This window comes from Streptomyces sp. NPDC054956 (assembly GCF_053609185.1).
The window spans coordinates 1-49,816 of record NZ_JBSGXB010000019.1 but is presented as its reverse complement, the minus strand read 5'-3'; the positions used below and the strand labels follow the sequence as shown (position 1 = coordinate 49,816).

At 73.2% G+C, this 49,816-nt stretch carries 34 protein-coding genes, 2 tRNA genes and 2 pseudogenes; 8 read left to right on the top strand and 30 right to left on the bottom strand.

Annotation, left to right across the window (positions count from 1 at the left end; translation table 11 throughout):
- Positions 1–116 precede the first annotated feature (116 nt).
- From ACWGDE_RS06200 to ACWGDE_RS06135, 14 genes and pseudogenes are all read right to left on the bottom strand, one after another.
- Positions 117–1,451: a protoporphyrinogen/coproporphyrinogen oxidase gene (locus ACWGDE_RS06200; RefSeq protein ID WP_453387790.1), complete on the bottom strand. Its 1,335-nt coding sequence runs from the start codon at positions 1,449–1,451 to the stop codon at positions 117–119.
- Positions 1,444–2,277: a transmembrane-type terpene cyclase gene (locus ACWGDE_RS06195; protein WP_453387789.1), complete on the bottom strand. Its 834-nt coding sequence runs from the start codon at positions 2,275–2,277 to the stop codon at positions 1,444–1,446. Before ACWGDE_RS06195 ends, ACWGDE_RS06200 begins: the two co-directional genes overlap by 8 nt.
- A gap of 37 nt (positions 2,278–2,314) precedes the next feature.
- Entirely contained in the window at positions 2,315–3,931 is a 1,617-nt protein-coding gene (locus ACWGDE_RS06190) for an AMP-binding protein (protein ID WP_453387788.1), read from the bottom strand.
- A gap of 118 nt (positions 3,932–4,049) precedes the next feature.
- On the bottom strand, positions 4,050–6,236 hold the full coding sequence (locus ACWGDE_RS06185; protein WP_453387787.1) for an MMPL family transporter: 2,187 nt from the start codon (positions 6,234–6,236) through the stop codon (positions 4,050–4,052).
- A 92-nt stretch (positions 6,237–6,328) separates the two neighbouring features.
- Positions 6,329–7,339: an alpha/beta hydrolase gene (locus ACWGDE_RS06180; RefSeq protein ID WP_453387786.1), complete on the bottom strand. Its 1,011-nt coding sequence runs from the start codon at positions 7,337–7,339 to the stop codon at positions 6,329–6,331.
- The gene (locus ACWGDE_RS06175; protein WP_453387785.1) at positions 7,336–8,901 is read right to left on the bottom strand and encodes an FAD-dependent oxidoreductase; all 1,566 of its coding nucleotides are present in this window, start codon (positions 8,899–8,901) and stop codon (positions 7,336–7,338) included. The genes ACWGDE_RS06180 and ACWGDE_RS06175 overlap by 4 nt, the downstream gene beginning before the upstream one ends.
- Positions 8,898–9,884 carry an NAD-dependent epimerase/dehydratase family protein gene (locus ACWGDE_RS06170; protein ID WP_453387784.1) on the bottom strand — a complete coding sequence of 329 codons (987 nt, stop codon included), beginning with the start codon at positions 9,882–9,884 and terminating at the stop codon, positions 8,898–8,900. Before ACWGDE_RS06170 ends, ACWGDE_RS06175 begins: the two co-directional genes overlap by 4 nt.
- Positions 9,881–11,143: a nucleotide sugar dehydrogenase gene (locus tag ACWGDE_RS06165; protein WP_453387783.1), complete on the bottom strand. Its 1,263-nt coding sequence runs from the start codon at positions 11,141–11,143 to the stop codon at positions 9,881–9,883. The genes ACWGDE_RS06170 and ACWGDE_RS06165 overlap by 4 nt, the downstream gene beginning before the upstream one ends.
- Positions 11,144–11,188: 45 nt before the next feature.
- Positions 11,189–12,805, bottom strand: a complete 1,617-nt coding sequence (locus ACWGDE_RS06160; protein WP_453387782.1) for a class I adenylate-forming enzyme family protein — start codon at positions 12,803–12,805, stop codon at positions 11,189–11,191.
- 27 nt (positions 12,806–12,832) lie between these two features.
- A complete protein-coding gene (locus ACWGDE_RS06155; RefSeq protein ID WP_453387781.1) occupies positions 12,833–13,783 on the bottom strand; it encodes a UbiA family prenyltransferase in 951 nt (316 codons plus the stop codon).
- A gap of 20 nt (positions 13,784–13,803) precedes the next feature.
- On the bottom strand, positions 13,804–14,616 hold the full coding sequence (locus tag ACWGDE_RS06150) for a class I SAM-dependent methyltransferase (RefSeq protein WP_453387780.1): 813 nt from the start codon (positions 14,614–14,616) through the stop codon (positions 13,804–13,806).
- 20 nt (positions 14,617–14,636) lie between these two features.
- Positions 14,637–15,755, bottom strand: a complete 1,119-nt coding sequence (locus tag ACWGDE_RS06145) for a DegT/DnrJ/EryC1/StrS family aminotransferase (RefSeq protein ID WP_453387779.1) — start codon at positions 15,753–15,755, stop codon at positions 14,637–14,639.
- Positions 15,752–16,840 (bottom strand): annotated as a pseudogene (locus ACWGDE_RS06140) (DegT/DnrJ/EryC1/StrS family aminotransferase); the annotation flags it as partial. The gene ACWGDE_RS06145 and the pseudogene ACWGDE_RS06140, both read right to left, overlap by 4 nt.
- 162 nt (positions 16,841–17,002) lie before the next feature.
- Positions 17,003–17,908: pseudogene (locus ACWGDE_RS06135) on the bottom strand (4-(cytidine 5'-diphospho)-2-C-methyl-D-erythritol kinase); the annotation flags it as partial.
- Between the two features lie 430 nt (positions 17,909–18,338).
- Between ACWGDE_RS06135 and ACWGDE_RS06130 the strand changes: the two are divergent.
- The 3 genes from ACWGDE_RS06130 (at position 18,339) to ACWGDE_RS06120 (ending at position 23,126) form a co-directional block, all read left to right on the top strand.
- Positions 18,339–19,388 carry an AfsA-related hotdog domain-containing protein gene (locus ACWGDE_RS06130; protein WP_453387778.1) on the top strand — a complete coding sequence of 350 codons (1,050 nt, stop codon included), beginning with the start codon at positions 18,339–18,341 and terminating at the stop codon, positions 19,386–19,388.
- Positions 19,388–20,479 (top strand): AIR synthase related protein, encoded by a 1,092-nt coding sequence (locus tag ACWGDE_RS06125; protein ID WP_453387777.1) that lies wholly within the window; start codon positions 19,388–19,390, stop codon positions 20,477–20,479. The genes ACWGDE_RS06130 and ACWGDE_RS06125 overlap by 1 nt, the downstream gene beginning before the upstream one ends.
- 364 nt (positions 20,480–20,843) lie before the next feature.
- Positions 20,844–23,126, top strand: coding sequence for an AAA family ATPase (locus tag ACWGDE_RS06120; RefSeq protein ID WP_453387776.1), 2,283 nt, complete (start codon positions 20,844–20,846; stop codon positions 23,124–23,126).
- A 279-nt stretch (positions 23,127–23,405) separates the two neighbouring features.
- Here the strand turns inward: ACWGDE_RS06120 and ACWGDE_RS06115 are convergent, their stop codons facing one another.
- Complete coding sequence (locus ACWGDE_RS06115) at positions 23,406–23,552, bottom strand: hypothetical protein (RefSeq protein ID WP_453387775.1); 147 nt, start codon at positions 23,550–23,552, stop codon at positions 23,406–23,408.
- Positions 23,553–23,712: 160 nt separating this feature from the next.
- On the opposite strand from ACWGDE_RS06115, the gene ACWGDE_RS06110 reads away from it, so the two are divergent.
- Both ACWGDE_RS06110 and ACWGDE_RS06105 read left to right on the top strand, forming a co-directional pair.
- The gene (locus tag ACWGDE_RS06110) at positions 23,713–24,750 is read left to right on the top strand and encodes a hypothetical protein (RefSeq protein ID WP_453387774.1); all 1,038 of its coding nucleotides are present in this window, start codon (positions 23,713–23,715) and stop codon (positions 24,748–24,750) included.
- Positions 24,751–24,856: 106 nt separating this feature from the next.
- Complete coding sequence (locus tag ACWGDE_RS06105) at positions 24,857–25,921, top strand: AfsA-related hotdog domain-containing protein (protein WP_453387773.1); 1,065 nt, start codon at positions 24,857–24,859, stop codon at positions 25,919–25,921.
- Here the strand turns inward: ACWGDE_RS06105 and ACWGDE_RS06100 are convergent.
- The 4 genes from ACWGDE_RS06100 to ACWGDE_RS06085 form a co-directional block, all read right to left on the bottom strand.
- Positions 25,896–26,759, bottom strand: coding sequence for a 4'-phosphopantetheinyl transferase family protein (locus ACWGDE_RS06100; protein WP_453387772.1), 864 nt, complete (start codon positions 26,757–26,759; stop codon positions 25,896–25,898). The genes ACWGDE_RS06105 and ACWGDE_RS06100 overlap by 26 nt on opposite strands.
- Complete coding sequence (locus ACWGDE_RS06095) at positions 26,756–27,058, bottom strand: acyl carrier protein (RefSeq protein WP_453387771.1); 303 nt, start codon at positions 27,056–27,058, stop codon at positions 26,756–26,758. Before ACWGDE_RS06095 ends, ACWGDE_RS06100 begins: the two co-directional genes overlap by 4 nt.
- Before the next feature lie 152 nt (positions 27,059–27,210).
- The gene (locus tag ACWGDE_RS06090) at positions 27,211–28,932 is read right to left on the bottom strand and encodes an acyl-CoA dehydrogenase (RefSeq protein ID WP_453387770.1); all 1,722 of its coding nucleotides are present in this window, start codon (positions 28,930–28,932) and stop codon (positions 27,211–27,213) included.
- Positions 28,929–30,764 carry a fatty acyl-AMP ligase gene (locus tag ACWGDE_RS06085; protein ID WP_453387769.1) on the bottom strand — a complete coding sequence of 612 codons (1,836 nt, stop codon included), beginning with the start codon at positions 30,762–30,764 and terminating at the stop codon, positions 28,929–28,931. The genes ACWGDE_RS06090 and ACWGDE_RS06085 overlap by 4 nt, the downstream gene beginning before the upstream one ends.
- Before the next feature lie 247 nt (positions 30,765–31,011).
- On the opposite strand from ACWGDE_RS06085, the gene ACWGDE_RS06080 reads away from it, so the two are divergent.
- Positions 31,012–33,555: a BTAD domain-containing putative transcriptional regulator gene (locus ACWGDE_RS06080; RefSeq protein ID WP_453387768.1), complete on the top strand. Its 2,544-nt coding sequence runs from the start codon at positions 31,012–31,014 to the stop codon at positions 33,553–33,555.
- A gap of 111 nt (positions 33,556–33,666) precedes the next feature.
- Here ACWGDE_RS06080 and ACWGDE_RS06075 read toward each other — a convergent pair whose 3' ends face one another.
- The 6 genes from ACWGDE_RS06075 to ACWGDE_RS06050 all read right to left on the bottom strand — a co-directional run bounded on the left by ACWGDE_RS06075 (position 33,667) and on the right by ACWGDE_RS06050 (position 42,477).
- Positions 33,667–36,390 (bottom strand): AAA family ATPase, encoded by a 2,724-nt coding sequence (locus ACWGDE_RS06075; protein ID WP_453387767.1) that lies wholly within the window; start codon positions 36,388–36,390, stop codon positions 33,667–33,669.
- A 145-nt stretch (positions 36,391–36,535) separates the two neighbouring features.
- The gene (locus ACWGDE_RS06070; protein ID WP_453387766.1) at positions 36,536–39,064 is read right to left on the bottom strand and encodes an ABC transporter permease; all 2,529 of its coding nucleotides are present in this window, start codon (positions 39,062–39,064) and stop codon (positions 36,536–36,538) included.
- A gap of 83 nt (positions 39,065–39,147) precedes the next feature.
- Positions 39,148–39,927 carry an ABC transporter ATP-binding protein gene (locus ACWGDE_RS06065; RefSeq protein ID WP_453387791.1) on the bottom strand — a complete coding sequence of 260 codons (780 nt, stop codon included), beginning with the start codon at positions 39,925–39,927 and terminating at the stop codon, positions 39,148–39,150.
- A 194-nt stretch (positions 39,928–40,121) separates the two neighbouring features.
- Entirely contained in the window at positions 40,122–41,360 is a 1,239-nt protein-coding gene (locus tag ACWGDE_RS06060) for a sensor histidine kinase (protein ID WP_453387765.1), read from the bottom strand.
- A gap of 45 nt (positions 41,361–41,405) precedes the next feature.
- Positions 41,406–42,140 carry a two-component system response regulator CseB gene (cseB, locus tag ACWGDE_RS06055; RefSeq protein ID WP_453387764.1) on the bottom strand — a complete coding sequence of 245 codons (735 nt, stop codon included), beginning with the start codon at positions 42,138–42,140 and terminating at the stop codon, positions 41,406–41,408.
- Between the two features lie 264 nt (positions 42,141–42,404).
- Positions 42,405–42,477: transfer RNA gene (locus tag ACWGDE_RS06050), tRNA-Ala, on the bottom strand.
- A 159-nt stretch (positions 42,478–42,636) separates the two neighbouring features.
- On the opposite strand from ACWGDE_RS06050, the gene ACWGDE_RS06045 reads away from it, so the two are divergent.
- Together ACWGDE_RS06045 and ACWGDE_RS06040 are read left to right on the top strand one after the other, a co-directional pair.
- Positions 42,637–43,188: a helix-turn-helix domain-containing protein gene (locus tag ACWGDE_RS06045; RefSeq protein ID WP_453387763.1), complete on the top strand. Its 552-nt coding sequence runs from the start codon at positions 42,637–42,639 to the stop codon at positions 43,186–43,188.
- 41 nt (positions 43,189–43,229) lie between these two features.
- Positions 43,230–44,507 carry a serine/threonine-protein kinase gene (locus tag ACWGDE_RS06040; protein WP_453387762.1) on the top strand — a complete coding sequence of 426 codons (1,278 nt, stop codon included), beginning with the start codon at positions 43,230–43,232 and terminating at the stop codon, positions 44,505–44,507.
- A gap of 20 nt (positions 44,508–44,527) precedes the next feature.
- Here ACWGDE_RS06040 and ACWGDE_RS06035 read toward each other — a convergent pair whose 3' ends face one another.
- From ACWGDE_RS06035 to gyrA, 5 genes are all read right to left on the bottom strand, one after another.
- Positions 44,528–45,814, bottom strand: coding sequence for a hypothetical protein (locus ACWGDE_RS06035; protein WP_453387761.1), 1,287 nt, complete (start codon positions 45,812–45,814; stop codon positions 44,528–44,530).
- A gap of 154 nt (positions 45,815–45,968) precedes the next feature.
- On the bottom strand, positions 45,969–46,103 hold the full coding sequence (locus ACWGDE_RS06030) for a DLW-39 family protein (protein WP_208809277.1): 135 nt from the start codon (positions 46,101–46,103) through the stop codon (positions 45,969–45,971).
- Positions 46,104–46,248: 145 nt separating this feature from the next.
- Positions 46,249–46,322: transfer RNA gene (locus tag ACWGDE_RS06025), tRNA-Ile, on the bottom strand.
- A gap of 107 nt (positions 46,323–46,429) precedes the next feature.
- On the bottom strand, positions 46,430–46,978 hold the full coding sequence (locus ACWGDE_RS06020) for a DUF3566 domain-containing protein (RefSeq protein ID WP_453387760.1): 549 nt from the start codon (positions 46,976–46,978) through the stop codon (positions 46,430–46,432).
- An 87-nt stretch (positions 46,979–47,065) separates the two neighbouring features.
- On the bottom strand, positions 47,066–49,681 hold the full coding sequence (gene gyrA, locus ACWGDE_RS06015; protein ID WP_453387759.1) for a DNA gyrase subunit A: 2,616 nt from the start codon (positions 49,679–49,681) through the stop codon (positions 47,066–47,068).
- Positions 49,682–49,816 lie beyond the last annotated feature (135 nt).

Below are 49,816 nucleotides of genomic sequence, written 5' to 3'. Positions count from 1 at the left end.
ACCAGTACCTCAGCTGGGCGGGTGGGGTGCTATATTTGCAATTCCCCCCCGCCGCGCCCCCGGGGGTCCCGGCCCCCCCCGTCCGCGTGCGGCGCAGCCGGTGGCCGGCGGGCCGCTCAGCGCTCCAGCAGTGCCCGTACGCGCGGCACCGCGAGCTTGGACGAGGCGATGGCGGCCTCGCTGCTCGGCCGCAGGAACAGCCAGTCGCCGGCGTACTCGATGGCCCGGGGCGCGCGCCGGACGAACTGCTTGCGCAGCGCGAGCGCCTGCGGCGGCGCGTCCGGCAGGGCGTGCTTCCAGCGGATGACGTCCGTTCCCACGCACGCCTCCTGGAGCCCGTCGATGAGCAGCCTCTCGCCCTCTTCCAGGACCATGCGCGAGACGTCCTCGTCGCTGGCCTCGAAGAGTCCGGGCACCCGGCTGGGCAGGACGAGCAGGGAGACCAGGCCCTTGCCGGCCGGCGCCCGCTCGGGGCACTTGTTGTGCTCGACGGTGCAGCCCGCCAGCAGGGGGCTCTCGCCCTTGGCGATCAGCGCCGCGTACAGCTTGGGGCCGAGCGGCCTCCTGCGCGGCTCCAGCGGGCGGTCGAGCATGCAGGCGACGCGCATCACCGAGGAGAAGGTCGAGGCCTCCAGGAAGGCCCGCTCCTCGTCCGGGACGTCCGGGTAGATGTTCGTGACCTGCGGGGAGGGCAGGGTGACCACGACGGCCCTGGCGGAGACGTCGGTGCCGTCCTCGAACATCAGCCTCGCCCCGGTGCCGTCCTCCTTGACGGTCTGCACGCGCTTGCCCACGTGCACGGTCAGGCGCTCGGCGAGCTTGCGGGCCATGGTGTCCTGGCCGTACTTGTACGTCCGCCAGCGCAGGATGCCCTTCGTGCCCATGATGATCGCCATCAGCGGGGCGGCCGAGGAGCGCTCCGAGGTCCAGCCGAAGGCGGAGGCGGCGATCGGCTCCAGCATCCGGTCGACCAGTTCGGGGTGGTACTGACGGCCGAGCTCGGCGACCGTGCTGGTCCCGAAGACCGAGTCCTCCGGGTACAGCGGGTCCAGGGCGCCCCGGCGGCCGGCGTGCGCCATCAGCCGCAGGCTCTGCGCCCACGCGGCCGGGGACAGACCCGCCCTGCTGAGCGTCGAGAGCGGGTGCCCGAGCCAGGGGAACGCCCGGCCGTCGCGCCACAGGGCGACGGGCGGCCTGATGCGGTGCAGGTCGCCCGACTCCTGGAGGCCGAGCTCGCGGATCAGCTCCCAGGTGGCCGGGTAGCCGAACGGGGCGAGCGTCTCGGCCCCGCGGTCGATCGTGTAGCCGTCGATGCGGCCGCAGCGCATGCGGCCGCCGGCCTCGGACTCCGACTCGAAGACCTCCACCCGGTAGCCGGCCTCCGCGAGGCGGTAGGCGGTGCTCAGGCCGGCGATGCCGGCGCCGACGACGGCGACGTCGAGATCAGACATTGCTGCTCCTCGTCGAGTGGGCGCCGGCGGGGACCGGGATGCCGGCGCGGGCCGGCGGGACGAGCGGCGCGACGGCCCCGTCGCCCGCCGTGGCGACGGCCGGTCGCGTGCCGGCCAGCGGGCGGCCGGTCCAGGGATTGCGTCCCTCGGCCCGGAACTGGCGGTACAGCATCCGGGTGTAGGTCAGGTCCAGGAGCAGCACGGTGGAGCCGAAGAACAGCAGCAGCCAGCGGTCGGGGAACTGTCCGCCGAACATGGTGGTGACGGCGAAGGTGCCGAGCATCTTGGAGAGCGCCACGCCCATCGACTGTCCCTTGGTGGAACGCCGGCGGAGCAGCAGGCCGATGTAGGCCGCGCTCATGAAGACGTTGATCCCCTGAGCGCCGTAGATGCCGTAGTAGTCCGCGAACTCGCGCCCCAGCAGGATGTGGAAGAGGGCCGCGTAGGCGACCAGGCCCAGGACCGTGGCCGTCCAGAAGCGGGACGACCCCGTGAAGCCCTTGAAGTCCTTGCGTCCGTACTTCACCGCCTGCCACAGGATGATCACGTCGAGGCCGAACCAGGCCACGAGGATCCACTTCTGGGCCGGTGGTGTCGGCAGGACGAAGCCGTAGGTGAGCTCCCAGCCGAAGTTGAGGGCCAGCGCGCCCAGCGGCATGCCGACGTACTTGTCGATCGAAGCGCGCCGGATCAGCGCGACGTACGCCCAGATCCACGCGATGCCCTGGAACATCTCCAGCGGCCAGTAGAACCAGCCGGGCACCTCCCGCGCCGCGTGCATCGCCGGCGGGTTGGTCATGAAGTCGATGAGGACGATGCCGTCCATGCTTTCGTTCCTTCCCTTCTCGGTCGTGGGTGGCGGGTCAGGTCCAGCGGCCGGTGCCGACGGTCTGCTTCTCGCCGAGCACCTGTTCCAGCAGTTCGAGGCGGCGCACCTTCCAGGTGGCGGTGCGCGGTACGTCCTCCCAGCGGACGAGGACCGGCCGGGCCAGCGGGGGCAGCCCCCGGGTGGCACGCTGCCACGCGGCCTCGTCGAGCTCTCCGTCCCTCATGGACAGCACGGGGACCGGCAGTTGGCCCTGCACGCCGAGCACGGTCACGTCGATGGCCTTGTCGAGGCGGTCCAGCAGGACGCTCTCCACCTCGATGCTGCTGCCGCCGGGAATGGTGTCCACCTCGCGGTCGACGAGGCGCAGCGCGCCGAACCGGCCGCGGACGCCGACGTCGCCGGTGTTCCACCACTTGCCCTCGGTCTTCATCGCGTGGCGGTCCTCCTCACCGAGGTAGGTGAGGCAGCGGCCGCCGGAGGCGACCATGAGGATGCCCGGCTTGCCGCGGGGCTGGGTGCGGCCGGTGTCGGGGTCGACGACCTTGACCTTGGCCAGGATCGGCACGGGGCGCCCGAGGTCGTTGGTGATGGCGGTGGGAGAGTCGGTCTTCGCCACCTTGCGGCGGTTGAACCAGGCGATGCAGACCGGTCCGACCTCGCTCTGACCCCAGCTCTGGCCCCAGATGACCCGCTTCTTGCCGGAGGCGGCGAGGAACTTGCGCACGGTCCGGGGGTGGACCGCGTCGAAGGTACCGGCGAACAGCCGGACCTGCCGGAAGAGTTCGGGGCGATCGTCCGCGAGCTCCTCCCAGCGCTGGAAGATGTTGGGGCAGGCCTCGAGCGTGGTCGGCTTGTACCGCTCCAGCGCCCGTGCGGCGTTCTCGACGGACGGGTCGGAGATCACCACGAGGGCCTTCGGGGTGAGCGCGAACTGCCCGGCGGTCCAGGAGACGATGCGGGCGTGCGCGAAGGTCACGGCGGAGCCCACCACGTCGGTGCGCTTGCTCGCGACGACGGGGAAGCGGATGCGCTCCAGGCGGCTGGCGAGGCCGAGGATGGTGCGGCCCGAGTTGACCACGAGCTTGGGGACTCCGGTGGTGCCGGAGCTGTGGGTGATGATCATCGGCTCTTCGTCGGGGACGATGTCCACGCGGGCCTCGGGCGCGCCCCGCAGGTCATCCAGTGCGACCGAGTTCGGCGGCAGCGGTTCCTCGGGCCGGCCGATCACCACGACCCGCACGCCGGGGTCGGCGAGGTTGATCCCGGCGCGGTAGGCGCGGTCCAGTTCCTCGGCCCCGGCCACGATGAGCTGCGGCTTGAGGTTGTCGATCATCGCCCGGATGGAGGCGACGTTCTTCAGCGGCGCGAGCTGCGCGGGCAGTACGCCGATCCGCGCGGCGGCGGCGGCGAGCATGAGGGTGTCGTAGTGGTTGCGCTTGACGATGGCGATGCGGTCGCCGCGGCGGGCGCCGGCCGCGTACAGCCACGCGGCGGCGCGGCGCACGGTCTCGGCGAGGGAGGCCGCGTCGTGCCGGACGCCGGCGTCGGGGGCGATGTCGAAGGGGCGGTCGAGCAGCATGACCGTCTGGTGCCGCGCCTCCGCGTGCAGGTCGTAGAGCAGACCGATGTTGGAGGTCCGGGATGTACTCACGCTATTTCTCCCAGGAGACAGAGGGTGGATGCCGTCGGCCGCTCCGTGGCGGGGTCCGCTCCGTGCCCCACCGCCCGGTCTCCCGGGCGGTGGGGCACACGGAGCAGGACCCGGGCCGTCAGCGGGTGTTGGAGGCCAGCGGCTTGCCGGCGCGGGCACCGGTCGCCGGCGGCTCGTCGCCCTCGTGGATGCCGAAGCGCTCGTGCAGCTTGCGCAGCGGTCCGGGGGCCCACCAGTTGGCGCGGCCCATGAGCTTCATCGTGGCGGGCAGCAGGGCGCCGCGGATGAGGGTGGCGTCCATGATGATGGCCAGGCCGAGGCCCAGGCCGATCGCCTTCATGTAGCTGATGCCCGAGGTGACGAGGACCAGGAAGACGAGCGAGAGCATCAGGGCCGCGTAGGTGACGACCTTGCCGACGCGCTCCAGACCGGAGGCGACCGCCAGCTCGTTGTCGCCGGTGAGGTCGTACTCCTCCTTGATCCGGGACAGCATGAACACCTCGTAGTCCATGGACAGCGCGAAGCCGACCACGAACAGCATGATGGGCACGGTCCAGGTGATGGCGCCGGTGACGATGAAGTCGCCGACCAGCCAGGTGAGGTTGCCCTCCTGGAAGATGAAGACGAGGGCGCCGAAGGTGGCGGTCAGGCTGAGACCGGTGAGGATCATCGCCTTGATCGGCAGCAGCACGCTTCCGGTGAGCAGGAAGAGCAGGATGAACATGCCGACGAAGAGGACGGCGGCGGCGATCGGAAGGGTGTCGGAGAGCGTGTCGAAGGTGTCCACGCTGACGGCCGCGGGGCCGCCGACCTTGACGTCGAACGGGGCCTTGGCCTCGCGGACGTCGTGGACGAGCTCGGCACCCTCGTCACCGAGCGGGTCCACCGAGGGGATCAGGTTCAGGTAGGTGGAGTCGGCGGCGCCGAAGCGGTTGTTGGCCTCGGTGGCCGGAGCCACCAGCTTGCCGCCCGCGTAGCTGCCGGTGAGGGCGTCGACGCGGGTCACGTTCGGGAGCGCGGAGAGCTGCTCGGCGTAGCTGCCGATCTCGGCGCTCTTCGCCTTCGGGTCACCACTGCCCACGGAGACGATCTGCAGCGGCTGCTGCTCGCGGGAGTCGAAGTCCGCCTTGAGCTGCTGGGCGACCACGGCCGACTTGGCGTCGGTGGGCAGCACGCTCTCGTCGGGCAGGCGGGCGTTCATGTTCAGGGCGGGCAGGCCGAGCAGGACGACGAAGCCCAGGATGACCACGGAGACCAGCACCGGGCGCTTCATGACCGCGGTGGAGGTGCTGTGCCAGAAGCCGCCGCCGTCCTTGGCGGGGTTCTCCTTGCGCTTGATGATCTGCCACTTGTCGATGCGCGGGCCCATCCACTTGAGCAGGGCCGGCAGCAGCACGATCGTCGACAGGGCGGCGAGCAGTGCGGTGGAAATGCAGCCGATGGCGAGCGAACGCAGCATCGTGAACGGCAGCGCGAACAGGCCGAGGAAGGCGACCGCGACCGTCAGGGCGGAGAACAGCACCGTGCGACCGGCGGTGTTCATGGTGGTGCGGATGGCCTCGTTGATCTCCCGGCCCCGCTTGAGTTCTTCTCGGTAGCGGGTGACGAAGAGGAGGCTGTAGTCGATGCCGAGACCCAGGCCCAGGAAGGTCGTGGTGCTCATGACCATGCTGGAGGTCTCGCTGAAGATCGTGACGCCGAACAGGACGCCCATCGACAGCAGCATCGCGCTGAACGCGACGGCGAGCGGCAGGAAGGCCGCCATCACACTGCCGAAGATGATCACAAGGACGAGGAAGACCAGCGGGAAGACCATGCCGTCGGCCTTGGCGCTGTCCTCGGTGGACTGGGTGGTGTTCTCCAGCCACATCATCGCGGCGCCGCCGGTCTTCACCTCCAGCCCCTCGACCTTGCCCTTGCCCGTGTAGTCCTCGTCGAGCTTCTTGATGCGCTTCATGACCTCGTCGAAGTCACCGTCGACGTGGCCGAGCACGATCGCCTGGTTGCCCGACTTGGCGCGCAGGGCCGGGGCCTTGCCCGCGGTCCAGTAGGAGGTCACGTCACGGACGCCGTCCTCGCCGGCGACCTTGGCTGCAAGAGCGGCACCCGCGGCCGCGACCGCCGGGTCGTCGACCCCGCGCTCGTCCTTCACGAGGAGGACCAGGTTCGGTTCACCCTGCTTGAAGGTCTCTCCCAGCTCGGCGGCGGCCTTGTACGACTCGGTGCCGGTGGACTCGTACCCACCCATCGTGAGGCGCTTCTGCAGGCCGCCCGCCGCGCCGCCCGCGAGAAGGACGACGATCAAGGTCCAGAGCAATACCTTTTTTGGTGAATTGAGCAGGTGGCGGGACAAACTTTCAAACATGGGAACCCCTTGTTCGGTACGTAACTCCGACGTCATGCCGACGCGGAGAGCTTTCGGTGCAGCCACCGCGCGGTGAGCGCGTAGGCCTCGGGAGCGGAGCGGTGCACGTTCAGGGAGTGGCCGGTCGCCGGGACGACGTGGGTCTCCAGCTCCGCCTCGGGGCCGTAGAAGCCCTCTTCGAAGGCGTGCACGGCCTCGCTGTCGGCGGCGAAGCCGACGTCGGCGCTGCTGAACAGCGCGTCGTGCTCACCGACCACGAGGAGCACGGGGACCTTGACCGCGAGCGAGTACTCGGGCAGGTACGTCTGGGGCAGGCTCTCGCCCTCGCCGAGGGTGGCGGTGGCCTTGATGAGCTCGTCGTGGGCCGACAGCTCCGGGTCGATGCCCTCCGCGTGCTCCAGCATCCGGGCGCGCAGGCCCGGGCGCTGGGTCATGTACCACTGCGGCAGGTCCGGGTCGGCGATGACCGGGTCCTCGGCGCCCGGGTGGAAGAAGTTGATGACCTCGTCGTACAGCGGCGCGGTGGTGTGCAGCATGCCGGTGACGACCAGGGCGTCCACGTCCGCGTGGCGCGCGGCCTCGACGATGGCCAGGCCCGAACCGAAGGAGTGCCCGACGGTGACGACCTTGGCGAAGGAGTGCCCGGCCGGGGTGCCGGAGCGGAGCTCCTGGATCACGTGGTGGATGGTCTCCACGTTGCTGTCGACGGTGACGTCCAGGGCCGACGGGCGGCTGCTGGCGCCGGTGCCGAGGCGGTCGAGGAGCAGCACGGCGTAGCCGGCGGCCAGCATGTGGGCGGCGTAGTCGTACTCACCGGGCACGGTCCAGTAGCGACGGTCGTAGGTGAGGCCCGGCAGGAGCACCTGGACGGTGTCCGCCCCCTGTTCGGGGATCAGCAGCTCGCCCCGGAGCTGCCACTCGGTCTCCGGGGACGCGGCGGGCCGCACCCGGAAGGTGAGGTCCTCGCGGACGCGGCCGTCGGCCGGGGACTCGGCCGGCGCCGGGACGGCCGGATGGACGGCGGTCGTGGCGGTCGTGGTCAACGGGTTCTCCTTGGATTGCTGTGGATCGGAAGGACCTCGGCGAGGGGCGTGTCGTCCTGCGCGGCCGGCCCGCCCCGGGACCGCCGCGCGGGGGCGCCCGCACCCCGCGGCCGCTGGGATCCGATGAGCACATCCATGTGCCCAATGCTCCCCGCGGCGCCGTGCGTTGTGCTCGGCGGGGCCGACGGAACGGGTCGGCGCGGCCCGCGCAGGGCCGCGGCCAGAACCTTGGGCCGGAAGGCCGCGGTCGGGGTGACCAGCAGCTGGCCGAGTTCGAGGATGACGGTGGCGGCGTCCCGGTCGACCGGGGCGACGGCGGCGACCTTGCCGACGTACCACTGGGCGATGCGGGTGGCCGCGTCGGGCGGTGAAACCTCGGCGGCCCACGGGTAGTTGAGGTCCGCGGTGGTGGCGATCTGCCAGGCTCCGGCGGCCTCCTTGGCCAGGGCCCTGCGCAGCCGTCCGGCCAGCCCCGGGGCCGCGCCGTGCTCGCGCAGCATCCGGTCGAGGACCAGCGCGCCCTTCACGGCCACCGACATGCCCTGCCCGTAGGAGGGGTTGAAGGCGGCCATCGCGTCGCCGACGACCAGGAACCGGTCGGGGGCGCGGCGCAGCTTCTCGTAGTGGCGCCAGCGGTTCTCGGTGCGGCCCGAACCGTGGATGGGGCCGAGCAAGGTGGCGTGCTCGATGGCCTCGAACAGCACCGGATCGCGCAGGGACTTGACGGCCTCCATGAAGCCCGCGAGGTCGGTGGGCGGGCGCTGCCCGCCGCTGGCGGACACCGACACCATCCACTTGCCGTCCTCGATGGGGTTGAGGATGCCCTGGCGCGGGTTGTCGGGGGTGGCCATCAGCAGCATGCACGTCCAGTCGGCGACGTGGCCGGCCGGAGGTGCGAACACGGCGGTGGCATAAGCGGTCTTGGCGTCGACCACCGTCTCCTTCGGCGCCCCGTAGCCGAGTGCGGCGAGCCATTCGGGCGCCCGGGACGTACGGCCCGAGGCGTCGACGGTGAACTCGGCGGCGAGGAACCGCTCGGGGCCCCATCCGGCCGCGCCGTCCTTGGCGCGCACGTGGACACCGGTGACGGTGGAGCCCGGGCCGCCCTGGAGGGAGACGGCCTCGTGCTCCGTCAGGAAGGTCACCTTCGGGTTCTCGCGCAGCCGGTCGCGGACGACCGCGTCGATGACGTCGCGGGTGCCGGTCATCATCGACAGACCGCTCTCGAAGCGCGGGATCCAGCCGCCGGGCGCCATCAGCAGGATGTCCTCGGGCATCCGTACGGAGACCATGCCGGCGGCCAGCAGCTCGCGGCCGATGCCGGGGAACAGCAGCTCCAGCCCCTGGTGGCCGGCGGCCATCAGGTTGTGGGCGTGCCGGGACTGGGCCGTGCCCCGGCGCCACCGCGGGCCCTCGGGCAGCGCGTCGCGTTCGACGACCGTGACCCGGTCCATGGTGCGGGCCAGTGCGGCGGCGGCGGTGAGCCCCGCGAGGCTCGACCCGATGACGACGGCGTGGCCCGCACCGGTGTCGATGCGCCGGGCCCCTGTGGTCGTGCTCATCGTCGGCTCCCTCCTGCGTACGTGGTGACGGCTCCGGCGGCCGGGCGCGCCGCGAGGTCCCCGAGGACCGCGGGCAGCCCGTCCGCCACGGTGGGGTGGGCGAGGTTCCAGCCGAGCTCGGTGCGGGCCCGGCGGTTGGAGACGCGGTACGAGGTGGTGAGCGAGGTCGCGACGGCCCCGCCGAAGGCGAGCGCGGCCAGCGGGCGGGGTACGCCCGAGGCCTTGCGCATGCCGGTGGCGAACGCGATCCGCCCGGCGAACTGGGCGATCCGCACCGGCTCGTCGTCGACGAGGTTGTACGAGGCCCCGGCGGGCGCCCGGTCCAGTGCGGCCAGGTATCCGGCCGCGAGGTCCTCGACGTGGACGCAGCTCCAGTAGGCGCGGCCGTCGCCGATGTAGCGCAGCCGTCCGGTGCGGACCTGGTCGAGGAAAGCGGTCTTGAAGTTGCCGCCGGGCCCGTAGACGAACCCGGCGTACAGGGTGACGGCGTCCAGCCCCCGCCCGCCCAGCGAGCGCAGCATGGCGGCGCCGGCCGCGTGGCCGATGCCCAGCGGGGCGGGGGTGTGCGGGGTGGACTCGTCGATCCACCGGCTGCCGTGGTCCCCGTACACGTAGGCGCCGCCGGTGTAGATCAGCCTGCTCCCGCCGCGCAGGCAGGCCTCGGCGAGGGCCGAGGTCATGACCCGGTCCGCGGTGCGCATGCCCGCCAGCCGGGTGGCGGTGAGCCGCCCGGTGACGCGCTGCTGCGCCGCGTGCACGACGGCGTCGTGCCGCTCGGCGAGCCCGGTGTACGAGCCCGGCCGCAGCATGTCGCCGGTGTGCAGCCTTGCCCCGGCGGCGGCCAGGTCCGCGGCGGCGGCCGAGGCCGGGTCGCGGACCAGGGCGGTCACCTCGCGGCCGGCCGCGAGCAGGGCGCGGGTGACCGCGCCGCCGACGAAGCCGGTGGCGCCGGTGACCAGGACCCGCTGCCGAGGGGTGCTCACAGGTGCTCGACCGTCGGGCCGGCGGGGATCTTCCGCCGGCAGTCGAGGACGTACGAGGCGTGCTGCGCGACCAGTTCGAGGTCGAACGCCGAGTGGTCGGTGAGCAGGACGACGGCGTCGGCCCCGGCCACCTCCTCGGCGGTGAGCTCGACGCGCGCCAGCCGCGCGTCGACCCCGTGGCCCTCGACGACGTGCGGGTCGACGGCGCGGACCTCGGCGCCCAGGCGCAGCAGGTTCTCGACGACGCGGGTGGCGGGCGATTCGCGGGCGTCGCCGGTGTCGGGCTTGTAGGCGAGGCCGAGCAGCAGGACGCGGGAGCCCTTCAGGGCCCGGCCGCGCTCGTTGAACCCGTAGATGAGCCGCTGGACGACGTATCCGGGCATGTGGTCGTTGATGTGGTTGGCGAGCTCGACGAAGCGGAAGAGGCGGCCGACCTTCCGCTCCACCTGCCAGGACAGGTAGACCGGGTCCACGGGCAGGCAGTGGCCTCCGACGCCGGGGCCGGGGGTGAACTTCATGAAGCCGAACGGCTTGGTCGCGGCGGCGTCGATGGCTTCCCACACGTCGATGCCGAGGGTGTGCGCGTACATCGCGAGCTCGTTGACGAGGGCGATGTTGACGTGCCGGAAGGTGTTCTCGACGAGCTTGGTGAGCTCGGCGACCTTCGGGGATCCGACCGGGACGGTGGTGTCGATCAGCCCGGCGTAGAAGGAGTCGATCGCGCTGAGGGAGGCCCCGTCGATGCCGGAGACCACCTTGGGGGTGCGCTCCAGGGTCCAGGTGCGGTTGCCCGGGTCGATGCGCTCGGGGCTGTAGCCGAGGTGGAAGTCGGTGCCCGCGGTCAGGCCCGAGAACTCCTCCAGGATCGGCGCCACGAGCTCCTCGGTGGTGCCGGGGTAGGTCGTGGACTCCAGGACGACGGTGGCGCCCTGGCGCAGGAAGCGGCCGAGGCTGCGGGCCGCCGACTCGATGTGGCTGAGGTCGGGGGCGCCCTCGCGCAGCGGCGTGGGGACGCTGATCACGGCGACGTCGAAGCCGCCGAGCTCGCGCTCCTCGGTGGTGGGGCGGTAGGCCCCGGATTCGAGGACCGCGAGGAGCCGCTCCGGGGCGACGTCCTCGACGAAGGACTCGCCCGCCGAGATGCGCTTGATGCGCTCCTCGCTGACGTCGAATCCGACGACCGTGTGGCCCGCCTCGGCGGCGAGCATCGCGAGGGGCAGGCCGACGTAGCCCTGGCCCATGATGACGATCTTTGCCATCTGTCCGTTCCTTTGGTGGTCGTTGAGGGTGGGTTGGGCGGCGGATCAGGTCCAGAGACCGGTGCCGAAGGTTTCCTGGGACTCCAGGACCCGCTGGCGCAGGTCGAAGCGGCGCACCTTCCAGGTACCGGTGCGCGGGAAGTCCTCCCAGTCGATGACGCGGGGCTCGGCGAGCGCGGGCAGGCCGCGGGTGGCGGCGGCCCACTCCCGGTCGGTGAGCTCCGGGCCGGACAGGCTGATGACGGGGACGGGCAGGCCGCCGGGGTTGCCGAGCACGATGACCTCGGTGGCCCGCTCCAGGCGTTCGAGGAGGATCGACTCCAGCTCGATGCCGCTGACCCCGGGGATCAGGTCGACCTCGCGGTCGACGATGCGCAGGCTCCCGGTGCGCGAGCGCACTCCCATGTCACCGGTGTTCCACCAGCCGTCCCAGGCCTTCTCCCGGTGCCGGTCGTCCTCGCCGAGGTAGGTCAGGCACAGGCCCTTGGTGCGGACGAGCACGACGCCCTGCTCGCCGGCGGGGACCGGCTTGCGGGTCTCCGGGTCGACGACCTTGACCTGCGTGACGAACGGGACCGGACGGCCGACCACGTTGGTCACCGGGTCCAGGGCGCCCGCGTTCTTGCGGATCCTGTTGCGGGAGTACACGGCCATCGCCACCGGGCCGGTCTCGCTCTGCCCCCAGACCTGCCCCCACACGGGCCGGCGGACGTCGCTGGCCTCCATGAACTTGCGGACGGTCGGCGGGTGGATGGCGTCGAAGGTGTTGAGGTACGCGCGCACCCGCTCGAAGGCGCCCGGGTGCGACTCGGTGAGCGGCTCCCAGCGCTGGTAGATGTTCGGGCAGGCTTCCAGGATCGTCGGGCGGTGCTCGGCGAGCATCGCGGCGGCGGTCTCGGGCTCGGAGCCGGCGAGGACGACCACCTTCTGCGGCGGGCGGGCCATCTGGGCGAAGGTCCAGGTGATGGCGCGTCCGTGGACGAAGGCGATGCAGGAGGCGAACACGTCGTCGGGACGGACCGCGAGGCCCGGGATCGGCATCGTCTCGAGCTTGGTGAGCACGCCGAGCAGGGTGTTCGGGGAGTGCACGACCAGCTTGGGGACGCCGGTGGTCCCCGAGGTGTGCGTGCAGATCATCGGCTCGTCCTGGCCGCGCAGGTCCACCGGCGGTACGTCGGCGCCGCTCAGGTCGGCGAGGCCGACGGCGTCGGGGGCCAGCGAGACGTCCCCGTCGATGGAGATCACCTGGGTCCCGGGACCGGTGAGCACCACCCCCTCCTTGACGGCCGCGGCGAGCACGGAGTCGGAGGCGATCAGGACGCGCGGGGCGAACCGCTCCATCATCCGGGCCAGTACGCCGGGGGCGTTGGTGGCCGAGATCATGGCGGGCAGGGCGCCGATGCGGGCGGCCGCCGCGGCCAGGAGGACCACGTCGTGGTGGTTCTCCTTGATGATGGCCAGCTTGTCGCCGCGGCGCAGGCCGGCCAGGCTCAGCCGGCCGGACATGTCGGCGACGAGCGAGGCCAGACGGGCCCCGTCGTAGCGGCGGCCGGCGTCGGGCGCGATGTCGAAGGGCCGGTCGAGGTGCCATGCCGGCACGTCCGCGTCGGCGTATGCCTCGAACAGCGCGCCCAGGTTCTTGGGGCGCAGGTTCTTCTTCATACCCAGCCTTGTCTTGGTGAAGTCGGGTCAGCGGACGGCGAGCAGGTTGGCGAGGAGCAGCAGGGCCACGCCGAGGCGGTGGGCCCGGCCGCCGAGCTTGCGGGCGACCAGCACCTGGCCCTTGAGCAGCCCGGTGCGCAGTTGGTGCGCGCGCAGGGCGATCACCGGGGCGAGGGCGGCCGCGAACCACCAGGGCACGGCGCCGGCGGCGCAGGCCCAGACGATCGCCGCGCTCTCGGCGAGGCTGATCGCGACGATGACGGCGGCGTAGACGGGCGGCCGCAGCATGGTCGCGAGGTTCTTGCGGCCGGAGGCGATGTCTCCGTCGCGGTCGTTGATGTTGGAGTAGAGGGAGACGAGCACGCTCCACAGGCCGATGAGCGCGGACTCCAGCAGGGCCGGTCCCGTCAGCTCGCCGTGGACGAGGCCGAAGGGGATCAGCGCGACCAGGCCGGTGCTCAGGACGAGGACCAGTTCCTGCCCGTAGCGGTGGCTCAGCCGCAGCCCGTAGGAGTACTGGACGCTGCCGCCGACCAGCACCGGCAGCAGGGCCAGGGCCCACAGCGGCCGGTGCGGTGCGATCAGGACGCCCAGCACCACCCAGGCGACTCCGAAGAGCAGGGCCGCGTACCCGAACCCCAGGGCCTGGCGCACCGTCAGGTGACCGTCCAGGAGGGGTTTGAGCTCGCGGTTGCGCAACTGCGCCTGCGCGGGGTCGTAGTTGACGAGGTCGCTGCCGTCCCGGAAGCCGGTGACGTCGTCGAAGGCGACGGCCGACGCGCAGACGCCGACCCAGCCGAGGGTGAGCACGACCAGCGTCAGCAGGACCCGCGGGGCGAGCCGTTCGTCCGGCGGCAGCATCGTCCACACGACCAGCGCGGCCAGGTAGTAGTCGAAGAACCTCAGCTTGGCCAGCTGCGCGTAGGCACGCGGACGGGTCATCCGCGGCGGTGCCGGGGGTGCCAGGGTGTCGGTCATGCCCGTTTCCTCCGCCGGTCTCAGTTTCCGAGCGGCTTGCGGCCGGTGGTGGAGATCAGGACCTGGCTGAGCCAGTGGTGGGCGGGGTCGCCCATCTGCGCGATCGCCTCGTCGACGCGCTCGCGGGTCACCAGGCCCCCGGCGACGATCCGGGGGGCCATGAACTCCAGCCACAGCTGGTAGTGACGGGCCTGTGCCGAGCCGCCGTTCACCATGACCACGCGGCCCTCGGCCCGGACCTCCTCCAGGCCGGTGCCCAGCGCGATCCGGTGGTCGACGTGGCCGCCGCGCGGGTCGTGGCCGGCCTCGCGCATCAGCCCGTACCCGGCGGCGCGCACGTCCTGGAGGAACTCCTCGGAGTGGGCGCTGCGGAAGAGGGTCGAGGAGTCGGTGTCCTCCAGGAAGAGGATGCCGCCGGGCTTGAGGGCGCCGACCAGCTTGGCGATCACGTCCTCGCGCCCGGGCAGGTGCTGGACGACCATGCGGGCGTGTACGAGGTCGAAGGCGGCGGCGGGCAGCTCGTCCTCGCGCAGGTCGAGGCGGAGCACGCGCAGCGTCTCGTCCTGCTCGTCGATCAGGCGCTCGGGCCTGAGGTCGGCGGCGACGACCCGGCCGGTGGGACCGACCAGCCCCGCGAGGTGGCGGGCGGCCGAGCCCGAGCCGAAGCCGACCTCCAGGCAGTGCCAGCCGGGGCCGACGCCGAGCCGCTCGAAGCGCTCGAACGTGCCGGGGTCCCAGATGGCCTCGTTAGTGATCAGCCGCTCGGTCTCCTTGTCCCAGGCGGAGTCGAACACGTACTCCTGCTGCTGTTCCGCTTCCGTGGTGACGCTCATGGGTCCTGGTCCTCCTGGGACTAGGCGAAGAAATCGCAGATCGTGTCGGCTATGTGCTCGACCTCCGCGTCGGTCAGGTGCGGCCAGAGCGGGATCGCGAGGTTGGACAGGCTGGCCCGGCGCGCGTTCGGCCAGTCCGCGCCCTCGGGCGCGAACGCCGCGAAGGCCGGCTGCAGCGGGAGCGGGACCGGGTAGTAGACGTGCGAGCCGATGCCGCGCTCGCTCAGGTGCTCGCGCAGTTCCTCGCGCCGGGAGACCTGGATCGAGTACACGTAGTAGCAGCGGCCCTCGCGGCCGGCCGGCGGGGCCTTGAGGTCCTCGTCGGCGAGCGCGGCGAAGCGTTCGGTGTAGCGGTCCGCGATCTGCGCCCGGCGCTCCAGGCGGTCGGCGAAACCGGGCAGCCGGTGCAGCTGGAAGCCCGCGAGGACCTCGTCGAAGCGGCTGTTGCGGCCGATGCGGTGGTGCAGGAACCGGTTGACGCCGTCCTGCCCGTGGTTGCGCAGCATCTTGACGGCGGTGGCCAGTTCCGGGTCGTCCGTCAGGACCGCCCCGCCCTCGCCGGCCGTGCCCAGCGCCTTGACCTGGAAGAAGGAGAAGACGCCGAGGGTGCCCCAGCGGCCGGCGGGCACGCCGTCCAGGACCGCGCCCTGGGCGACCGCCGCGTCCTCGATGACCGCGATGCCGTGGCGCCGGGAGATGTCCATGAACCGCGGCATGTCGGCCATGACCGAGAACAGGTGCGCGGGCAGCAGCGCCTTGGTGCGCTCGGTGATCAGGCTCTCGGCGTGGCCGGGGTCCATGACCATCGTCCACGGGTCCACGTCGGCGAAGACCGGCGTGGCGCCCGCGTTGACCACGGCGGAGGCCACCGGCTGGCAGCTGAAGGCGGGGACGATCACCTCGTCGCCCGGACCGATCCCCAGGGCGGAGACGGCCAGTTCCAGCGCGCCCGTGCCGCTGCCGCAGGCGAGGACCGCGCCGGCCCCGGTCGCCTTCTTGATCTCCTCCTCGAACTCGGCCGTCCGGCGGCCGAGGATGAAGCGCTGCTCCGGATCGGTGCCGACGTCGAACAGCACCTTGAGCAGGGCGTCCTTGTCGGCCTCGAACAGGTCCGGCGGGAAGAAGGGCAGGGTTGTCACGACTGGCTCCCGGTGAAGAAGTCCCGGATCGCGGCGACGACGGTGTCGAGCTGCTCCTCGGTCAGGTCGGGGTAGAAGGGCAGGGCCACGGCCGACTCGCATGCGGCCTCGGCCACGGGGAAGTCGCCCGGCGCGTAGCCCAGGTGCGCGAAGCAGGGCTGTACGTGCAGCGGGATCGGGTAGTACGTCTCGGTGCCGATGCCCCGCGAGGTCAGGTGCCGGACCAGCTCGTCGCGCCGCTCGACCTCGATCTCGTACACGTAGAAGACCGCGTCGGTGGGGACGTGGCGCTCCACCACCGTGGGCAGGCGCAGGATGCCGGGCAGGCCCGACAGCCGCTCGTGGTAGGCCTGCGCGAGGCGGGCGCGGGCGGCGATGTCCTGGTCGAGCCGGGGCAGCTTGGCCATGAGCACGGCCGCCTGGAGGTCGTCCATCTTGCTGTTGGTGCCCGAGACGCCCGACAGGTTGGAGATGCCGGCGATGTGGTCGATGGTCTTGCCCATGCGGCCGTGGTGGCGCAGGATCTGCGCCGCCTCGGCGATCTCGTCGTCGTCGGTGAGGATCATCCCGGCGTCGCCGATCGCGCCCAGCGTCTTGGTGGGGAAGAAGGACAGCACCCCGCCCTTGCCGAGCAGGCCCGCGTGCTTGCCGTTCCAGCGCATGCCGATGCCCTCGGCGCTGTCCTCCAGGACGGTGATCCCGTGCCGCTCCGCGATCTCGGAGATCGCCTCCATGTCGGCGAGCTGCGTGAACAGGTGCGCCGGCATCACGGCCCGGGTGCGCTCGGTGATCGCCTTCTCGAAGGAGATGGGGTCCATGGCGTACGTGACGGGGTCGATGTCCGCGAAGACGGGCACCGCCCCGATGGCGGAGACGGTGGTGGCCGTCGCGGCGAAGGTGAAGGCGGGCACGACGACCTCGTCGCCGCGTCGGACTCCGGCGGCGCGCAACAGGATGACCAGGGCGTCGGTGCCGTTGTTGACGGCGATGGCGTGCTTGGCGCCGGTGTAGGCGGCGACCGCTTCCTCCAGCTCCAGGCACTTGCGGCCGTGCGACCACTTGTTGCGGTCGAACACGTCCTCCACGTGGGCGGTGATCGAGGGCCACAGCTCCTCGAAGGTGGCCGCCTGCGTGAAGAACGGCACCCCTTCGCGCTCGCGGCCGCCGGCCCCGTCGGTGACTTCCACACTCTTCACGGCTGCTCCTTGGGAGACGTTGGGGGAGCCCGGGTCCGTCCCGGTGGTCACCCGCGCGACCGGACCGTCGACGGGACCGTGCGCGGTGCGTACGGACCGGCAGTGCCCGGAGGCTTCGAGGGCCGCGGCCACCGCGTCGGCGCCGGCTCCGTCGCGGACCAGGAAGGCGCAGGTCGGGCCGGAACCGCTGATCAGCGCGCCGAGCGCCCCGCCGTCGAGTCCGGCGGCCAGGGTGTCGGCCAGCTCGGGGCGCAGCCGCAGCGCGGCGCCCTCCAGGTCGTTGCGCAGCAGGGCGGCGAGCCGCTCCGGGTCCCCGGAGGCGAGGGCGTCGGCGAACTCCAGTGCCGGGGCCAGGGCGTCCGGCGCGGGGGCCGCGGTGCCCGACTCGGCGAGCAGCCGGTCGTACTCGCGGAACACCCGCGGCGTGCTGAGCCCCTCGCGGGCCTCGGCGAACACCCAGTGGAAGCGTCCGGAGCCGGGCAGCGGCGTGAGCAGCTCGCCGCGCCCTGTGCCCAGGGCGGTGCCGCCCAGGAGCGCGAACGCGACGTCGCTGCCGATCTCCGCGGCGACCTCGGTCAGCAGCGGGTCGTCCGGGTCGATGCCCCACAGTGCGGCGCAGCCGACGATGGCGGCGGCCGCGTCGGCGCTGCCGCCCGCCATGCCGCCGGCGACCGGGATGCGCTTGCCGATGTGCAGGTGCACGCCGGGGTGGACGCCGATCCGCTCGGCGAGCAGGGCGGCCGCCGCGGCGGCGAGGTTGCGCCGGTCGGCGGGGACCTCACCGATGTCCTCGCCCTCGAGCGTGACGGAGAGCTCGGGGGCGGGGGTGGCCGTGACGGTGTCGTGGAGCGACACCGCCTGGAAGACGCTGACGAGTTCGTGGTAGCCGTCCGGCCGGGTGGCCCCCACGGCGAGGTGGAGGTTGACCTTGGCCGGTACCTGGACAGTGACGCTCACCGTGCGGCGTCCCAGATCTCGATCATCAACGTGGCTGCTTCCTGTTTCGAGGGTGTCCCGGCAGACCGTCGCGCCGGCTGGACGGGCGGCGCCCGTGGGCGGCCGCGGGGCGGAATCCGTCCCGCCGCTGCCTGGTGCCGTGAGTCTGCGGCGGCATCCATGCGCCCGGCTAAAGCGACCCGGACACCCCGCCTGACCTGCCCGTACGTACTGCGACCGAGGCTCGGCCCGTCGGATGGGTACCCCGGGCGACCCCCGGCGAGGCACTCGGGAGGGCGGCAGTACCTGCCGTGCAACTTGGTGCCACCGGCTCCGGCTGGCCCGCCGCCGGGCGCCCGGAGAAGCTGGACGGGCACGCCCGGACACCCCGCGGCCGGGGCCGGACCGAAGCTCTCCGCACGGAGCGGCGACGCACCCGCAAGGAGTGAGGATGTCTCGAACCGCGACAGCCGACCGGCTCGATCTGGAGCTCGGTCCGAGGCTCGAACCGGGAATCGATCCGGGGCTCGACCCGAGACTCGCCCCGGGGCTCGATCTGACGGCGGTCACCCGCCGCCTCGTCCACCTGCCGAAGAACCCCACGGGGCTCGGACCGGCCCTTCCCGAGCCGGACGGGGAACGCTTCCTCCTGGCCGGTGAGCTGCCCGACGGGCACTCCCTGTTCCACGACGGCTCCGGTGGCCACGACACGCAGCTGTTCGTCGAGATCTTCCGGCAGTTGGGCCTCTCCCTGGGCTACCGCTACTTCCGGGTGCCCGCCGAACGCGCCTGCCTGTTCGTCGGACTCGACTGGACGGTGGCCGATCCGGCCGTGTGGCGCGGCCGGGGCCCGGGCGCGCACCTCGCGCTCGACGTCCGCGCCACGCCCACCACCACGGCCGCGGGCGGGGTCCCGCGCGGGCTGCGGCTGGCCGGCACGCTGAGCATCGACGGGGCGCCCGGCTGCACGGGCTCGGCCGAAGTCCTCTTCCTGCCGCCGACGGTGGCCCGCAGCCACCGCGCGACCAGCCGGCTGGCCGCCGTCCGCGGGGACGCGCCGCGCCCGGCCGCCGCGGCCCGGCCGCTCGCCGACCCCGGTGCGGTGGGCCGCAGCGACCCGGGTGACGTGGTGGTCTCCGCCCCCGTGATCCGCGACGGGGCGTCCACCACCGCGATCGTCGTCGACCCCGGGCATCCCGTGTTCTTCCTGGACGGCGCCGACTCGGTGCCGGGCCTGCTGCTGGTGGAGGCGCTGCGGCAGTCCGCGGTACTGGCCGCCGGCCGCCACCACGGCTTCCGCCCCGCCGAGACCGCGCTGACCGAAATGGCCGTGCGCTTCCGCGGGTTCGCGGAGCTGGACCTGCCGCTGAGCTGCACCGCCGTGGCCGGTCCGGTGCGCCGGGACGCGGCCGGGCGGGCCTGCGCGCCGATCCGGCTGACGGTCTCCCAGCTCGGCCACGTCACCGCGGAGGCCGAGATCACCGCCGCCCGGGCCGCGTGATGACCGCCATGACCTCGGGCGCGCCGGCCACGGGCCCCACGGCCCCGCACGCGAACACCCGCACCACCCATGACGCGACGACGCCGAACGCCACGACCGCCCCGGCGGGCCACGTGGGTCTCGGCGACGACCGCGACCGCGCCCCCGGCGGGGAGAAGCTGCGGTCGGTGGTCGAGGAGGTGCTGGGCGACGTACTGGCACCCTGCCCGCCGCTCGGCTCCGGCTCCCCGCTGCTGCGCACCGGGGCCTTCGTCGTGGACCCGCCCTTCTACGGGGACGGGGACATCGGACAGGTCGCGGTCTGCGGCACCGTCAACGAGATCGCGGCGGCGGGCGCCGAGCCCCTCGCGCTGACCCTGTCGGTGATCGCCGAGGCCGGCCTGCCGCTGGCCCGGCTCGCCAGGATGGCCGCCTCCGTACGGGACTGCGCGCGCGAGGCGGGCGTGGTGGTGTCCGCCGTGGACGTCCGCGCGGTGCGGGCGGGCGAGGCCGACCAGTTGTACGTCCAGACCACGGGCATCGGGGTCTTCCCGCACGGTGCGCCGCCGCGCGGAGCCGTACGGGCCGGGGACCGGATCGTGGTGAGCGCACCGCTCGGCGGCTACGGCGCGCACCTGCTGTCGGTGCGCGAACTGCTCGGCTACGAGAGCATCATCAGCGGCGCCTGCACCCCGCTGGCCTCGCTGCTCGCGCAGGTCCGCGGCCATGTGCCGGGGGGCGCGGTGCGGGCGGTGCGCCCGGTGTCGGGCGAGGGCCTGGCCCCGGTGCTGCGCGCGCTGGCGCACGAGGCGGGCTCGCCCCTGCGGATCGAGGAGCTCGCGCTGCCGGTCCGGTACGAGGTGCGGATGGCCCTGGACATGCTGGGGGTCGCCCCCTGGCACGCCGCCGGCGCGAACTGCGTGTGCCTGGTGGTGGCCGCGGAACACGCCGAGGACGTGATCGCGGTCCTGCGCGCGCATCCGCAGGGCCGTGAGGCCGCCGACGTGGGCGTGGTGCTGCCGGGTACCGGTGCGGGCGTGGAGCTGGTGCGCGCCGACGGTTCCGCCGTGCCGCTCCCTGCCGAACAGGCGCCGCCCGCGAGGCTGTCATAGCCGCACGGACCGCTCCGAAGCCCCCCGCGCGCCGGTCGGACCCGGCAGCACCTCCGCCCGCACCCTTCCGGTGCGGGCGGAGGCGTGTGCGGCGGCCGTTCGCTCGAGAGCGGAATGCCCACGGCGCCCGGTTCCGGCCGTTCCCCGCACCGGACGGTCCTATTCCCCACACCGGCCGCGCGGATCGGGCTAACTTCATTCCTCTCCTGCACTTATTCGGATATCGGGTTTCGGCCTCTCGGCCGGGAACAGCACCTGTCAGGGAAAACCCTGACAACAAAACAAGACACCCTTACGTCATTTACAGCCGAATACGCACATCCGTTCTCCGGAGAAAGAGAACGCGCACCCGAGGAGACATGCCATGCACAAGGAACCGCTGACGCCGGTACGGGCGGAAGAACTCGCCCTGCTGCGGCGCACGCTGCTCCTGGCACGGGAGTCCCCTCAGTTCACTCGCGTCACGGGGGAGGCGTGGTCGGGGAAGACCCTCCTGCTGTGCCGGCTGTCGGAATCCGCGCGCCAGGACGGCTGGACCGTGGCCTTCGGCAGCATGCCGCGCCCCGGCCCCTCCCGCCCCTTCGACGTCCTCGTCGACGCCCTCGACGAGCACCTCTGCCGGGCCGACGGCTCCCTGTCCGCCGCGCTGGGCCCCGCCCACACCCGGTGCCTGGCCGCGTACTTCCCCTCGCTCGCGGCCCCGCCGGGGGCACCGTCCGCGGCCCCCGCCGGCACCCCGGCCCCCGCGCCGCCGGACGCCTACGCGACCGTCCGCGCCCTGCGGGCCCTGATCGAGATCCTGGCGGGCGAGCGCGGCCTGCTGCTGGTCCTGGACGACGTCCACCGGGCGAGCCCCGAGACCCTCGACTTCCTGACCCACCTCGTCCACCACCCGCCCCGCGCCCCGGTCCTGACGGTCTTCGCCCACCGCGCCGACGCCACCGCCCGTCACCTCTCCGCCGTCTCCCACGACAGCTCCCGGGTCCGCCACATCGCGCTGGCCCCGCTCCCCGAGGACCGGGCGCGCACCCTGCTCCCGCCCGGCCTGGACCCGCTCACCGAGGCCCAGGCGCTGCGCGACGGCGCGGGCGTGCCCGGCCTGCTGCGGGCCCTGGCCCACGATCCCGCCGACGGGCTGCGCGCCGTGCCCGAACTGTCCTGCGGCGTACCGCCCGTGCTGCAGCGCGGTCCGGTGGAGCTGCACTCCCTGTCCCCCCTGGGCTGGCGCACCGCCTGCGCGGCGGCCGTCGTGGGATCCCCCTTCACCCCCGGGCAGGTCGCCGCGACCGCCCCGCTGCCCGAGGACGAGGTCCGGCGCGGTCTGGACGAGCTGCACGCCGAGGGCCTCGTCGCCCCCGACGGCACCGCCCTGCGCTTCCGCTTCACCCGCCCCGCCGTACGGGCCGTGCTGTACCACGCCTCCGGCGCGGGCTGGCGCGGAGCCGCCCGCCACCGGGCCGTCCTCGCGCTGCGCGCCGACCGCTCCCCGGCGGCCCGCCTCGCCCTGGCCGCGCATCTGGAGGACACCGAGCAGCTCAGTACGGCGGACGTGGGCGAGCTGACCCTGGCCGCGCGGGACGGGCTGCTCCGCCAGCCCGCCCGGTCCGTACGGGCGCTGCGCCGCGTGACGGCGTACCCGCAGGCCCCCCTGGAGTCCCATCTGCTGCTGTACCGGGCCCTGGTGGTGGCCGGCGAACCCGAGGAGGCGCTGCGCGGATACGCCGCCCTGTGGCCGCGCCTCGACGCGCTCCCGGCGCCGGACGGCCGGTACGAGGCCCTGCTCTGGCGGGTCCGCGCGCTGCGGCTGCTCGGCCGCGGCGACCGGGCCCGCGCCCTCCTCGACACCGCGGGGGACTCCGCCGACCGGGCCGGGGAACTGCTGGGCGAACGGGCCGCGCTGGCCCTGGAGACCGGCCCCGGTCCGGACGCCTCCGGCTGGGACGGCGCCCTCGACGCCGCCCACGGCGCCCTGCGCGCGGCGGGCCCGGCGCGGGAGCCCGGCCACGCGCACGCCCTGGCCCGGCTGGCCGCCGTACAGGCCGCGGCCGGGGACCTGCCGGCCGCCGTGCACGGTGCGCGCGGGGCCGCCCTGATCCTGGACGCCCTCGACGACGACCGGTGCGCGGACGTGCTGGAGGCGCTGCACTGGCTGGGCTCCGCCGAGAGCGCGCTGAACGACCCGGCGGCGGCCCTGCGCCACGCCGAACGCGCCGTACGCCTGGCCCTGCACCACGGGCAGCTCCTCCTGCTGGGGCCCCTGGCGACGGGCCTGGCCCGGGCCCGGCTGGCGGCCGGGGACCACGCCGGGGCGAAGGCCTCCGCCGCCCTCGCGGACGAGGCGGCCCGCCGGACCGGCGCGGCTCCGGCGGCGCCGACGGAGCCGCCGCCCCTGGTGGCCGGAATTCGCCGCTGGATGGCCGAATTCGAGCCCGCCGGCCACATCGAGAGCCGTCTCTCGGAGCTGAGCTCGCGCGAGCTGGAAATAGCCGTGCTGGTCGGTGACGGAATTACCAATCAAGGAATAGCCGCACGCCTCGACATCAGCGTGAAAACCGTGGAGACGTACATGAGCCGGATATTCAAGAAGCTCGGCGCGAATTCACGTTCTCAGGTCGCCCGCGCGATCGGAAGAAACGACGGGCATTGATGTACGGAATTCCGCGCGGCAGCCGGACTTTTATCGGCGCGGAACATGGGCAAGAAAAAAGCCCCGCCTCTCGGACTTGGGGTTCCGAGGGCGGGGCGCAATGGGCGACTCGACCGGTCGGGGGAACCGGGAGCGAAGACCCACACCAGAAGAGTTCCACCGGCCGCTTGTGAACGACTTAAGGCAGACTTCCGGGATGTGAAAAACCAGTCCAGGATACGAAAAAGAGCAGGCCCGCCGGTGTGGCGGGCCTGCTCTGAGCACGGGTCAAGCGGAACGTCAGCCCCAGCGCTCGTCAGCCGGGAGCAGCACCGGCGGGGCCGGCTGGGTGGCGGCGGCGACCGCCGTGCCCGTGCCGACCGCCTGCGAGGTGCCCGCCCCCACGGACACCGCGACGCCGAACGCGATCAGAAGCGCGGCTGCCATGTTTCGAAGACCAAGCCCGTTCATACTTACCCCCAAGTTTGGTAAGGCCCGTTGTCGTTACGTCAATTAGTCTGCCGAGTTGCAATACCGGACCCAACCCTTCCCCGCTGTCGTAAAGTTGCCTGGCAACTTGTTCTCGCAACGGGGGAGAAACAGCGAGATGCCAGAAAACGCCCTTACTGGGGCAGGTTTCGCCAAGCTGGACGACACAAGTGCGTCCGCCTACCGGTACGCGGTCCTGCGCGGCCGCTACGTGCGGGCCGACGTGGCCGAGGAACTGCGGGTCAGCGCCGACCACGCCTTACTGATCGAGCAGACCCTGCGGCAGCTGCACCTGCTGCGCCCGATGCCGGGCGAGCCCGACGCCCTGGTGCCCATCAGCCCGGGCGCCGCCGTGGTGGACCTGGTGGCCCCGGCGGAGAACGAGATCCGCGAACTGCAGCAGTCGGTCGCCGAGGTGCGGACGGACATGCTCGCGCTGCTGCCCGCCTACTTCGAGAGCCGCCGCCGGCGCAACGAGGCGGAGGCCTTCGACGTCATCTCCGACATCGAGGCGCTGCAGTCCATGCTCGACGACTACGGGTCGCGCTGCCGCTTCGAGATCCTGACCGCCCAGCCCGGCGGACCCCGCAGCCCCGAGATGCTGGAGCAGGCCCTGCCCCAGTCCCTGGGACGGCTGGACAAGGGGCTCCGGCTCAAGCAGCTCTACCAGCACACCGTCCGCAGCGACCTGGCCACCTCTTCCTATGTACGGTCCGTCACCGACGCGGGAGCCGAGGTGCGCACCACCGACCAGATGATCGACCGCATGGTCATCTACGACCGGGAGATCGTCTTCCTGCCCGAACAGCACGTGGAGGGCCGGGTGCCCGGCGCCGTGGTGGTCCGCGAGCCCACCCTGGTCGCCTTCCTCTGCAAGGTGTACGACCACCTGTGGGCCGGGGCCGCCCCCTTCGTCCCCGGCCTGGAGGAGATCACCGCCATCAACGACGAGCTCAAGCTGTCCATCGTCAAGCTGATGGCCGAAGGGCACAAGGACGAGCTCGTCGCCCGGCGCCTGGGCATGTCCGTACGCACCGCCCGGCGCCACATCTCGCAGATCATGGCCGAGGTCGAGTCCACCAGCCGGTTCCAGGCGGGCTTCAACGTGGCCATGGCCGGAATGCTCGACGAGCCGGGCACGACCAGCACTAGCTGACACACAGCAAGCTGCCACCGCCGTCCTGTGGCCGCCCGTCCCCGCTCCCGGCAGTCTGTTCACCCGGGAGCCTCAACGGGAGGCGGCCGGGACGGGGGTGGTCAGCATGAGCGGTACCGCACTCACCGGCCGGGGGACACCGCCCGGCCGGTCCTCGGTCGCCGACTGGGACATACCCGTGAACCCCGGCGCACCCGTGCGCCGGTCCGCGGCGCCCGGCGCCACCACCAGGCACCTGGTCCACCGCCCCCGCACCTGGGAGCACCACGGACTGTCCCCGGTGGAGGACGCCTCCGAGGAGTTCGCGCTCGCCGCCGACCTCCCCCACGACCACCCGCTCCTCAACGACGGCCCCGGCCGCTTCCACGACATCCAGGCCGCCTCCGAAATGGTCCGCGAGGTGGGCGAGTTCATCGGCCAGTGCCACTTCGGCGTCCCGGCCAACCGCACCGGCATCTTCTACCGGTTCGGCATCGACGTCCCCGACCTCGCCGCCTGGCGGACCCGTCCGGAACCGGCCCGGCTGACCGCGACGCTGGTGGTGACCCCCGACAAGATGATCGGCGGGGTGCCCCGCGCGCTGGACTTCCGTACCGCCCTGGAGATCGACGACGTCCGCTGCGGAACCGGCTCGGCCAACGTGGTCTTCCTGCCGCCCGTGCTGCGCCGCAGCCACCGCGAGCAGAGCCGCGCCACGGCCTTCGCCGCCGCGCCCGGCCCGGCCCGGCCGCTCGCCGGCGACCGGGGCGCCCCGGTGGACCCCGCCGACGTGGGACGCTCCGACCCCGCCAACGTCATGCTCCACGACGCCTCCCGGCCCTCGCACGGCAGGCTTTCGGTGGGCGTGTCCGTACCCCCGCTGTGGCCCTCGGCCCAGGGAGCCGGCGACGGCCACGTACCCGCCCTGGTCCTGCTGGAGACGCTGCGGCAGACCTCGCTCCTCGCCGCCCTCGGCACCCACCAGCTGACACCGGCGCGCAGCGCCCTCGCTTCCCTGCGGGTCCACTTCCGCGGCTACGCGGAACCCGACCTGGCGATGCGCTGCGCGGCGGTGTCCGGAGTGCTGGAGCACGACGGCCAGGGCCGGCGCCGGGCCCCGGTCACCCTCACCCTGACCCAGGCGGGCCGCACCGTACTGGAGGCGGTCACCAAGGTGGTGGAGGACCACTGACTCCACCGTTCAGCGCCTCGTGGATCGCCTCGGCCTCCTCGGCGTCCAGCACCGAGGTGACCCCGGTGTCCGGCACGCCGCCGAACCCGGCGTCGTACACGGCGGCGCTCACGGTGAACCGGACGCCCCCGCTGTCGAGGGCGTAGGTGCGGAAGGACCACTCGTCCCCCTCCCCCTGCGTCCCGTCCGGGCTCAGCACCCGGGTCCGGCCGTCGTCGGGGCCGAAGCCGAACTCGGTGAAGCGGAACTGCATGCCCTGCCCGATCGCCTTGCTGTACGCCTCCTTGAGCGTCCACAGGCGCACCAGGGTCGCGTTGCGGTCCGCCTCGTCGAGGGCCGCGATGTCCCGGGCCTCCTGCGGGGTGCAGACGCGCCGGGCCATGCCCGGCCGGTAGAGCAGGCGGGCCGCCGGTTCCGCGTCCACGCCGATCAGCCCGCGGCTGGTCAGCGCCACGACGAGCAGTTCGTCGGTGTGGCTGAGGCTGACGTCGATCTGGTCGCAGCCCCGCAGGTACGGGCGCCCGGTGGTGCCGTACGCGAGCTCCAGGTCGGCCGGGTCCGCGGACAGCGCTCCGCCCGCCGCGTGCTTGAGCAGCAGCCGGGAGGCCGCGTACCGGCCGCGCATGCCGGGGTGCTCGATGTCCTGGAAACCCGCCCAGTCACGGCCCAGTACGGCGCGCAGCGCGGGCGCCCCCTCGTCGTCCGGGCGCCAGTCGGCGAGGCGGCCGTGCACCACGGCGCTGCCGCCGCGGCGCAGTTCGGCGCGCACCCGCGCCCAGTCGCCGCGGTCGCCCGGGCCGGCGACGGCGATGGGCTCGCCCAGTGCCGGGGCGGTCATTCGACCTCGTACCCGCCCACGTCGACGACCGGCGCCGGCCGCGCCCCGCGTGCGGCGAGGTGGGCCACCAGGTCGTCGACGGTGGAGTGGTCCCAGACCCAGGCCGGTTCGAGGGGGATCGCGAAATCGTCCTCCACGTCACCGCACAGGCTCAGCACGCCCACCGAGTCCAGCCCGTACTCGGCCAGCGGCACCGAGGCGTCGATGCCGTCGGGATGCCGGCCGAGGTAGACGGCGAGCCGCTCGATCAGCCATCCGTAGAGCGGCGCCGCGTTGCGCGACGGTGCGGGGAGGGTCATGGCCGGTACTCCTTGGGTGCGGGGGGTTCGGATTGCGGGGTTCGGCTTGCGGGGGTGCGGGGGTGCGGGGGTGCGGGTTGCCGGGTGCGGGTGCGGGTGCGGTCGGTACGGATGCTGCGGTGCGGGCGGCGCGTGCCCGGCGGCCCGGGCGTTCAGCCGGCCACCGGGGTGTCGTACAGGTCGTAGCCGCGCCCCTCGGCGAAGCGGTCCAGCGCCTCCCGGTGGACCCGGGCCGCACAGTTCGCGGGCAGCTCCGCGGGGCGCAGGCCCAGCCGGCGGGCGACGCGGTGCAGGGCGGCCGCGGCCCAGGAGGGGTCGCCGAGGAACGGCTCCCCGGCGGCGCGGCCGTGCCACCACACCCCGAGGACGGCGGCCGCGGCCAGCACCAGCGCGTAGCGCTCGCACAGCGCGAACCAGGCCGGGCTGGTGGGGCGTTCCCCGCCCGGATCGGGCAGCGCGAGCACCCGGCCGCGCAGGTCGCGCAGTTCGCGGACGAGCAGCTCGGCCAGGTCGCGCAGGGCCCGCTCCTCGACGGTGGCCCCGGGCGCGGAGGCGGCGCGGGCGAGCAGGGCGGCGCTGAGGCCGTCGCTGCCCCCGGCCGGCACGAGGGCCTCGTAGCGCAGGGCGGGCAGCGGGTCCGCCGGGCGGAACAGCGCGGCGGGCGCCTCCTCCCCCGTGAACCAGGCGCCGCGGGCGAGGCCCCCGAGCTGCGGGACGATCGTGGCCCGGCAGGCCGCGGTCCCTGCGTGCCCGAGGCCCGCCGCGGACACGTCGCGCAGGTGCTTGCGGAAGATCCCGACGGTGCCCTCGCGGGTGTAGAGCTGCGATCCGAGCACCGTGGACAGTTCGTACATCGCCTCGCCGAGCACCTTCGGCAGCAGCGATCTGACGGCCGCCGCGTACAGGCTGGTCTCGCCGGGCAGCAGGTGCAGGGCCCGGGTGGCCACGATGGCGAGGCTGTCGTAGAGCAGCAGGTCGGTGAAGGCGCCGGTGACGGTGTGGGCGACCTGGCGCGGATCGGCCGCCGCCCCCGGTCCGCCCGGCCCCTGGGCCCGGTCGACGTGCACGGCGGTGCGCAGGCCGGTGTCCACGGCCGCCACCATCAGCGAGGCCGTGAGGGCGCGGCTGATCTGGGAGGACCGCAGAGCGGTGCGCAGCCCGCCGCCGGGCGCGCCCAGCAGCGCGCTCCCGGGCACCGGGCACTGGGAGAACTCCACGCCCGTGCGGAAGTAGCCGCGCAGCCCCACCGACGGCGCCCGCCCGGTGATCCGGTGGCGGGCGGCGGGGAACCCGCGCGGGTCCAGCAGCAGCGCGCTGAGGCCGGCGCCGCCGCGTTCCTCGCCGGTGCGGCAGAACAGCACCAGGGCGTCCGCGCGGTGCGCGTTGTTGACGACCGGTTTGCCGCCGGTCAGGGCGAGCCGGCCGCCGGGCCGCCGCACGAGCCGGATGCCGCTCCTGACGAACTCGTTGGCCTGCGCGGGCCCGTGCTCGGCCACGGCGGCCTTGGAGCCCGCCAGCAGCAGGGACGCGAGGTGGCTGCGCTGGGCGGCGCCTCCCGCCGTCCACACGGCCGAGGCCGCCGTGAAGGTGCTCGTCCCGTGCCCCATGCCCAGGGCCACGTCCCGGCGGAAGACCGGGCGCATGATCCGCAGCAGGGACTCCGCCGAATCGAACCGCCCGCCGAGCTCGCGCGGCACGAACTCCTCGTTCAGGCCGAACCCGTCGAGGACGGCCTCGGCATGCGGGGAGGGCGTCGCGGCCCGGTCGGCGCGCAGCAGCGCCCGGTGCCCGGTCGGATTGCCCGGCCGGGCGGGGTCGCCGAGCAGCCGCTCCAGGGCGGCGACCCGGTCCCGTACGGGCACGGCCGCGCTCACCACACGGTCCCCCGCGCCGTGCCGCCCACGGGCTGCAGCAGGTCGTTGCCCAGCAGCGTGTTCCACGGCCGGATCAGGCTGCGCACCGCCGGGTCGAGCACCTCGTACACCCCGGCGATCTCCCCGGCGAGGAACAGCCTGCGCATCAGCGTGCGCTGGATCTTGCCGCTCGTGGTGCGGCGCACGGTGCCGGGCCGTACGAGCAGCACGTTGCCCCCGGGCACCTCGAAGTCCTGCCCGATCAGGCTCTGCACCCGGCGGGCCAGGACGCGCAGCTGCTCCCAGTCGGTGTCCTGGTCGCGCACCTCCTGCAGGACGACGAGCTGTTCCCGCTCGGCGTCCACGGTGAACACGGCGCCGTTGCCCGCCGCGAAGGCCGGGGACATCTCGCGGACGGCCGATTCCACGTCCTGCGGGTAGATGTTGCGCCCGCTCAGCACCGCGACCTCCTTCAGCCGCCCGGTGACGTACAGCTCCCCGTCCTCCACGACGCCGAGGTCCCCGGTGCGCAGGAAGGCGCCCGAACCGCCGCCCGCCCCGGTACCCGGACCGCCGTGCGACCCGGCCCCGAAGGTCCGCCCGGTCTCCTCCCGGTCGTGCCAGTAGCCCCGGGCCACGCTGTCGCCGCGCAGCTCGATCTCCCCCACCCGCCCCGGGGGCAGTCGCCGCCCGTCGGGTCCGGTGACGCGCAGCTCGTGCCCGCGCACCCGGCCGCTGCTCACGAGGGTCCGTACGGGCTCCCCCGCGCGGGCCGGCCGCAGCTCGTGGCGTTCCAGGGCCGCCGCGTCCACGGTGCGCCGGGCGGCGGGGGCGCCCGGCTCCCCGCCGGAGACGAAGAGGGTGGCCTCGGCCAGACCATAGGCCGGGCACAGGCTCCCGGGGCGGAAGCCGGTGGCGGCGAACCGGTCCGCGAAGGCCTCCAGGGTGCGGTGGCGCACCGGTTCGGCGCCGTTGATGGCGACGCGCCAGCGCGACAGGTCCAGCCCGGCGAGCTGCTCGTCGGTGACCCGCCGTACGCACAGGTCGTACGCGAAGTCGGGGGCGGAGCAGACGGTCGCCCCGTAGGCGTCCACCGCGCTCAGCCAGCGCGCGGGACGCCGTACGAAGGAGGCGGGGGACATCTGCACGGAGGTGGCGCCCAGCCACAGCGGATGCAGCAACTGACCGATGAGGCCCAGGTCGTGGTAGTGCGGGAGCCAGCTGAGGAACCGGTCGTCCGGGGTGGTCGCGAAGGCCTGCCGGAAGGCCTCCTGGTTGGCCAGCAGGTTGCGGTGGCTGACCATCACCCCGCGCGGCCGCGAGGTCGAGCCGGAGGTGTACTGGAGGAGGGCCAGGTCGTCGGGGCCGGTGCCCGGGTCCTCGTACGCGCCGGCGCCCGGACCGGGGCCCCCGCCCGCGGTGATCACGTCGGTGGCCAGGCACACCACCTCGCCGCGGCCCGCCATCGCCAGCCACATCGACACCTCGGCGGCGCTCGCCGCGTCGGTCAGCACCAGCCGCGCCCCGGAGTCCCGCAGGATGCCGGACACCCGCTGGAGCCGTTCGCCCCGCTCGCCCGGGAGCGGGGCGGGCACGGCCACCGCCCCCGCGTACAGGCAGCCGGTGAAGGCCCGCAGGAACTCGGCGCCCGGCGGATACAGCAGCAGGACCGGCTCGCCCCGGACGCCCAGGTCGCGCAGGCGTACCGCGAGGGCGCGGGCCCCGGTGTCCAGCGCGGCGCGGCTCACGTGCTCGGCGGTGCCGTCGTCGTGGAGGAACACGTGCGCGTCCGCCCCTCCGCGTTCCCCGGCGCGCTGCCGCACCGCCTCGGTGAAGGTGGACCAACTGGTCAAGGCCTCTGCCCTCTCGCGCGGTACCAACGGGACGCCGAGGGTGCTCCGGAGGCCCCTCTCCCTGGGTCCGCATCCTCCACGCGGGGGCTAAAGCAGCCCTTGCGGCCCGTGTCCGAGGGGCCGGACCCGTCCTCCGAGAGGCCGGAAATAGGGGGGTGCCTGTCCGAAGTCCGGGGGTGCGCCCGACCTAGAGTGGGTGGACCAAGCGAACGGGGGGGTTCAATTGCGTTTTCGGGTTCTTGGTCCCATGGAAGTGCGCTCGGCCGGCCCGGACGTGCGGGTACTGACCCCGCGCGCCGCGAAGGTGCGCGTGGTGCTGGCCACCTTGCTGGTCCGCGTCAACGAGGTCGTCTCCGTCGACAGCCTCATCGACGAACTGTGGGGGGAACAGCCGCCGCGCACCGCGATGACCACCCTCCAGGTGTACATCTCCCAGCTGCGCAAGATGCTCCGCGACGCCGATCCGCAGGCGGGCGGCGAACTCCTGCAGACCCGCTCCCCCGGCTACCTGTTCCGCCTCGACCCCGGACAGCTGGACCTCTCGGTCTTCGAGGACCTGCACGCACGGGGCCGCGAGGCGCTGGCGGCCGGCGACCACACCGGCGCCGCCGACCTTCAGCGCCGGGCCCTGGAGCTGTGGCGCGGCCCGCTGCTGTCGGACACCCCGCACGGCTCGCTGCTGGACAGCATGGCCGTACGCCTCTCCGAGGTGCGCACGGCCGCGCTGGAGCAGCGGGTGCGCGCCGAGCTCCAGCTCGGACGCCACCAGGAACTGCTGGGCGAACTCCGTGCGTTGACCGCCGAACTGCCGATGCACGAGGAGTTCCACGCGCACCTGATGGTCGCCCTCTACCGCACCGGCCGGCAGGCCGACGCCCTGGAGACCTTCGCCAAGCTGCGCCGCACCCTCGTCGACGACCTGGCCATCGAACCGGGCCGGCAGATCCAGCAGCTGCACAGCCGCATCCTGACCGGAGACCCCGCGCTGCTGCGCCCGTCCGCCGCCTCCGCCGCGCGGGCCGCCGCCCCCGCCCCGGCTCCCGCCCTACCGGAACTCCCGGTGACAGAACTCCCGCAGCCCGACCCGCTGTTCACCGGCCGGGACGCGGAACTCACCGAGCTGGAAGCCCTGCTGGAGGACGCACCGGCCGGCGGCTGCGTGCTGGTCAGCGGCCCCGCCGGTTCGGGCAAGACGGCCCTGGCCGCCGCCGCGGCGCACCGGGCCGCCGCCGCGTTCCCCGACGGCCGGGTCCTCGTACGGGCGCGCACCGGGGGCGACGGCCGCACCGCCGGAGCCGAGACCCTGGCCTCCGCACTGCGGGCCTTCGGCACCACCGGCACGCTCCCGCGGGACGAGGACGAACTCGCCGCACTGCTGCGGCGCCTGACCGAGGGCCGGCGCGTCCTGCTGGTCCTGGACGATGTGGCCTCGGCCGCGCAGCTGCGCCCGCTCCTGGCCTCAGCACCGGGCTGCGTGGTCCTGGCCACCTGCCGCGGGCTGCCGCGCGGAACGGCCGCCCTCGGCGTGCAGACCCTGCCGCTCGGACCGCTCGGGCCCGCCGCCGGCCGCACCCTGCTCGCCGACGACGAGGCGAGCGAGGAGCTGACCGCACTGTGCGGCGGGCTGCCGCTGGCCCTGCGGGCGGTCGCCGCCCGGCTGGCCTCGCACCCGCGCTGGACCACCACCGCCCTGGCCGACCGGCTGCGGCCCCGGGAGACCAGGCTCGCCGAACTGCGCACGGCGGACGAGGAGTGCTACGAGGTGCTGCACGCGGCCTACGCGGGGGCGGACGAGGCCGACCGGGCCGCGTTCCGCCTGCTGGGCGCGGTGCCCTCCGGCCCGTTCGCCGCGGACACCGCGGCCGCCGCCCTCGGATCGACCGCCGCGCGCGCCGAGGGCTCCCTGGAGTCCCTGGTCGAGGCGGGCCTGCTGCTGGCCCTGCCCGAGGGCGGCTACCGGCTGCCCGAGCTGCTCGGGCTGCTGGCGGCGCAGCGGCTCGCCGAGGAGGAGCCGGCCACGGTCGCGCACGAGGCGACGGCCCGGCTGTGCGAGGCGCTGGCCGGCGGACTGGAAGCCGCGCAGCACGCCGGACACCTGGACGGACTGCACCCCCTGCAGTGGTTCGAGCAGCGCGGCCCGCAGCTGGCGGACGCCCTCGTACGGGCCCACCGCGCCGGGCTGTGGCCGCAGACGGTCCGGCTCGCCGACGGCATGGCCCCCTTCTTGGAGGCGCTGGCCGCCTGGGACGTCTGGGAGCGCTGCCACACCACGGCCCTGGACGCGGCCCGGCGGCTCGGCGACGGAGCCGCCGAGGCACGGCAGCTGCGCTCGCTCGGCGACCTGGCCTGGCAGCGCCGCCGCCTGGAGGAGGCCGGGGAGCACTACCGGCAGGCCCTGCGCGCCGTCGAGACCGCCGGCCCCGCCGCGTCCGCCGAGACCGGCCCCGAACGGGTGCGGGCCCTGGCCGGCCTGGTGGACCTGCGGCTGGACGAGGGTGCGCCGGCCGACGCGGCCCGGCTGCTGGACCCGCTGCTCGACGAGGTGCCCGAGGACATGCGGGGCCGCTGGGAACTGAGCCGGGTGCGGGGCCTGCTGGCCGTGGAGACCCGGCTCCCGGGCGCGGCCGAGACCCACTTCGGCCAGTGCCTGACCCTGGCCTCGGCCCTGGGCGACCGGCGCCTGGAGTCCTACGCCCGGCGCTGGCTGAACCGGCTGGGCGGCGGCGAGCACCGCGAGGACTGGTCCGAGGTCCGCCCCGGGGTCTGGCGGGCCCGGGCCACCACGGGCTGAGCGGTCCTCGGACGCACGAGAAGGCGCTGTCGTCGGATCCCCCGACCGGGGGGCTCCTATGACAGCGCCTTCCGCGTTCCCGCACGGGATACGGCATACGAGGCCGGCGGCTCAGCCCGCCTTCGCCGGCTCCTGCTCCTCCGCCTGCACGTCCATCTGCAGGTCCATCGGGAGCTCCTGACGGCGGGTGATGTTCAGCTTCTTGTACGCGCGGGTCAGGTGCTGCTCCACCGTGCTCATGGTGATGTACAGCTTCCCGGAGATCTCCCGGTTGGTGTACCCGTACGCGGCCAGCGCCGCGACCCGCCGCTCCGACTCGCTGAGCCGGCTCGCGTCCGCCACCGGGGCCCGCTCCTCGGACCCGGCCCCGGGCACCACCCGGGTCTGCCCGGGCAGGATCTGCTCGCACAGCGGACCGGCCCCGCAGTCCGCGGCCAGCTGCCAGGCCCGCCGGGTGACCATCCCGGCCCGGGTGCCCTCGCCGACCAGCTGCAGCGAGCGGCCCAGATCGGCCAGGGCCCGCGCGAGTTCGAGACGGTCCCCGGAGCCGCGCAGCTCCTCCACCGCCCGGCCGAGCACCTTGGGCCGCTGGGCGGGCTCGCCCACCGCGGCGCGCAGCCGCAGCGAGACCCCGTGCACGCGCGCACTGCGGACCTCGGCCATCGACAGCTGCTCCGCCAGGAACCGCTCCGCCTGCCGGTGCTCCCCCAGCTGGAGCAGCGCCTCGGCCGCGTCGGCGCGCCACGGGGCGAACCGGGCCCGGTCCAGGTTCCACCGGCGGGCCAGCCGGCCCGCGTCGAGGAACTCACCGACCGCGGCCTGCGGGCGGTGGGTGGCCAGGTAGTAGTGGCCGCGCGCCCGCAGGTAGCCGATGGCGTGCACGCTGGCGAACAGCTCCTCGGGAACCGGCAGTTCGAGGCGGCGAGCCGCCTCGTAGAAGCGGCCCATGGCGGTGAGCGCCAGTACTTCGGTGGCCAGCGGCGCGAAGAGGAACACCGAACCGCGCCCCGCGACGGCGGTCACGGCCGCCGCCGCCTCCCGGGCGGCGCCCTCCAGGTCGCCGGTGCGCAGCAGCGCCTCGGCGTGCAGATGCCCGAACGCCGCGTACCAGCCCGGGGTGTTGACCGGATCGGTCTGCGCCTGGAGCTTCTGGCACCACACCGCGGCCCGGTCCGCCTGGTCGGCGTGGAGCAGGGTGCGGACGGCCTGGGTGAGCGGGTCGAAGGTGGTGTGCGCGAGCGGGGTGGCCTTGAGCAGCCGTTCCACCGCCGCGAGGTCACCGGACGTACCGCCCGGGTGCGCCCACAGCGCGGCGCAGTCGCGCAGCCTGCCGGGGGCGCCCGCCCCGGCCTGGTCCCGGCCGGCGGCCGGGGGCAGCGCGTAGAGCTGGCGCAGCGGATCCTCCCGCGGCGCGGGCGGCTGCTCCCCCTCGGTGCCCTGGGAAGGACGGGGGGCGGTGCGCTCCAGGGTTTCGGCGGCGCTCTCGATCCGGCCCTGCGAGACGAGCAGCCGCGCCAGCAGGCCCGCTTGGGCGGGCGTGAGCGCGCCGGCCCGCATCGCGGCCAGCGGAGCGGACAGGTGCGCCTCGGCGGCGGCGGGGTTGCCGCGCCAGGTGACGGCGGCGAGCTGCAGGTCGATGTCCAGGCGCAGGGACTCCTCCCCGCACAGCTCGCGGGCGCGTCCGAGGCAGGAGGCGGCGTACGACCAGTCGTCGTCGAGCAGTGCCTGGCGGGCGGCCTCGCGCAGCGCGGGCACCGCCCAGCCGGCGCCCGCCTCGCGCGATCCGGGTACGTCCACGGCGGCGAGCAGGTGCCCGGCCACGACCCCGGCGCGGGCCTGCCCGTCGTGCAGGACGCGGGCCGCCTTCCAGTGCAGGCGGGCCCGTTCGGCCGGATCGGTGTCGTCCAGTACGGTCGCGGCCGCGGCCGGGTGGCGCAGCCGGTAGCCGTCGGTGAGCCCGGTGCCGTCCAGGACGGACAGCGCGCCCCGGGCCGCGTGCAGCGTCGTACCGGCCAGCGCGCGGGCGAGTCCGGCGGTGGCCTCCTCGCCGAGTACGGCGATGGCCGCGGCCAGCCGCCGCGCCTCGGGCCCGCTGCGCCGCAGGCAGACCGCGACGGCCTCGGCGAACGGCCCGCCGGGCAGCGGCGCGGGCCACCGCCGGGCCCCGCGCACCGGTACGGGGTACTCGGTGAGCAGTGCCTTCAGCAGCAGCGGGTTGCCTCCGGTGATCCGGTGCAGGTGCGCGGCGAAGGTGTCGGAGACCGGCGCGCCGGTGTGCCGGGCCAGCACCTCGGCGGTGGCGCCGAGGTCGAGGCAGCCGAGCCTGATCCAGCCGAAGCCGGGATGGCGCAGGAACTCCGTACGCGCCCGGGAGGTCTCCGCGCCGCCCTGGCCGGGCGACTGCGCGAGCACCATCAGCAGCGGGAGCCCCCGCAACGACCGTGCCAGGTGCAGGAGATGGCCGAGCGAGGCCGCGTCCGCGTGGTGGAGGTCGTCGACACAGACCATGACGGTGCCCCGGCCGGCGAGCCCCCGCAGCGCCTCCTCGAACACGTGGACCGCGGGGATCCCGCCGCCCTCCGGCAGCGTGCCCGGCGGCAGCGCCGCGACCAGGCGGCGCAGCACCGCGTGCTCCACGTCCTGTTCGCCGGGCGCCGCGGCGGCCCGCAGGACCGTGACCCCGCCGCGCACGGCGAGTTCCGCGAACTCCTGCACCAGCTCGGACTTCCCGCACCCGGCGGGCCCCTCCACGAGCGCGATGCTCGCGGCACCCGACTCGCAGGCCTTGAGCATCATGTCCAACCGCGCGAACGCGTCGTCCTGGTGCCAGAACACCACAGCAGCCTCCCCCGATCGCCGTGCACTGCCGACTGGTCCACGTTAGGAACCGCGGCGGCACGGCGTCAGGGGAAGCCGCTGGCCACAACCTGCCCGGCAGGAAATGCCCCGCCGGTCCGGGCCCGTCGTGGCCGGGCAGCGGCTACTGCGCGGCGGTCGCGGCGGGGATGTCGACGCGGGCGGCCCTGCGGGCCGGCCAGAGCGAGGCGAGCAGCGCCCCCGCCAGGGCGAGCAGCACCCCGAGGGCGAGCCGTCCCCAGGGGATCACCAGGGCGTAGCCCGCGACGGTCTCCGCGAGGGTGCGGCTCATGGCCCAGCCCGTGAACACGCCCATGACCGTGCCGGCGACCGCACCGAGGGCGCCCACGAGCAGCGCCTCCGTACGGATCATCCGGGTCACTCCGGTGCGGTCCAGTCCGATGGCGCGGAGCGTGCCGATCTCCTTGCCGCGTTCGAGCACGGACATCGCGAGGGTGTTGGCGATGCCCAGCGCGGCGATCACCAGGGCCATGCTGAGCAGGGCGTAGAAGACGTTCAGCTGGTCGCCGATGCCGCTGGTGTCCTCGGCGCGGATGCCGTCCGCGTCGAGGACGGACAGGGCGGGGTTGTCGCCCAGCGCCTTGGTGACGCTCGCGAACGCGGCCCGGCCGGGTCCGCCCGACACGTCGACGACGATCGAGTCGGTGTTCGGCGTGGAGTCGTAGCGGGCGACCAGGGAATCGGGGGCGGTGATGCTGGGCAGCAGATTGCTCTGCTCCTGCGCGTGGTAGACCGCGCCGATGGTGATCTCGCCCCGCTCTCCCCGCCGCTCCAGGGGCAGGGTCTGGCCCACCTTCCAGCCGTGCGCCCGGGCCTTGAAGTCGGCCACGGCGACCTGGCCCTTCGCCAGGCCGTCCAGGGAGCCCTCGACCACGTCGTAGTGCAGCAGGTGACCGATGGTGGCGGGGTCGACGCCGGTCAGGACCGAGGAGACCCCACCGATCCGGTACTCGGTGGACTGGTTGAGCGGGCTGTACGAGGCCCCGGGCAGGCCCTTGAGCAGCGCGGCGGTGGCCGGGGTCATCCGCTGCCCGCCCGAGGCCCCCTTCACCAGATAGTCGGCGCTGAAGTCCCGGGTGGTCGCACCGTCGAGGTACCGGGTGGCGGAGGCCCCGAGCACGGACAGGCCCGAGGCGAGCGCGAGCGCGATGGCGAGCGCGGCGGCGGTGGCGCCCGTACGGCGGGGATCGCGCACGGTGTTGCGGGCGGCGAGGTCCCCGTGCACCGGGCTCACGCGCAGCAGCAGCGGCCGCAGCAGGGCCACGAACGGCCTGGACAGCAGCGGGATCAGCAGGATCGTGCCGGCCAGGGTGAGGCCCGCGCCGAGCCCGATCACGGTCCGGGCGTCCTTGCCCGCCGCCAGGGCCCCGTACAGCACGGAGGCCGTGCCGGTGAGCACCAGTGCGCCGCCGATGCCGGTGCGCAGCGAGCCGGTCCGCGCGGGCTCCGCGGGCTCGGCCGCGCCGAGCGCGGCGACGGGCGGGATGGCCATGGCCCGGCGGATCGGGACCCAAGCCGCGATCACGGGCAGGGCGGTGCCGGCCACCAGCGCGATGATCACGGTGCTCGGCAGCAGCACCAGCGGCGCGGCCGGAGCCTCGGCGGGAGCGAACACGCTCTGGAGCAGAGCGGCGACCCCGGTACCCGCGACGATGCCGGCCACGGAGGCGATCGCGCCGACGAGAACGGACTCCACCAGGAGAACGCGCCGCACCTGCTTGCGCGAGGCGCCGACGGCCCGCATCAGCGCCAGCTCCCTGGTGCGCCGGGAGACCAGCATCGTGAAGGTGTTGGAAATGAGGAAAGCGGCCACGAAGAGGGCGACCGCCGCGAAGCCCACCATGATCTGGCTCATGGTGTCGCTGTCGCTGGAGGCGAGGTTGGCCTGGATCCGGGCGAGCTGCGCACCGGTGGCCACGCCGGTGTCCTTGGGCAGCACCGCTTCGACACGGCTGCGGAGCTGGACGGCATCGGTGCCGGAAGCGGCCGTGATCTCGATGTGCGTGTACCGGCCCGGCTCCAGGAACAGCCGCTGGGCGACGGCGTCGGAGAACAGGATCAGACTGCCCCCGACGGGAAGCTTGGAGGCGTCGGTACGGAAAACGCCGCTGAGCCGGTACGAGGCCGCGCCCGAGTTGCTCCCCACCCGCACGGTGTCCCCGACCCGGTAACCACCTTCGGCGGCACTGGCCTGGTCGAGCGCGATCTCCTGCTCCCCGGCCGGACCGGTCCCCTCGATGAACCGGTACGCGGGGTCGACACCGTCCCGGCCCGGGGCGAAGTTGCCGCCCTGCCGGTGCATGCCGTCGCCGAGCAGCCGCCCCTCACGGTCGGGGACGGCGGCGAATCCGCTCACCCGGCCCGCGACGGCGGCGACACCGGGCACCTCGGCCAGGCGGCTCACGGTGCGGGCGTCGAGGGTGGCCGGCGGGGAGCCGGGAACGGTGTCGGGGGCGACGTCGAGGGAGATGCGGTCGTAGCCCGCCGTCACCCGGTCGACGGCGGTCTGCTTCAGGCTGTCGCCGTAGACGAGGCTGCCGGTGATGAAGGTGACGCCCAGCATGACCGCGAACGCGGTCATCAACAGGCGGGCCTTGTACGCGAACACGTTGCGCAGTGCGGTACGGAGCATGGGGGTGCGAATCCAGAGGAGGCGGGCTCGACACAACGGACGAGCGGGGTTCGGTACGGGAACGGTCCGGCGGCGCAGGCGGATCAGCTCGTCCCCGAGCCGGGGTCGAAGGCCTTCATCCGGTCCAGGACCCGCTCCGCGGTGGGCCGCACCATCTCGTCGACCAGCCGCCCGTCGGAGAGGAAGACCACCCGGTCGGCATGGGCGGCGGCCACGGGGTCGTGGGTCACCATGACCACGGTCTGGCCCAGTTCGCGCACCGAATCGCGCAGGAAGCCCAGGACCTCGCCGCCGGCCCGGGAGTCGAGGTTGCCGGTGGGCTCGTCACCGAAGATGATCGCGGGCCGCGAGACCAACGCCCGGGCCACCGCCACGCGTTGCTGCTGACCCCCGGACAGCTGCCCGGGCCGGTGCCCGAGACGGTCGCGGAGCCCCACCATGGAAACCACCCGGTCCAGCCACTGCCGGTCGGGCCGGCGTCCGGCGACGGTCAGCGGCAGCGTGATGTTCTCCAGCGCGGTCAGCGTCGGCAGCAGGTTGAACGCCTGGAACACGAACCCGACCCGGTCACGGCGCAACCGGGTCAGCCGCTCGTCGTCGAGCGCGCTCAGCTCGGTGGTCCCGATGCGCACGGAACCGGAACTGACCGAGTCCAGCCCGGCGGCACAGTGCATCAGGGTGGACTTCCCGCAGCCGGAGGGCCCCATGATCGCCGTGAACTCGCCCTCCTTGAACGAAACGCTCACCCGGTCCAACGCGACGACCCGGGTGTCCCCGCTCCCGTAGACCTTCGACAGATCGGTGACGCAAGCCGCGACCCCGGCCGACGAGTACGGAGCCTGCGGGACAAGGGAGTTGACGATCACGGGCAGTTACTCCTCTTAGGGCGCGGAAAGTGCCACCCGAAGACTCCCGCCCGAACGTATCGCCCCCCGCCCCACCGTGCATCGACCCCCGCTCCGCTTCGTATCGGTTGCGTAGCGACCAGTCGCAAACCCGGCCCGGCCGGCGTTTGAGGCGCGGGGTCCGGGGCGGAGCCCCAGATCTTTCGCTGCGATCAGCCGGGCAACCGCAGGGTGGCCACGGCCCCGCCGCCAGGAGCGTTCTCGAAGCGGAGCTCCGCCGAGAGCACCCGAGCCTGCCCCAGGGCGATGGTCAGCCCCAGCCCGTGCCCCGCCCCCCGCTCGGCCGCACCCGTCTGGAACCGCCGCGGCCCATCCCGCAACAGCTCCTCCGGGAAGCCGGGCCCATGGTCCCGCACGACGACGGTCCGCCCCTCGACGGTGACCTCCACCGGCCCACCCCCGTGCCGATGCGCATTGACGACGAGATTCCCGACGATCCGCTCGAGCCGCCGCGGATCGGTCTCCACGGTCTCCACGGTCTCCGCGGCAGCCCCCGCCCCCTCCTCGACGACACTGACCCCGGTCTCCAGCCCGGTCCGCGCCACCGCCTCAGCAACCACCTCCCCGAGCGGCACCCGCACCCGCTCGGCCCGCTCCGCCCCCGCGTCCAGCCGGGAAATCTCCAGCAAGTCCTCGACCAGCCCCCGCAGATCCCGCACGCGCCCCCGCAGCAGATCCTCCGTCTCACCCCCCGGCAGCAGGTCCACCGCGGCCAACAGCCCACCCACCGGCGTGCGCAGTTCGTGGGCCACGTCCGCGGTGAACCGCCGCTCGTCGCGCAGTTGCCGGCTCAGGCTGTCGGCCATGCGGTCGACGGTGGCGGCGATGTCGTCCACCTCGTCGCGCCGCCGGGTGGGCCCGGTCCGGGCGTCCAGGTCCCCGGCGGAGATCCGGACCGCGGTCTCGGAGACCCGCCGCAGCCGCCGGGCGAGCAGCCCGGCCCCGTACGCCGCCAGCGGCATGGCCGCCGCGAGCGCGACCGCCGAGGCCACCACCATGGTCACGTCGAGCTGGCGCAGCGAGTACAGCCCCGAGTTCATGCTCACGCGGACCGCGAGCACCGGACTGCCCGGCCCGCCGACCCGCTGGGCGCCCCAGACGCCCGGGGCCGTGACCCCGTCCACGCCCTTGTCGTAGGCCGTGTGCCGGTCGTCGTCGGACGGGCGCTCCAGCTTGGCGGGCAGATCGGGCGGATCGAGCTGTGCGCCGTCGGTGAGGGCTCCGGTGCGCCGGTAGACGTCCATGGCCGAGTACACGCTGTTGAAGGCCTGCATCTCGGCCTGGCCCTCGATGTCGTCCTTGGTCCAGAAGTGCACGAGCATGCCGACCGCCACCGCGACCAGGCAGCCCGTGGCCGCGGCCAGCGCGGCGATCTTCCACCGCAGGGACATCCGCCCCGACCGCAACCGCCCGAAGAAACCCACGGTCACCTCGACTCAACGCCTGAGCTTGTAGCCGAACCCACGGACCGTTTCGATCCGCTCCCGGCCCAGCTTGCCGCGCAGCCGCTGCACGCACAGGTCCACGACCCGGCTGTCGCCGTCCCAGCCGTAGTCCCAGACGTTGCGCAGCAGGGTGTGCCGCTCCAGCACGATGCCCGGGTGGGCGGCGAACTCCAGCAGCAGCTTCAGCTCGGTCGGGGTCAGCGCCACCGGGTTCCCGCCGACGGACACCTCCAGCCCGCCGGTGTCGATGGCCAGGTCCCCGAAGACCAGCCGCTCCCCTTCCGCCGCGGGCTCCTCGCCCGCGGCGACCGCACCGGGCCGGGAGGCGGGCGCGTAGGTCGCCCGCCGCAGCAGCGAGCGGATGCGCGCGACGAGCACGAAGGTGTCCACGGGCTTGACCACGTAGTCGTCGGCCCCGGCCTCCAGCCCGGCGACGACGTCGAGCCCGTCACCGCGGGCCGACATCATCAGGACGGGCACCAGGCTGGTCTCCCGCACCCTGCGGCACAGCCCGATCCCGTCCAGCCCGGGCAGCATCACGTCCAGGACGAGCAGATCGAACTCCCCGTCGCGGAAGAGCTCGAGCCCCGTGAGCCCGTCGGCGGCGGCCGTCATGTCATAGCCGTACCGCTCCAGGGCGACGGTGAAGGACCGCCGCATGAGCTCGTCGTCCTCCACCAGCAGCACGCGTACGGGCGGCGCGGAGACCTGGTCGGGCGAAGACACGAGCGGACGACTCCTGTTCGGGCGGGCCGGAAGGTCCGGAAGAGCCCGGCGACCCGAAAGGAACGATAGGCCAGAAACCGGACATGGCAACCCTTCCGCCCCACCCGAGCCCGAATCAAGCGCCCCCCGATACCCACCCGATACAAACGCCCCGGTCCGCCCGCACCCCCACCCCGGGGCGAGCCCGCGGGCCCCCTCGGCCCGGCGGAACGCGAAAACACCCCCTCCGACCGCGTTTCCGCAGGTCGAAGGGGGTGTGAAAAGTGGAGCCTAGGAGATTCGAACTCCTGACATCTGCCTTGCAAAGGCAGCGCTCTACCAACTGAGCTAAGGCCCCGAAAGTGGACATGCCAGTCCCCCGGGAGGGAGTGACCGTTCCGCAAGACAGAGTACCGGGTGTACCCCCTCATCCCGCAAAATGATAGGGACTCCCGCCCCGCGACCACTCTCCGTAAGATGCTCGCGAGGTTCGCACCAGCGAAGGGGAGTAGTAAGAGTGGACGCAGTACAGCAAGAGGCTACGGCCAGAGCCCGGGAACTCCAGCGCAGTTGGTACGGGGAGCCGTTGGGCGCGCTCTTCCGCCGGCTCATAGATGACCTCGGCTTGAACCAGGCCCGCCTCGCTGCCGTCCTCGGGCTGTCGGCGCCGATGCTGTCCCAGCTGATGAGCGGACAGCGTGCCAAGATCGGCAACCCCGCCGTGGTCCAGCGGGTGCAGGCTCTCCAGGACCTGGCCGGCCAGGTGTCCGACGGGAGCGTCAGCGCCGCCGAGGCGACCGACCGGATGGACGAGATCAAGAAGACCCAGGGAGGTTCCGTCCTCAGCAACAGCACCGGCCAGTCCGCCACCGGCTCCGGCGCACCCACCGTCAAGCGCGTGGTCCGCGAGATCCAGTCGCTGCTGCGCTCGGTCTCGGCGGCCGGCGACATCATCGAAGCGGCGGACACCCTCGCCCCCAGCCACCCGGAACTGGCAGAGTTCCTCCGGGTGTACGGAGCGGGCCGCACCTCGGACGCGGTCGCCCACTACGAGGCCCACCAGAACTGACACGCGGCTGACGCGGCTGACGACGGGGGACGGGCGCAGCAATGGGTGAGATCTTCGCCGGCCGGTACGAACTGATCGACCCGGTCGGACGTGGCGGCGCGGGAGCCGTATGGCGTGCCTGGGACCACCGGCGCCGCCGTTACGTCGCGGCGAAGGTCCTCCTGCAGAGCGATGCCCACACCCTGCTGCGGTTCATCCGCGAACAGGCGCTGCGGATCGATCACCCGCACGTACTGGCCCCGGCCAGCTGGGCGGCGGACGACGACAAGGTCCTGTTCACCATGGACCTCGTCGCCGGCGGCTCCCTCGCCCATGTGATCGGGGACTACGGGGCCCTGCCGCCCCGGTTCGTGTGCACGCTGCTCGACCAGCTCCTGTCGGGGCTGGCGGCGGTCCACGCGGAGGGCGTCGTCCACCGCGACATCAAACCGGCCAACATCCTGATGGAGGCCACTGGAACCGGGCGGCCGCACCTGCGGCTGTCCGACTTCGGCATCGCCATGCGCAAGGGCGAGCCCCGGCTGACCGAGACCGCCTTCGTGGTCGGCACGCCGGGCTATCTCGCGCCCGAACAACTCCTCGGGGCCGAACCCGACTTCCCCGCCGACCTGTTCGCGGTCGGACTGGTGGGCCTCTACCTCCTCAAGGGCACCAAGCCCGACTCCCAGGCCCTCGTGGAGCACTTCCTCGCCCACGGCACCCCGAGCGCCCCCGAGGGCGTTCCCGCGCCACTGTGGGAGGTCCTGGCCGCGCTGCTCCAGCCGGACCCCCAGAGCAGGTTCAAGACGGCCACAGGGGCGCGCAAGGCCCTTGCCGAGGCCGTGGAGCTGCTGCCCCCGCCCGCGCCCGACGAGGTCCCGGTGGAGGTCTTCGACCAACTGGGCCCGGTCCCGGCCGGTTTCGCCCCCCGCGCCCCGCAGGACGCGGTGCGCGAAGCACCGTACGAGGCCGCGCGCGAGGCCGCGCACGAGGCTCCGCGCGACACCGCGTACGAGCCGACCCGCACGGCCGTGCCGACCGGCCCCACCGTGCCCGCCCAGCCCGCGGACTCCCCCGCCACGGCTCCCCTCCCGGCCCCCGCGGGGGCCTTCGGGCCCTCGGAGACGGGCAGTTTCCACCTCCCGCCGCCCGCGCCCGCCCCGCGGAGCGCACAGGCCGCGCCGACCGCCCCGCACCCGTACGCCTCCCCGTACGGTGAGCCGCCCGCGCAGCCCCGTACGGGCTCCTTCGCTCCGCCGTCCCGCAAGGTCACCGCCGGCTTCGTCCTCGCCGCGCTGCTCTGCTTCGCCGTCGGCGTCTGGGCCCTGACCCAGCTCTGACCGCCGGGCGGGCACAGGGCTTAGGCCGTCCGCCTGCGGGCCAGCAGGATCCAGCCGCCGAGCACGAGCAGCAGCACCGTCCCGGCGGCGAACCCGGAGCCCGCGACCACCCGCATCACCGAGCGGTTCGCGGCGGCCGCGGCGGCCTCCACGGCCGTGGTCCCGTCCTTGGCAGCGGCGCGGTCCTCCGCACCGACCCCGAACCCGGCGGGCGAGAGGCCCTCCTTGTAGGCCGGGGCCTTGCCCGCGGCGCCGATGACCTCCAGGCGCAGGGTCAGCGGCACGGGCACCGCGTCCTCGGTGAACTCCCCGACCTTCCCGGCCATGGTCACGGTGACGTAGTACCAGCCGGCCACCCGGACCGGCCCCACCTTCCGGTCGCCGGAGAAGCGGTTCTCGTACGCCACCGGCGCCGTCCTCGGCAGGGTCACGCTCGCCTGCTTGCCGTCGTACGAGGCGTCCTTGTAGTCGACCAGGCCCCGGTACGGGGTGTACAGCGAGACGGTGAGCCCGTACGAGGCCGAGCCGGACGACTTCGTCAGCTGGGCGGCGGACAGTTCGGCCCCGAGCCCCAGCTGCTGCCCCCAGTCGAGCGGCACCCGGTAGAAGCGGGTCTGGCCCGGCCGCAGGTCGTCGCTCCACACCCCGCTGCGCAGGGCCCGCGCGTCGTTGAAGCCGGTCCCGCCGGCCCGCGGCGCGGGATCGCTGCCCGGCAGGGTCGGCGCGGCCGACGGCCAGACGCTGGGCGCGGTGGTGGGCGCGCTGCCGCCGCCGAGGCCGGGTTCGCGCTGGACCCGCAGCTCCAGGGGCCAGGCGGCGGGGTCCGCGTCCTTGGACGCCGTACGGGTGACCTTGACGTAGTAGGTGCCGGCCTGCTGGCAGGCGGAGTCCTCCTGGAGCATCCGCACCCCCACGGCACTGATGGGGACGGGGTCGTAGCCGAAGTCCGCCCTGCCGGGATTGCCCGGGCAGTAGCGGAGCTCGGTGTTCACGACCTGCACCTCGATGCCGTCGCTGTAGCCGACCTTCGCGCCCGCGGGAGGCTGCAGCACCCCGGAGACGTACACGGTGGAGCGGTCGTCGAGGAAGAGCCGGTAGTAGCGCTCGCCCGGCGCGATCGCGTCCTTGTAGACCGAGCCGGCCTCCAGCAGCGGGGCACCGGCCGTGGAGGGCTTCCCCTCGACCGCCTTCGCCCCCTCCGCGCCCCGGTACGGGGGCACCGGCTGCGAGGTCCCCGCGGCGGCCGCGGCGACCGCGGCCCCCGGCAGTGCGGCCAGCAGGCACAAGGCCGCTACCCCCGCCCCCACGGCTCTGCGTGCCCTCCGCGGTACCCGCTCCATCACACCCACCCCCGAGTTTGCCAACGCAAGTCAAAACTTTGCATACCGCAACTTTTCGTCACAGAGCAGCACAAAGCCCCGACCGCAGCGGCAGTCGGGGCTTTGGGATCAACCTTGGGTCTCACACACCGGAACCAGAAGGCACGGAGTCGGTTGCCTCCGTCCACAGGTCCTGCTCGGCGCGGTCCGCCTGGATCTGGCGGTACACGAGGAGCCCGCCGATGGCGGCCAGTGCGACCAGGAGCAGCTTCTTCACCGCGCGACCTCGTCTTTCGTTGACGTAGGGGACTTCTGGCGCCCAACAATACACACCGACCGATACCGATCGGTGACCTACCCGTACCCCAACTGGCCGTACGAAGAAGACCCCCAGGCCATGGGCCTGGGGGTCTTCGACACTGTGGGGCTAACAGGATTTGAACCTGTGGCCTCATCCTTATCAGGGATGCGCTCTAACCAACTGAGCTATAGCCCCATCCGCGCTGCGCGCTGACTTCTGAAGGTTAGCGCACAGACCCGGTGACTCCAAAATCGGTTCCCGTGACCCGTCTGCGCAGGTCACCAGCCCCGTCTTCGGAAGATCTACTCGTCCTCGGCGAGCGTCAGCTCCACACCGCCGACGAAACCCGCCGACAGGTTGTAGATGAACGCGCCCAGGGTCGCCAGCGCCGTCATGAGCACCACGTCGATGACCGAGATCACCGAGGTGAAGATCAGAACGCGCGGCAGCGACAGGAAGGTCTGCAGGTCGAAGCCGTTGCTCTCGTTCGAGCCCGTCGCCTCGCTGATCGTCCCGCCGACGCTGGAGAAGATGCCCATGGCGTCCATGACCATCCACAGCACCACCGACGCGACGATCGTGCACACGCCCAGCGCGATCGACAGCAGGAAGCTGACCTTCATCACCGACCACGGGTCGGCCTTGGCCACCCTGAGCCGCGCCTTGCGCGTCCTGGGCGCCGTACGGGCCCCCGTGCGCGGCTTGCGCTGCGCACCCGGGTCCCCGGCCCCGCGGGGCGCCCCGGGGCCCGAGGGCACCGCGTACGCCTGCGGCGGGTGGTAGGGCTGCTGAGGACCGGCCTGCGGCGGCTGCTGCGGCTGCGGCGGCTGCGGTCCTCGGGTGTCCGTCACGGTTCCCCCCTGGGAGTCCGCGGCGTCGCCACGGGCACCGTTCGCTCCAGTCTTGGCCGGTCCGGCGCCCGTGGCTCCACTCACGACTTACTCCTCGTGCTCCCCAGCCGAGGGCTCCGTGCCCTCGGCGGCCTCCGCGGCCTGTCCTTCGACAGCCGCTTCGGTCCCGATCTCGTTCTCGCTGTCGTCGACCTCGTCAGCATCCTGACCGGCCTCCGCGTTGCGGGCGATACCGACGACGGCATCCCGCTTGCCCAGGTTGATCAGCTGGACGCCCATGGTGTCACGGCCGGTCTCCCGTACTTCGTTGACGCGCGTACGAATCACACCACCGCCGAGCGTGATGGCGAGAATCTCGTCCGTTTCGTCGACCACGAGCGCCCCGACGAGCGAACCGCGGTCCTCCACGATCTTCGCCGCCTTGATGCCCAGGCCACCGCGGCCCTGGACGCGGTACTCGTCCACCGGCGTCCGCTTGGCGTAGCCGCCGTCGGTCGCGGTGAAGACGAACGTACCGGGCCGGACCACGCTCATGGAGAGCAGTTCGTCCCCCTCGCGGAAACTCATGCCCTTCACGCCCGAAGTGGCGCGGCCCATCGGGCGCAGCGCGTCGTCGGTCGCCGTGAAGCGGATCGACTGCGCCTTCTTGCTGATGAGCAGCAGGTCGTCCTCGGCGGACACCAGCTCGGCGCCGATCAGCTCGTCGTCGCTGCCGTCCTCGGTCTCCCGGAGGTTGATCGCGATGACGCCACCCGAACGGGGCGAGTCGTAGTCCTTGAGCGCCGTCTTCTTCACCAGGCCGCCCTTGGTGGCCAGGATCAGGTACGGGGCGGCCTCGTAGTCGCGGATCGCGAGGATCTGGGCGATCTTCTCGTCCGGCTGGAAGGCCAGCAGGTTCGCCACGTGCTGCCCGCGCGCGTCGCGGCCGGCGTCCGGCAGCTCGTACGCCTTGGACCGGTAGACGCGGCCCTTGTTGGTGAAGAACAGCAGCCAGTGGTGCGTGGTGGACACGAAGAAGTGGTCGACCAGGTCGTCCTGCTTCAGCTTCGTGCCGCGCACGCCCTTGCCGCCGCGCTTCTGCGAGCGGTAGTCCTCGGTCTTGGTGCGCTTGACGTACCCGCCGTGGGTGATCGTGACGACGATGTCCTCTTCGGCGATCAGGTCCTCCATGGACATGTCGCCGTCGAAGGGCACCAGCTTGGAGCGCCGGTCGTCGCCGAACTTCTCGACGATGGCCGCCAGTTCCTCGCTGACGATGGAGCGCTGACGCTCCTCCGAGGCCAGGATCGCGTTGTACTCGTTGATCTTCGCCTGGAGTTCGTCGTGCTCGGCGACGATCTTCTGCCGCTCCAGGGCCGCCAGGCGGCGCAGCTGCATCTCCAGGATCGCGTTCGCCTGGATCTCGTCGATCGACAGCAGGCCCATCAGGCCCTCGCGGGCGATCTCGACCGTGTTGCTGCGCCGGATCAGCGCGATGACCTCGTCGATCGCGTCCAGCGCCTTGAGCAGACCGCGCAGGATGTGGGCGCGCTCCTCCGCCTTGCGCAGACGGAAGCGCGTGCGCCGGACGATGACCTCGATCTGGTGCTGCACCCAGTGGCGGATGAACGCGTCGATCGACAGCGTGCGCGGCACGCCGTCCACCAGCGCCAGCATGTTCGCGCCGAAGTTCGTCTGCAGGTCGGTGTGCTTGTACAGGTTGTTCAGCACGACCTTGGCGACGGCGTCGCGCTTGAGGACGATCACCAGGCGCTGGCCGGTCCGGGACGAGGTCTCGTCGCGGACGTCGGCGATGCCGCCGACCTTGCCGTCCTTCACCAGGTCGGCGATCTTCTGGGCCAGGTTGTCGGGGTTGGTCTGGTACGGGAGTTCGGTGACCACCAGGCACTGGCGGTTCTGGATCTCCTCGACCTCGACCACCGCGCGCATCGTGATGGAGCCGCGACCGGTCCGGTACGCCTCCTCGATGCCCTTGCGGCCCACGACCAGGGCGCCCGACGGGAAGTCCGGGCCCTTGATCCGCTCGATGAGCGCGTCCTGGAGCTCCTCGTGCGAGGCCTCCGGGTGCTCCAGCGCCCACTGGGCGCCGGCCGCGACCTCGCGCAGGTTGTGCGGCGGGATGTTGGTGGCCATGCCGACCGCGATGCCGGCGGAGCCGTTGACGAGCAGGTTCGGGAAGCGCGCCGGCAGGACCGTCGGCTCCTGGTTGCGGCCGTCGTAGTTGTCCGTGAAGTCGACGGTCTCCTCGTCGATGTCCCGGAGCATCTCCATGGCCAGCGGCATCAGCTTGCACTCGGTGTAGCGCATCGCGGCCGCCGGGTCGTTGCCCGGGGAGCCGAAGTTGCCGTTGGAGTCCACGAGCGGCATGCGCAGCGACCACGGCTGGGCCAGGCGGACCAGGGCGTCGTAGATCGAGGAGTCACCGTGCGGGTGGTACGTACCCATGACGTCGCCGACAACACGAGCACATTTGTAGAAGCCCTTCTCGGGCCGGTAGCCGCCGTCGTACATCGCGTACAGCACGCGACGGTGGACCGGCTTGAGGCCGTCCCGTACGTCGGGCAGGGCGCGCGAGACGATGACGGACATCGCGTAGTCGAGGTAGGAGCGCTGCATCTCCGTCTCGAGCCCGACGGGCTCGATCCGCATGGTGGGCTGCTCTTCCTCGGTGTTCTCGGCAGTGGGGGTGGTTTCGTCGGCCATTGCTGGTCAGAAGTCCTTTCAGGCGGTCAGCTGAGCCGACTCAGATGTCGAGGAAGCGAACGTCCTTGGCGTTGCGCTGGATGAAGGAGCGCCGGGCTTCGACGTCCTCACCCATCAGCACCGAGAACAGGTCGT

Coding starts and splice junctions, on each gene's coding strand:
- ACWGDE_RS06200 (WP_453387790.1), bottom strand. CDS start 1,451: ATGTCTGATCTCGACGTCGCCGTCGTCGGCGCCGGCATCGCCGGCCTG.
- ACWGDE_RS06195 (WP_453387789.1), bottom strand. CDS start 2,277: ATGGACGGCATCGTCCTCATCGACTTCATGACCAACCCGCCGGCGATG.
- ACWGDE_RS06175 (WP_453387785.1), bottom strand. CDS start 8,901: ATGAGCACGACCACAGGGGCCCGGCGCATCGACACCGGTGCGGGCCAC.
- ACWGDE_RS06165 (WP_453387783.1), bottom strand. CDS start 11,143: ATGGCAAAGATCGTCATCATGGGCCAGGGCTACGTCGGCCTGCCCCTC.
- ACWGDE_RS06160 (WP_453387782.1), bottom strand. CDS start 12,805: ATGAAGAAGAACCTGCGCCCCAAGAACCTGGGCGCGCTGTTCGAGGCA.
- ACWGDE_RS06155 (WP_453387781.1), bottom strand. CDS start 13,783: ATGACCGACACCCTGGCACCCCCGGCACCGCCGCGGATGACCCGTCCG.
- ACWGDE_RS06150 (WP_453387780.1), bottom strand. CDS start 14,616: ATGAGCGTCACCACGGAAGCGGAACAGCAGCAGGAGTACGTGTTCGAC.
- ACWGDE_RS06130 (WP_453387778.1), top strand. CDS start 18,339: ATGTCTCGAACCGCGACAGCCGACCGGCTCGATCTGGAGCTCGGTCCG.
- ACWGDE_RS06125 (WP_453387777.1), top strand. CDS start 19,388: ATGACCGCCATGACCTCGGGCGCGCCGGCCACGGGCCCCACGGCCCCG.
- ACWGDE_RS06120 (WP_453387776.1), top strand. CDS start 20,844: ATGCACAAGGAACCGCTGACGCCGGTACGGGCGGAAGAACTCGCCCTG.
- ACWGDE_RS06115 (WP_453387775.1), bottom strand. CDS start 23,552: ATGGCAGCCGCGCTTCTGATCGCGTTCGGCGTCGCGGTGTCCGTGGGG.
- ACWGDE_RS06110 (WP_453387774.1), top strand. CDS start 23,713: ATGCCAGAAAACGCCCTTACTGGGGCAGGTTTCGCCAAGCTGGACGAC.
- ACWGDE_RS06105 (WP_453387773.1), top strand. CDS start 24,857: ATGAGCGGTACCGCACTCACCGGCCGGGGGACACCGCCCGGCCGGTCC.
- ACWGDE_RS06100 (WP_453387772.1), bottom strand. CDS start 26,759: ATGACCGCCCCGGCACTGGGCGAGCCCATCGCCGTCGCCGGCCCGGGC.
- ACWGDE_RS06095 (WP_453387771.1), bottom strand. CDS start 27,058: ATGACCCTCCCCGCACCGTCGCGCAACGCGGCGCCGCTCTACGGATGG.
- ACWGDE_RS06080 (WP_453387768.1), top strand. CDS start 31,012: ATGGAAGTGCGCTCGGCCGGCCCGGACGTGCGGGTACTGACCCCGCGC.
- ACWGDE_RS06070 (WP_453387766.1), bottom strand. CDS start 39,064: ATGCTCCGTACCGCACTGCGCAACGTGTTCGCGTACAAGGCCCGCCTG.
- ACWGDE_RS06060 (WP_453387765.1), bottom strand. CDS start 41,360: ATGTCCCTGCGGTGGAAGATCGCCGCGCTGGCCGCGGCCACGGGCTGC.
- ACWGDE_RS06040 (WP_453387762.1), top strand. CDS start 43,230: ATGGGTGAGATCTTCGCCGGCCGGTACGAACTGATCGACCCGGTCGGA.
- gyrA (WP_453387759.1), bottom strand. CDS start 49,681: ATGGCCGACGAAACCACCCCCACTGCCGAGAACACCGAGGAAGAGCAG.